The 43,407-nt window shown below is 63.6% G+C and carries 43 protein-coding genes; 6 read left to right on the top strand and 37 right to left on the bottom strand.

What is annotated here, in order from left to right:
• The 3 genes from EN955_RS17080 to EN955_RS17070 all read right to left on the bottom strand — a co-directional run.
• On the bottom strand, window positions 1–897 hold an 897-nt coding region (locus tag EN955_RS17080), incomplete at its 3' end, for a sugar ABC transporter substrate-binding protein (RefSeq protein ID WP_164769887.1).
• Between the two features lie 66 nt (window positions 898–963).
• Complete coding sequence (locus tag EN955_RS17075) at window positions 964–1,950, bottom strand: ABC transporter permease (RefSeq protein ID WP_013530837.1); 987 nt, start codon at window positions 1,948–1,950, stop codon at window positions 964–966.
• Between the two features lie 239 nt (window positions 1,951–2,189).
• Window positions 2,190–3,653, bottom strand: coding sequence for a DHA2 family efflux MFS transporter permease subunit (locus EN955_RS17070; protein ID WP_024501553.1), 1,464 nt, complete (start codon window positions 3,651–3,653; stop codon window positions 2,190–2,192).
• A 121-nt stretch (window positions 3,654–3,774) separates the two neighbouring features.
• Here EN955_RS17070 and EN955_RS17065 point away from each other — a divergent pair, with 121 nt between their 5' ends.
• Both EN955_RS17065 and hutH read left to right on the top strand, forming a co-directional pair.
• Entirely contained in the window at window positions 3,775–4,776 is a 1,002-nt protein-coding gene (locus EN955_RS17065; RefSeq protein WP_024501554.1) for an ornithine cyclodeaminase family protein, read from the top strand.
• Window positions 4,773–6,254 carry a histidine ammonia-lyase gene (gene hutH, locus EN955_RS17060; protein WP_024501555.1) on the top strand — a complete coding sequence of 494 codons (1,482 nt, stop codon included), beginning with the start codon at window positions 4,773–4,775 and terminating at the stop codon, window positions 6,252–6,254. Before EN955_RS17065 ends, hutH begins: the two co-directional genes overlap by 4 nt.
• 9 nt (window positions 6,255–6,263) lie before the next feature.
• On the opposite strand, the gene purU is transcribed toward hutH, so the two are convergent.
• The 15 genes from purU to EN955_RS16985 form a co-directional block, all read right to left on the bottom strand.
• Window positions 6,264–7,145 (bottom strand): formyltetrahydrofolate deformylase, encoded by an 882-nt coding sequence (purU, locus tag EN955_RS17055; RefSeq protein WP_024501556.1) that lies wholly within the window; start codon window positions 7,143–7,145, stop codon window positions 6,264–6,266.
• Window positions 7,142–7,942 carry a 3-methyl-2-oxobutanoate hydroxymethyltransferase gene (locus EN955_RS17050; protein WP_024501557.1) on the bottom strand — a complete coding sequence of 267 codons (801 nt, stop codon included), beginning with the start codon at window positions 7,940–7,942 and terminating at the stop codon, window positions 7,142–7,144. Before EN955_RS17050 ends, purU begins: the two co-directional genes overlap by 4 nt.
• Before the next feature lie 34 nt (window positions 7,943–7,976).
• The gene (locus EN955_RS17045) at window positions 7,977–8,291 is read right to left on the bottom strand and encodes a MocE family 2Fe-2S type ferredoxin (protein WP_013530832.1); all 315 of its coding nucleotides are present in this window, start codon (window positions 8,289–8,291) and stop codon (window positions 7,977–7,979) included.
• 11 nt (window positions 8,292–8,302) lie between these two features.
• A complete protein-coding gene (locus tag EN955_RS17040; RefSeq protein WP_024501558.1) occupies window positions 8,303–9,388 on the bottom strand; it encodes a fatty acid desaturase family protein in 1,086 nt (361 codons plus the stop codon).
• A 46-nt stretch (window positions 9,389–9,434) separates the two neighbouring features.
• On the bottom strand, window positions 9,435–10,616 hold the full coding sequence (locus EN955_RS17035; RefSeq protein WP_024501559.1) for an aldose 1-epimerase family protein: 1,182 nt from the start codon (window positions 10,614–10,616) through the stop codon (window positions 9,435–9,437).
• 16 nt (window positions 10,617–10,632) lie between these two features.
• Window positions 10,633–11,415 carry an ATP-binding cassette domain-containing protein gene (locus EN955_RS17030; protein WP_024501560.1) on the bottom strand — a complete coding sequence of 261 codons (783 nt, stop codon included), beginning with the start codon at window positions 11,413–11,415 and terminating at the stop codon, window positions 10,633–10,635.
• A complete protein-coding gene (locus EN955_RS17025; RefSeq protein ID WP_032898639.1) occupies window positions 11,412–12,392 on the bottom strand; it encodes an ABC transporter permease in 981 nt (326 codons plus the stop codon). The genes EN955_RS17030 and EN955_RS17025 overlap by 4 nt, the downstream gene beginning before the upstream one ends.
• 81 nt (window positions 12,393–12,473) lie before the next feature.
• Window positions 12,474–13,418, bottom strand: a complete 945-nt coding sequence (locus EN955_RS17020) for a substrate-binding domain-containing protein (RefSeq protein ID WP_024501562.1) — start codon at window positions 13,416–13,418, stop codon at window positions 12,474–12,476.
• Window positions 13,419–13,482: 64 nt separating this feature from the next.
• Window positions 13,483–14,397: a sugar phosphate isomerase/epimerase gene (locus tag EN955_RS17015; protein WP_013530826.1), complete on the bottom strand. Its 915-nt coding sequence runs from the start codon at window positions 14,395–14,397 to the stop codon at window positions 13,483–13,485.
• Between the two features lie 55 nt (window positions 14,398–14,452).
• Complete coding sequence (locus EN955_RS17010) at window positions 14,453–15,538, bottom strand: Gfo/Idh/MocA family oxidoreductase (RefSeq protein ID WP_024501563.1); 1,086 nt, start codon at window positions 15,536–15,538, stop codon at window positions 14,453–14,455.
• Window positions 15,539–15,573: 35 nt separating this feature from the next.
• Window positions 15,574–16,635 (bottom strand): ABC transporter ATP-binding protein, encoded by a 1,062-nt coding sequence (locus EN955_RS17005; RefSeq protein WP_024501564.1) that lies wholly within the window; start codon window positions 16,633–16,635, stop codon window positions 15,574–15,576.
• Window position 16,636: 1 nt separating this feature from the next.
• Window positions 16,637–17,728: an ABC transporter ATP-binding protein gene (locus EN955_RS17000; protein WP_013530823.1), complete on the bottom strand. Its 1,092-nt coding sequence runs from the start codon at window positions 17,726–17,728 to the stop codon at window positions 16,637–16,639.
• On the bottom strand, window positions 17,725–18,684 hold the full coding sequence (locus EN955_RS16995) for a sugar ABC transporter permease (RefSeq protein WP_013530822.1): 960 nt from the start codon (window positions 18,682–18,684) through the stop codon (window positions 17,725–17,727). Before EN955_RS16995 ends, EN955_RS17000 begins: the two co-directional genes overlap by 4 nt.
• Window positions 18,681–19,541: a carbohydrate ABC transporter permease gene (locus tag EN955_RS16990; RefSeq protein WP_024501565.1), complete on the bottom strand. Its 861-nt coding sequence runs from the start codon at window positions 19,539–19,541 to the stop codon at window positions 18,681–18,683. Before EN955_RS16990 ends, EN955_RS16995 begins: the two co-directional genes overlap by 4 nt.
• A gap of 81 nt (window positions 19,542–19,622) precedes the next feature.
• The gene (locus tag EN955_RS16985) at window positions 19,623–21,236 is read right to left on the bottom strand and encodes an extracellular solute-binding protein (RefSeq protein ID WP_024501566.1); all 1,614 of its coding nucleotides are present in this window, start codon (window positions 21,234–21,236) and stop codon (window positions 19,623–19,625) included.
• 336 nt (window positions 21,237–21,572) lie between these two features.
• Between EN955_RS16985 and EN955_RS16980 the strand changes: the two genes are divergently transcribed.
• The gene (locus EN955_RS16980; protein ID WP_024501567.1) at window positions 21,573–22,601 is read left to right on the top strand and encodes a LacI family DNA-binding transcriptional regulator; all 1,029 of its coding nucleotides are present in this window, start codon (window positions 21,573–21,575) and stop codon (window positions 22,599–22,601) included.
• Between the two features lie 57 nt (window positions 22,602–22,658).
• Here the strand turns inward: EN955_RS16980 and EN955_RS16975 are convergent, their stop codons facing one another.
• The 7 genes from EN955_RS16975 to EN955_RS16945 all read right to left on the bottom strand — a co-directional run bounded on the left by EN955_RS16975 (window position 22,659) and on the right by EN955_RS16945 (window position 29,279).
• The gene (locus tag EN955_RS16975; protein WP_024501568.1) at window positions 22,659–23,678 is read right to left on the bottom strand and encodes an aliphatic sulfonate ABC transporter substrate-binding protein; all 1,020 of its coding nucleotides are present in this window, start codon (window positions 23,676–23,678) and stop codon (window positions 22,659–22,661) included.
• 36 nt (window positions 23,679–23,714) lie between these two features.
• Entirely contained in the window at window positions 23,715–24,611 is an 897-nt protein-coding gene (locus tag EN955_RS16970; protein WP_024501569.1) for an ABC transporter permease, read from the bottom strand.
• A gap of 12 nt (window positions 24,612–24,623) precedes the next feature.
• Window positions 24,624–25,460, bottom strand: coding sequence for an ABC transporter ATP-binding protein (locus EN955_RS16965; protein WP_024501570.1), 837 nt, complete (start codon window positions 25,458–25,460; stop codon window positions 24,624–24,626).
• A 17-nt stretch (window positions 25,461–25,477) separates the two neighbouring features.
• The gene (locus EN955_RS16960; RefSeq protein ID WP_013530816.1) at window positions 25,478–25,804 is read right to left on the bottom strand and encodes a ferredoxin family protein; all 327 of its coding nucleotides are present in this window, start codon (window positions 25,802–25,804) and stop codon (window positions 25,478–25,480) included.
• On the bottom strand, window positions 25,801–27,426 hold the full coding sequence (locus EN955_RS16955) for an FAD-binding protein (RefSeq protein WP_024501571.1): 1,626 nt from the start codon (window positions 27,424–27,426) through the stop codon (window positions 25,801–25,803). The genes EN955_RS16960 and EN955_RS16955 overlap by 4 nt, the downstream gene beginning before the upstream one ends.
• 31 nt (window positions 27,427–27,457) lie before the next feature.
• Window positions 27,458–28,054: a thioredoxin family protein gene (locus tag EN955_RS16950; RefSeq protein WP_024501572.1), complete on the bottom strand. Its 597-nt coding sequence runs from the start codon at window positions 28,052–28,054 to the stop codon at window positions 27,458–27,460.
• 280 nt (window positions 28,055–28,334) lie between these two features.
• Window positions 28,335–29,279 carry an ABC transporter substrate-binding protein gene (locus EN955_RS16945; RefSeq protein WP_024501573.1) on the bottom strand — a complete coding sequence of 315 codons (945 nt, stop codon included), beginning with the start codon at window positions 29,277–29,279 and terminating at the stop codon, window positions 28,335–28,337.
• Window positions 29,280–29,459: 180 nt separating this feature from the next.
• Between EN955_RS16945 and EN955_RS16940 the strand changes: the two genes are divergently transcribed.
• Together EN955_RS16940 and EN955_RS16935 are read left to right on the top strand one after the other, a co-directional pair.
• A complete protein-coding gene (locus EN955_RS16940; RefSeq protein ID WP_032898597.1) occupies window positions 29,460–31,586 on the top strand; it encodes a TonB-dependent hemoglobin/transferrin/lactoferrin family receptor in 2,127 nt (708 codons plus the stop codon).
• 2 nt (window positions 31,587–31,588) lie between these two features.
• Entirely contained in the window at window positions 31,589–32,674 is a 1,086-nt protein-coding gene (locus EN955_RS16935) for a siderophore-interacting protein (RefSeq protein WP_024501575.1), read from the top strand.
• On the opposite strand, the gene EN955_RS16930 is transcribed toward EN955_RS16935, so the two are convergent.
• From EN955_RS16930 to EN955_RS16885, 10 genes are all read right to left on the bottom strand, one after another.
• Window positions 32,635–33,093, bottom strand: a complete 459-nt coding sequence (locus EN955_RS16930; protein WP_024501576.1) for a DUF126 domain-containing protein — start codon at window positions 33,091–33,093, stop codon at window positions 32,635–32,637. The two genes, EN955_RS16935 and EN955_RS16930, sit on opposite strands and share 40 nt — an antisense overlap.
• Complete coding sequence (locus tag EN955_RS16925) at window positions 33,090–34,340, bottom strand: aconitase X (protein WP_024501577.1); 1,251 nt, start codon at window positions 34,338–34,340, stop codon at window positions 33,090–33,092. The genes EN955_RS16930 and EN955_RS16925 overlap by 4 nt, the downstream gene beginning before the upstream one ends.
• A 70-nt stretch (window positions 34,341–34,410) precedes the next feature.
• The gene (locus tag EN955_RS16920) at window positions 34,411–35,475 is read right to left on the bottom strand and encodes an ABC transporter ATP-binding protein (protein WP_024501578.1); all 1,065 of its coding nucleotides are present in this window, start codon (window positions 35,473–35,475) and stop codon (window positions 34,411–34,413) included.
• Window positions 35,475–36,263, bottom strand: a complete 789-nt coding sequence (locus EN955_RS16915) for an ABC transporter permease (protein ID WP_013530807.1) — start codon at window positions 36,261–36,263, stop codon at window positions 35,475–35,477. Before EN955_RS16915 ends, EN955_RS16920 begins: the two co-directional genes overlap by 1 nt.
• Entirely contained in the window at window positions 36,263–37,126 is an 864-nt protein-coding gene (locus EN955_RS16910) for an ABC transporter permease (protein WP_013530806.1), read from the bottom strand. The genes EN955_RS16915 and EN955_RS16910 overlap by 1 nt, the downstream gene beginning before the upstream one ends.
• Before the next feature lie 64 nt (window positions 37,127–37,190).
• Window positions 37,191–38,252, bottom strand: a complete 1,062-nt coding sequence (locus EN955_RS16905; protein ID WP_013530805.1) for an ABC transporter substrate-binding protein — start codon at window positions 38,250–38,252, stop codon at window positions 37,191–37,193.
• Between the two features lie 57 nt (window positions 38,253–38,309).
• The gene (locus EN955_RS16900) at window positions 38,310–39,281 is read right to left on the bottom strand and encodes a PfkB family carbohydrate kinase (RefSeq protein ID WP_013530804.1); all 972 of its coding nucleotides are present in this window, start codon (window positions 39,279–39,281) and stop codon (window positions 38,310–38,312) included.
• Complete coding sequence (locus EN955_RS16895) at window positions 39,278–40,318, bottom strand: ADP-ribosylglycohydrolase family protein (protein WP_013530803.1); 1,041 nt, start codon at window positions 40,316–40,318, stop codon at window positions 39,278–39,280. The genes EN955_RS16900 and EN955_RS16895 overlap by 4 nt, the downstream gene beginning before the upstream one ends.
• Before the next feature lie 3 nt (window positions 40,319–40,321).
• The gene (locus tag EN955_RS16890; protein ID WP_024501579.1) at window positions 40,322–41,047 is read right to left on the bottom strand and encodes a GntR family transcriptional regulator; all 726 of its coding nucleotides are present in this window, start codon (window positions 41,045–41,047) and stop codon (window positions 40,322–40,324) included.
• Between the two features lie 229 nt (window positions 41,048–41,276).
• Window positions 41,277–41,546: a DUF982 domain-containing protein gene (locus EN955_RS16885; protein ID WP_013530801.1), complete on the bottom strand. Its 270-nt coding sequence runs from the start codon at window positions 41,544–41,546 to the stop codon at window positions 41,277–41,279.
• Window positions 41,547–41,630: 84 nt separating this feature from the next.
• Between EN955_RS16885 and EN955_RS16880 the strand changes: the two genes are divergently transcribed.
• On the top strand, window positions 41,631–41,888 hold the full coding sequence (locus EN955_RS16880; RefSeq protein ID WP_013530800.1) for a hypothetical protein: 258 nt from the start codon (window positions 41,631–41,633) through the stop codon (window positions 41,886–41,888).
• A 282-nt stretch (window positions 41,889–42,170) separates the two neighbouring features.
• Here the strand turns inward: EN955_RS16880 and EN955_RS16875 are convergent, their stop codons facing one another.
• Window positions 42,171–42,299 (bottom strand): DUF3309 family protein, encoded by a 129-nt coding sequence (locus EN955_RS16875; protein ID WP_081714180.1) that lies wholly within the window; start codon window positions 42,297–42,299, stop codon window positions 42,171–42,173.
• Between the two features lie 383 nt (window positions 42,300–42,682).
• A complete protein-coding gene (locus tag EN955_RS16870; protein WP_024501580.1) occupies window positions 42,683–43,378 on the bottom strand; it encodes an isoprenylcysteine carboxylmethyltransferase family protein in 696 nt (231 codons plus the stop codon).
• Window positions 43,379–43,407 lie beyond the last annotated feature (29 nt).

Here is a 43,407-nt window from a genome sequence, read left to right as displayed (position 1 = left end):
CTGCAGCAGGAACTTGATGATGGCGTTCATGTCGCCCGACTGGCGAGCAAGATCGGTCATCACCACAGCGCCATAGGTGCCGTCGACCAGCTTGTCGCAATCGGCCGCCTTCTCGCCGCCGCCGGTGGTGACCAGGAACACCTTGCCGTCGAGTTTGGCATCGCGGATCGCGGCGGACGCGCCGGTGGCGTCGCCATCCCAGAAATCGATGATCGAGCAGATATCCGGGTTCTGCTGCAGCATCGTCGTCGTCACGTTGCGCGAGGTCGTCGCATCCCAGTTGGAATCGGGCTTGGCCACCACCTTGAAGTCGGGATTCTTGTCCAGCACCTTCATGATGCCGGCATACTGATAGAGGCTGGAGGAGTTCGCCTGGTCACCCTGCACAAGGCCGATCTTCTTCGACGAGTTCGGGCCGCAGCCCTTGATCGCCGCTTCGGCCTCGAGCTGGCCAAGCCGGTCCCAGTCACTGCCGATAAAGGCGTCGGCCGGGAAGTTGGCGGGATTGTCGACCAGGATGACATAGGTGCCGGCGGCCTGCGCCTTCTTCATCAGCTTGGAATAGGAGTTGAGGTCCGGCGCGTGGATGATTAGCACATCCGGCCTGGTGTCCGAGGAGATGGCGTCCGTGATCGCCTGCGCGCCGGCATCGACGACCCAGTTCGGGTCGCGCGTCTCGAACACGCCGCCCCAGGCCTCGACTTCGGTCTTCAGATAGTGCGCCCAGCCCTGCGCCAGGTCGAAGCCCATTGCCAGAGGCACCAGCATGACGCGCTTGCCCTTGAGCGCCTGCGCGTACGCAGCCGGGCCCGGATCGTCGGCGGCGAAGGTTGGCGCCACGAAGGCGGTGACAGCGAGCGCCGTGGCGGCGGCCATGAGTGTCTTGATCAGTTTCATGTCGGATCCTTTTGCTTTGGTCGTTGTTATCAGCGGCCGGCCCCAACCGTCCGCCGCAGTTCAGGTCTAAATGTCGCCCTGCTGGGCGGTCTGCTCGTCACGTGGATTGATGATGCCGTCGACGATGATGGCGCCGAGCAGGATCGCTGCCTTGATCAGGTTCTGGTAGAGCAGCGGAATGTCGATGATGGTCATGGCGTTGAGCAGGATGCCGATCAGTGCCGCACCGACCAGCACGTTGCGCACCCCGCCGCGCCCGCCGGACAGGCCGATGCCGCCGATAACCGCCACCAGCACGATATCGTAGAGCAGCGTCGAATTGACGACGCGGGTATTGATCGAATGCAGGCTGGCCGCCGTCAGCAGGCCGGCGACCAGTGCGACGAAGGCGGAAAGCACATAGCGCAGCACCAGCATCGGCCGCACCGGCATGCCGATGTTGCGGGCGGCCACCGGATTATCGCCGGCGAAATAGATATAGCGGCCCCATTTGGTGTAGCGCAGGAACAGGAAGAACAGGAAGGCCAGCCCTGCGAAGACGAAAACCTCGATGGGAATGTCGAGGAAGCGCAGGCCACCGAGCAACTCGACCCAATGGCCCTGCGGCACCGGCACGGCATCCTGCGTGATCAGTTGCGAGCGTACATAGCCGAAGACGAAGGAGCCTGTCGCCAGCGTCACGAAGATCGCCGGCACGTCGGCATAGGCGACGAGAAAACCATTGAGCAGGCCGATGGCCAGCACACCGGCCAGCACATAGGCGAAGGCAAGCCCGTCCGGCGTCCCCGAATTCAGCAGTTGCAGGTACCAGGCGACCGACATCGCCATGATCGCGACGGCAGAGAGGTCGATGCCGCGGCCGATGATGACCACGGCCATGCCGAGCGCAAGGATGCCCAGCACCGACACGGAGCGGACGATGGCGACGAGATTGTTGGGGTCGATGAAGCCTGGCAGGCCTATAGCCGCTGCAACGAACAGCACCACGGCGATGGCAAAGACAATGCCTTCCTGGTTCAGGCTCCTGAAATTTGGCCAGCCGATGGTGTTCATGTCTGCGTTTGCCCCGATGGCAGCGCTGCCATCCCTGGAAAGAACGCTAATCGGCCCAACGCCGGTTCGTCAAATGAATCCGCGCCCGGAACCCAGGCCGGCTGCGATATTTATCGAGTGGACGCATCGATTACCGAAGCTGGCGCAATGCGCGGAAAACTCTGCGCTTTTGGCAATTGGTTGCGCCATTGCGGCCGCACGCGAAAGCGCTGCACCAAGGCAAAGGGACAGGACGGAATTTATCTCCGCATCAGGCGGAAAAATCGATCTGAATTTCCCGGCGAGTGCCCGGAAACCTCCGCGCCCGCACATGGCGGGAGCACGAGAAAACGCAACGCCGCCACCAGCCCGATGGCGCCGATCACCAGAAAGGCTACTCGAAAATCCACAAGATCGAGAGCGGGGCGATCCCTGACGATCTGCGACAGATTAAGGATCGCCGCCGCCACCGCGACGCCAAACAGCATCGCCACCTGCTGCAGCATCGAGGACAGCGTCGCCGCGGAGCTTCGTTGCGACGCATCGATGTCGGCGAAGGCCAGCGTGTTAAGGGCGGTGAACTGCATCGAGCGCGACAGGCCGGCAATCAGCATCAGCGCCACCACCAGCGCTTGCGGCGTCTGCGGCGAGATCGCTCCGCAAGCCATGATCGAGGCCGAGGCGATGATGCCGTTGACGACCATCACTGAGCGGAAACCGAAACGGCGCAGCGTCGGCGTGGTCACCGTCTTCATGCCGAGATTGCCAAGGAAATAGGCCAGGATCATCAAGCCGGCATCGACAGGCGAAAGGCCGAAGCCAACCTGGAACAGCAGCGGCAGCAGGAACGGCGTGGCGTTGATCGCCACCCGGAAAATGGTGCCGGCGGCAAGCGTCGAGATGGCGAAGGTCAGCACCTTGAACGAGGAGAGATCGAGCAGCGGATGCGGCGCGCGCCTGAGATGGCGCACCGCCAGCCAGCCGAGGACGATGCCGGCTACGATCAGCAGCGCTGTCGGCAGCACGCCGTCCTCGGGATGCGCGATACGCTCGAGACCGTAGAGCAGCAAGGCAAGTCCCGCCGATGTCAGGAAAAAACCGGGCCAGTCGAGCGGCTTGGGGTCGGCCTCGCGGTCACCTGGGATGAAACGGGCGACCAGCGCCAGCCCGATCACGCCGAGCGGGATGTTGATGAAGAAATTCCAGTGCCAGGACAGATAGGTGGTGATGAAGCCGCCGAGCACCGGCCCGACCACCGGCGCAAACAGTGCTGGCCAGGTGATCAGCGCCGTGGCGTTGAGCAGTTCGGATTTCGGCGCATTGCGCAGGACGAGAATGCGCCCAACCGGCGTCATCAGCGCGCTGCCGAGCCCTTGCACGACACGTGCGGCGACGAACTGGGTCAGGGTTTGCGAGAGGCCGCAGGCGAGCGAAGCCAGGGTGAACAGGACGATCGCCAGCAGGAAGATGTTGCGCGCCCCGAACCGGTCGGCGAGCCAGCCCGACAGCGGCACGAACACCGCCATGGTCAGCATGTAAACGGTGATGCCGATGCTCATCGCCACCGGCGACACGCCGAAGGAGGCGCCCATCTGCGGCAGCGATGTCGAGATGATCGTCGAATCCAGCAACTGCATGAAAAAGGCGATGGCGACGATCAACGCCACGCGCCGCGCATGGGTGGCCGTTTCGGACAAGGTTGCGATCTCGGGAATGGCAGTCATGACGGAACCGGTTTGAACAGCATCTCCCCGGCGACGTCCAGAGACGTCGCAACAAACTTTCGTGTGCCGCCATGGCCTGCTATGGAATGGATGGGGCCGTCGAGGAGAGTATACGCGTAACATGAAGCCCATCTACATCGACTACCTCAATGCCCTCGATATCGATGCCCTTGCCATGACCGATGGCGAAATCATCGCCGCCGTCGAGGCTGGCCTGGTGGCGCAAGGCAAGGGCCAGACGGTGATCGAACCGCGCGTCCATCTCGAGCCGGACCCGTCCTTCCACGGCCATTTCAACGTGTTGCGCGGCTACGTCGCGCCGCTCGACACGGCCGGCGTCAAGATCGTCGGCGACTATGTCGACAATTACCTGCATGGCCTGCCTTCCGAATTCGGCATCCTCAACCTGTTCGACCCGCGCACCGGCGCGCCGCGCGCCATCCTCGACGCCACCGTCATCACCGACATGCGAACCGGCGCCGTCACCGCCATCGGCGCCAGGCATCTGGCGCGCAAGAATTCCAAGGTGCTGGCCCATATCGGCGCGCGCGGCACCGCCTACTGGAATGTGCGCCTGCTCGACCATCTCTTCGACTTCGACGAGATTCGCGTCCATTCGCGCCGCCCGGAAAGCCGCGACGGTTTTGCCGCCGGACTCTCCGCCGATCTCGGCAAGACGGTCACAGCGGTGGCCGACTGGAAAAGCTGCATCGAGGGCGCCGACATCGTCGTCGAGGCCTCGCGGCTGCCGGAGCCGCAGCCGTTGCTGAAGACCGAATGGATCAAGCCCGGCGCGCTGGTCGTGCCCTATGGCACGATGAGCGCGGTGGAACTGTCGTTGACTGACATAATGCAGAAAATGGTCGTCGACGATTGGGGCCAGTGCAAGGGCGGCAAGTTCGGCTCGCTACGCGCCCATGTCGAGACCGGGCGGCTGAGCGAGAAGACGCTGCATGCCGAGCTCGGCCAGATCGCCGCCGGCCTGAAAGTCGGGCGCGAAAGCGACGACGAAACGATCCTGTTCTGGCATCGTGGCCTGTCGCTGTCTGATATCGCGTTGGGCAAGGCGATGCTGGCCAAGGCGCAGGCGCAAGGCATCGGCCAGAGACTGCGCTTCGCATGAGCGCGCTCGTCCTCACCGGAACCGGCGTCGGCGTCGGCGATGTCGCTGCGGTCGCCCGCGATGGGCGCAAGGTGGAGATCGGACCCGATGTCATCGGCAGGCTTGAGAAGGCACGAAGAGTGCTCGACCAGGCTGCAGCGTCCGGCCAGCAGATCTATGGCTTGAACACCGGGCTCGGCGCCAATCTCGGCACTGCTGTAGAGGGCGATGCCGGAGCCTTCCAGCGCCAGTTGCTGGAGGGACGCAGCGGCGCCGTCGGCGAAGGATTGCCGGTCGATGCCGTGCGGGCAAGCATGGCCGCGCGTGCAGCGATGCTGTCGGTTGGCGGATCCGGCCTTTCGTCTTCCGTCTTCGTTGCTTTGCTCGACGCGCTCAATGCCGGCGTCCATCCCGTCATGCCCTCGCTCGGTTCGATCGGAGCCGGCGACCTGGTGCTGATGACGGCACTCGCCCGCATGCTCACCGGCGAAGGCGAAGCCGACTATCAGGGCCGTCGCATACCGGCGGCCAAGGCGCTGATGATGGCGCGCCTCGCCCCGATCAGCCTGGCGCCCAAGGACGGGCTATCGCTGATCAACGCATCGGCGGTTTCCGCCGGCAGCGGCGCACTTGCAGTGACGGATGCCCTCACTGCCCTGGCCCAGCAACAGCATGCCGGGGCTTTGACCATGGAAGGTTTTGGTGCCAACCGCACCATCCTCGACCCGCGCCTGCATATGGCGCGCCCGGCAGCCGGCCAGCAGGAAGCAGCCAAGGTGCTGCACAATCTGCTCGTCCGAGACGACGCGCCGGCACCGACCACCTTGCAGGACCCGCTGTCGATCCGCTGCATGTCGTCGGTCCATGGCGCACTGATCGAGGCGATCGGCCAGGCGAGACAGGCTGTCGAGATCGAGCTCAACGCCGCCGCCGACAACCCGCTGGTGCTGGGCGATGATGAACTGGTACTGTCGACCGGCAATTTCCACACCGCCGCACTGGCGCTCGCCTTTGAGACGCTCGGCCTGGCGATCGCCCAATGTGCCGCGGCCAGTGCCGCGCGCTTCATCCAGCTCACCGGTTCGGGCCGCAATGGCCTACCGAAATATCTGTCGCCGGTCGGCGGCGCCTCCGCCGGCTTTGTACCGCTACAGAAGACAGTGACCTCGATCCTGGCCGCCATCCGCCATAAGGCCAATCCGGTGATGCTCGACTTTCTGGCCGTGTCGGAGGGCGTCGAGGATCACGCCACGCAGACACCTCTGGCGGTTGCGAAATGCGCAGGGATGATCGCGCTGTGGCGGTGGCTGATCGCCTTCGAATTGATGGCCGCCGCGCAGGCCGTCGACCTGCGTGACGGCTTCACACTGGCGCCGCGCACGGCCGCACTTCACGCGGTGATACGCGCTCTCGTCCCCATGCTGAAAGAGGACCGGCCGCTCGGTATCGACGCCGAAGCGCTCTACGCCGCGCTCGCCGGCGGAAATTGGCCGGCCTGACGCGGCTTCTCAGAAGGCGACGGTCTTGTGGCCGTTAAGCATAACGCGGGCTTCGAGATGCAGCTTGACGGCGCGCGCCAGTACCCGGCTTTCTATGTCGCGCCCGACGGCGACGAAATCCTCGGCGCTCATCGCATGGGTGACGCGTTCGGTCTCCTGATCGATGATCGGGCCCTCGTCGAGGTCGGAGGTGACGTAATGCGCCGTCGCACCGATCAGCTTGACGCCGCGGTCGAAAGCCTGGTGGTACGGCTTGGCGCCCTTGAAGCTCGGCAGGAACGAATGGTGGATGTTGATCGCCCGTCCGAACAGCCGGTCCGACAGACCTTTTGAAAAGACCTGCATGTAGCGCGCCAGGATGACCAGTTCGGCCCCTGTCCGCTGCACCAGGTCCAGCAGCTTCTGTTCCTGTTCGGCCTTGTTCTCCTTGGTGGTCGGCCAATGGTGGTAGGGAATGCCCTCCAGCTCGGCGAAGCGGCGGGCATCCTCGTGGTTGGAGACGACGGCTGCAACCTCCGCGTTCAGCCAGCCGACCCTGATCTGGTACAGCAGATGGAGAAGCGCGTGGTCGAACTTGGAGACCATGACGATGATCTTCGGGCGGCGTCCCTGATCGACCAGCGCGGTCTTCATGCCGAAGCGATCGACGCTTGATTCCAGGGCCCGCTCCAGACTGTCCCCGGTCGAGCCTAACGGGCTGATGAAGGCGATCCGCATGAAAAAGCGATTGGTCTGCCGGTCCCAGAACTGGCTGCTTTCGGCGATGTTGGCGCCGTTCGCGGCAAGCTCCGCCGTGACGGCGGCGACGATCCCCGGCCGATCCTCGCAGGAAAGCGTGAGAATATGAACCGGCGCGGCCTCGTCCGTCGCATCATTGCCTTGAGATTTCACGCCCCGTCGACCCTCTTCATGAACAGGCTGAGTTCAGCCGGATCCATATGCACCACATGCCTGTCTTCGGGGTAGGCGAGACTGTTCACGTCGGCAACATATTCCGAAAACGCGGCGATACGCTCGGCCTGCAAACGATCATATTCGGCGGCGAAATTGCGATACACCTTGGAATGACGGGGCATGTGGCCACGGTTCTGGCCGAGAATGTCGTCGGCGAACAGATATTGCGCATCGCAACCGGTACCCGCTCCCATCGACAGCATGATCAGCGACGTCCGCTCCGAGATCGCCTTGGCCACCTCGACCGGCACCACCTCGATCTCGGCGCCGATGGCGCCTGCGGCCTCCAGCTGCTTCACCGCCGCGAAGACCTCCATGGCGGTGTCGGCGGTCTTGCCGACCGCCTTGAAGCCGCCAGTCCAGGTCGCCCGTGACGGGATCAGCCCGACATGGCCGATCACCGGGATATTGTCATCGGCCATCCGCTTGATCGTGGCATAGCCGGCGCTGCAATAGACCGCGTCGGCGCCGGCCTTGTAGAGCCGGAAGGCCCAGCGCACGAAATCGTCCGCCGTGCCGATCTCGTAGAAATTGTCGCCCGGCATGGTGAACAGGCTAGGCGCCGCGTCGCGGTACTCAGGGTTGAGCACCAATTCGGGCGGCACCGAGACGATGTCGACCCCTGCGCGCTCCGCGGCCTCGGCCTCGTCCATCGTCAGCACACGCAGCATGGTCAGCTGTCGCTTGCCCTTCATGGCGCGCAAATCCGCCACCGTCGGTCTTTTTCGGCTCATCAAAAGGGTTCCCTCAGTTGCATTCGGCGGCAGGTCAGCCGATCTGGATCATCACTTTGCCAGCCTCGACCTTCACTGGATAGGTGGCGAGATTGACGCATACCGGTGCGCCTCGAGCCACGCCCGTCTTGTAGTTGAAGCGGCCATTGTGCTTGGGGCATTCGATGATGTCGTCCATCACCAGCCCATCGGCCAGATGCGCCTTCTCATGCGTGCAGTACCCGTCGGTTGCGAAGTACTCGTCATCGGGACTGCGATAGATGGCGAAGGTACGGCCGCCATGATCGAAGCGGATGACATCCTCTTCCTCGACATCGTCAACGCCACACGCTTCAACCCAGTCGGCCATCTGCTTCTCCCCTATTCCGCCGCAGCCGGAACGGTCAGTGCATGGAATTCGTCCCGATACGGCCGCGCCGTCGGCGGCAATTCACGTTTGAGGAAATAATCCTCGTACTGAAGCTGCTTCAGCAGCACCGGCCAGACCTCGCGATAGGCATGCCACATCGAAGGGTTCGGCTCGGGCAGATCGTGCTTGATCAATTCGTGCAGCCTCGGCAGCGCGTGATAGGGCACCATCGGGAACATGTGATGTTCGACATGATAGTTCATGTTCCAATAGATGAAGCGGCTGATCGGGTTCATGTAGACGGTGCGCGTGTTCAGCCGGTGGTCGGTGACATTGTCGGCCAGCCCGATATGCTGCAGCAGGCCGGTCAGCACCATGTGCCAGCTGCCGTAGAGGCGCGGCAGGCCGATCAGCACCAGCGGCAGGAACGACCACAGATAAAGCGCCAGCCCGATCGCCCCGACATAGATGGCGACATGCCAGCGCGCGGCTGTGACCACCTTGTGAAGCTCCATCTCGGGAATAAAGCTTTTCTCGTCCGGCGAGATGCTGCCGAACGCATTGCGCACCAGCGTCGGCAGCGAATAGCGGAAATCGAGAACACCGGTGAAGGCGAGTGCGGCGCGCAGCAGGTCCGGCGGACGCATCACCGCGATCTCGGCGTCGCGGCCGACGATGATCGTGTCGGTGTGGTGGCGGGCATGGCTCCAGCGCCAGGTCACCGGATTGCGCATCAGCATGAAGCTGGCGATCTGGTAGACGGCATCGTTCATCCAGCGTGTGCGGAAGGCGGTGCCGTGGCCGCACTCGTGCCAGCGCGAGTCGCTGGACGAGCCGTAGAGCACGCCATAGACGAGCAGAAACGGCACCACCCACCACGTGCCCCAGAACCAGGCGATCCCGGCGGCGGAACCCAATATGGCAACGATCCAGATGATCGTGTCGCGGATCGCCGGGCCGTCCGAGCGCTGCATCAGCTCTTTCATCGCCTTGCGCGGCACATCGGTGTGATACCACTCGGCCGAGGCCAGCCCGGTCTCGATCGCGATGCGCGTGCTTTCCCCGACCAGGCTGTAGTCGCGCTTTTTCTCCGTCACATCGACCTCCGATTTCCGGCCCGCCAGCCGGAGCGTTCGTTTCGCCTCATGCCCTGTCCGCCAATCCCGGAAAATTTCCCGACGGCGCAGGATAATCCTGTTGCGGCTGCCTTGCGATCGACGCGATCTTCGCTTCGGCCTCGGCGATCGCGCCGGCGCCGTCGAGCACCCGGAACACCGCGTCGTAAGAACGGCTTTCACTATGCTCCAGCCAGATCATCTCGCCCCGCTCGCGCGCCGCGAGATTGCCCAGCACATGGTGTGTCGAGGGCTCTATGCCCAGCGCATACTGCCCCGCCTGAAAATTCTGCCATTGATATGCGCAAGGCAGCTGATCCTTGCGCGTCACCACTTCGAAGCCGAGCCCGAGCTGATCGTTGACCACTGCCACCGGCACCTCGCCATTGGCGTCCGCCGCCATCTCGTGCTGCCAGACCTGCTCGCTGAAACCCGATTGCGGCGCCGGCATCGTGCGGTAACCCACCTTCTGCGCCTGGTAGCGCTCGCCGGCATGGCCGGCCCAGACGACGTCGCGGATCGGCGCCAGATAGCGCGAACCCTCGTCGAGCAAGGGATGGCTGACATTGACGTGGTAAAAATACATGTGCGGCGTGCGGTTGAAACCGTGGTTGACGACGCGATCCGACAGCCGGATCTCGTTGCCGCCGACATCGGCCTCGATACGCCGGATCAGATGCAGATCCTCGCCGAACACTGCCGATTGCTGCACGGTGCCTTCGGCCCACAGCACGCAGCGGTCGCCGTCCCAGGTCTCGCCATAACCGGTCAGCCGCGCCGGAATGGTGCCGACGCGGCCATGCAGCGAATGGATCACGGTCTTCCTGCCCGGGTAGTTGTAGCTATCGGCCGGCACTTCTTCCCGGCCCAATATGTGGTCGAGGCCGCAGGTGACAAGCAGCCCTGAAAACGAACGCGCCCAGGCGAGCCCCCCTTCCCCCTCATAATCGTGCAGACCGGGGTTGCGAAAGCCGCTCGGCGAATGCCAGCCGATCGCCTGGCCCTTGAAGTCGCAATCGGCGATGTCGAGCGCCCGGTCGACCAGCGCCGTGAAACGCAGGCCCGAGCCGGTGCGGAACTCGAGCATGCGGATGCCGCGTTCCACGCCGTCGCCAAGCGTCATCAGCCGCACGCCGGCAAATTGCGACAGCATGCCCGAACGTTCCGACACCTGCCGGCGCGAAAGCGTCTTGCCGTAGAGTTCTACCATGTGACGGCCAACTTCTTCACTTCGCTCTCGTCTCTTTCAGCAGGGCCGACATATCGGCGCCGGTGATGATGCTTTCCACGGTCAGAAGATCGGTATCGGCAACCGTCTGCTCGGCGACGATCTCGCCGCGGCGCATGACGATGATGCGGTCGGCGACCTGGAACACGTGATGGATGTTGTGGGTGATCAAGAGCACGGAATGACCGGCGTCACGCACCTCCTTGACGAAGCGCAGCACGCCATGGGTTTCCTCGACACCGAGATTGTTGGTCGGTTCGTCGAGGATGATGACCTTGGCGGCGAACTGCATGGCGCGAGAAATCGCGATCGACTGCCGCTCGCCGCCCGATAGCGTCGAGACCAGCGCATCGGCGTCGAGTTTTTTCGAGATGCCGACGCGCTTCAACAGCGCCGACGCCGCGTCTCGCAATTTGGCGAAATCGAGCGGCGCGAACACGCCCAGCCATTTCAGCTTGACCGGCTCGCGCCCAAGGAAAAGATTGCGCGCGATGCTGAGATCCGGCGCAAGAGACGTATCCTGGTGGATGGTCTCGATGCCGAGGTCCATCGCGTCGCGTGTCGAACGGATCGAAACCTTTTCACCGCGCACATAGATGTCGCCACGGTCGATCGGAAACACACCGGAAATCGCCTTGATCAGCGTCGATTTGCCGGCGCCGTTGTCGCCGAGCAGGGCCACCACCTCGCCTTCCTTGAGGGCAAAGGACGCATTCTTCAGTGCGCGGACGCTGCCGAAGGATTTTTGCAGATTCTGCAGCCGGAGAACTTCCATCGTCAGCCCCTTGCGGCGTTCTTCTGCAGCAAAGCGTGCAGGATGAGCATGGCGAGGATGATCAGGCCGACGAAGATGTTGTAGGCGAGGCCCGGCACGCCGATCAGCACAATGCCGTTGCGGATCGCGCGCAGCATCAGCGCACCGACGATGGTGCCGAGGATCGTGCCGCGTCCGCCGGTCAGCGCCGTGCCGCCGACCACCACCATGGCGATCACTTCGAGCTCGTAGCCGGTGCCGGCCACCGGTGAAGCGGCCGAAATGCGGAAGGCGCTGATCATGCCGGCCAGCCCCGCCAGAACCGAAGTCAGGATGAACAGCCACACCTTGACGGCGTCCGCCGGCACGCCACGCGCCACCGCCGCGTTGCGGTTCGAGCCGATGGCGCTGATCCAGTTGCCGAGCTTGGCATAGCGCAGCACGTAGATTGCCAGCAGCGAGAGACCGATGAACCACCACAGCGAGGTGTAGAACCGGAACGAGCCGACATTGAAGCTGCCGGCCAGCAGCGTCACGAAAAAACCCGGCTGGTCCCAGGATTTCAGCGGAAAGCCCTGCGTGATGTAGAGCGCTGCCCCACGCACCACGAGCAGCATCGACAGCGTGACCAGGAAGGACGAAATGCCGATCTTGGTGACGATCAGCCCGTTGATGGCGCCGATGGCGATGCACAGCAGAAGCCCGGCCAGAAGGGCGACACCTATATCCACGCCGCCGTTCTGCACCAGGAGCATGACGATGACCGGCGCCAGCCCGAACACGGCGCCGACCGACAGGTCGAACTCGCCCGCCGTCAACAGCAGCGTCATGCCGAGCGCGATGATGCCGAGCTCGGGCAGGAACGCCATCATGTTGGAGATGTTGAGCGGCGACAGGAAATTGGCATCGGCAACGGCGAACACCGCGAGCAGGACAATGAGGATGACGAGCGAGGAGAATTGCGGCGAGCGCATAAGGCTCGATCTGCGTTTCCCGACAGGCATTTCGTCTTCTGCGGCGATCATCATGACTGCTTGAACCATGCTTTGAAGAGACGCCCGCAGCTTACGCCGCGGGCACCGTTTTCACTTCGTGTCGTAGAGTTTCAGGATCGGTTCGACGCTCGAGGCGTCGTAGAGGCTGAACGTATGGATGTCGTAGCCGATCGGCTCACCCGAAGCGGCGAGCCCGAGCAGCGCCACCGGCATGAAGCCCTGCGCAGACGGGAACTGCCAGGCGGCCGCATTGACGAAACCGGATTTGACGGCTTCCGCGGTTTCCTTGGAATTGCCCCAGCCGACGACCGGGATCTTGCCGGCCGGCACGCCGGCGCCGTCGAACACCCGCTTGACGCTGGCCGCGACGGAATCGCCAAGCGCGATGATCGCCGGCGGATTGTTGGCCACCATGTAGTCGGTCATCTTGGCAATGATGCCGGCCGGGTCGGTGCCGCAATCGACCACATCATATTTGATCCCCAACGGATCGAAGACGCTGGCGATGCCTTCGGTCTCCAGCTGCTGATAGCTGGCGCCGGGCACTTCCACCGGCAGGAACACCTTGTCGCCCTGCTTCACCATCTTGTGGTCGACAAGATACTTGGCCCAGATGACCCCCGCCTCCTTGAGATCGGCGCCGACATAGGCCTGCCGTCCGGTCGCCGGATCGTCTGTGTTGAAGAACACGATCGGGATGCCGGCTGCCTTGGCCGCCTTCACCTCTTCCGTCCACAAGCCCGGCTGGGCCGACGTGGTGGCGATGCCGTCGGGCTTGGCCGCAAGCGCGGAATTGAAGGCCTCCTTCTGCGCCGCCATGTCGCCGCCGCTGAATGAGATCTTGCAGGTCACCTTGAGCTGGTCGCAGGCTTTGGTCGCGCCGGCATTCCAGTCCAGCCAGAACGCATCCGACGGACCGCCATGCGACAGCAAGTAGAACGTCTTCTGGCCATCCTGCGCCATTGCCGGCGCGCTCAACGAGACGCCGGCGAGCAGCGTTACGGCAGCCGCCAGTTTCAATGCGAATTTCAACATTTTTTCTCCTCCCTTACTTTGGAACCGAACCGCGCCGCCGCGAACCAGCGGCGCGAGAAGGCCGTCACAGACCGTTGGCGCGGAACTTCCCGTCGAGGAATTTCTTGGCCCTCGGCACGTCGTCTTCCGAGAGATGCTCGATGATCACCGGGATGTTCGGATGCTTTTCCGCCAGCCGCTGGAGATAGAGGTCGTAGTTCAGCGAACCGAGGCCCGGTGCCGGCAACTCGATCTCACCGACGCCACGGAATGTATGGCTCTCCAGCGCGTCCTCGTCGCCGATATCGGCGTGCTTCTCGGACTTGTCGCCGCCCGAACGCTTGACGTCCTTGGCGTGAGCTATTCTGATCTTGTCGGTCAGCGTGTCGAACACCTGGTTCAGGATCTGGTCCATCCTGTCGATGTTATGCGTCTCGAAATAATTGGTCGGGTCCATCAGCAGACCGAGGCCGGGGTGATCGACCTGCGCGAACATCTTGACCGTCTCCTCGACCGAGCCGACGACGTTGTTGACATAGGTTTCGAGCAGGAAGACCGCGCCGTGGTCATAGGCCGTCTGGGCAAGGTCGGCGACCACCTTGCGGCATTCCTCGAACCCTTCCTCGGTCTTGTTCTTGGGGTGATGCACCCAGTCGGATTCGGTGTTGTAGGTGCCGGTTTCCGAGATCACATACGGGCTGCCGAAATGGCGGGCGTTGCGGATGATCTCTTTGAGGTAGCCGACGCGCTTGTCGCGCTCGGCCTTGTCCGGGTGGATGATATTTGTGTAGCCGGAAATGCAGCACACCGGCAGGTGATGATCGCGGAAGACGTCGCGCACCTTCTTGGCCTTGTCCTTGGTGATCTGCCCGGCCGACAGGTCGACATCCTTGAAGTGGAGGTCGAGTTGCACCGTGTTGAAATCGAGCCCGCGGATTTTCTTCGCCGTCTCTTCGAGGCCGTACGGGAAATAGCCCGTGAAAATACCTGCCTGCATCATGGTGTGAATTCCTCCCTGTAAGCGATTCAGTTGTCTGGTGTTTCAGCTGCGGTGATCAGGTAGCGATTTCGGAAAGCTTGACCGTGCGGCCCTCGTCGATCGAGCGGTAGCCCGCCTCGACCAGCGCCATGGTCTTGACGTTGTCGGCGACCGACAGCGCCGGCGGCGCGCCGGTCTTCACCGCGTGCTGGAGCTGCTCCATCACGCCGATGAAGGCATGCGGGAACCACATCGTGTCCCAGCTCGGGCTGACCCATTCGCCACGGGTCGTCTCGGTCGAGGCGTAAGTCAGCGTCGAGGCAGCGCCCGTCGGCCAGCCGATGGTGCCCTTCGCGACCCCCTTGCTGCCGTCGACGCGCCAGTTGATGTGCTGGTCGTCCTTGTAGCCATCCTGGCGCGGACCCGACCAGACATCCTCCAGCGACACGGCAAGCACGCCGGACGGGAAGCGCAGCGTCGACACGGTGATCCCGTCGGAATGGTCGAATGTCGTGCGCGGATCCTTGCGTGTCAGGGTGGTGATCTCAGAGGGGTCGCCGAACAGGAAGCGCAGCACGTCGAGATGATGCACGCTCATATTGGCGAGCGTCAGCCGGTCATAGTCCTCGAGGAAGCTCTGCCAATGCGGGATGGCGTGCATGTCGATCTGCGCGAAGACGATGTCGCCCAGCGCGCCGCTGTCGATGATCTGCTTCAAGACGCGCATCGATTGGTCGTAGCGCATGTTCTGATTGATCGAGAGGATCTTGCCGGCCTTGGCCGCCTCATCGCGCAGCTTGACCGCTTCCTCGACTGACAGCGCCAGCGGCTTCTGCGCCAGGATCGCCTTGATATGCTTCTGCCTCAGCGCGTGACGGATCAGCGCCGGCTGCAGGTCGGGCGGGAAAGCAAGGTCGATGATCTCGACATTTTCGTCCTCGATCAGTTTTTCCGGTGTGTCGTGGACGGTCGGAATGCCCCAGCGCGTCGCCACCTTATCGGCGCTGGCCCTGGTGCGCGAGGCGATTGCCACCACCGGGAACCCGGCTTCCTTGTAGGCGGCGAGATGGCACTCGGCCATGATCATGCCTGCGCCGACACAGCCGATCTTGTATTCCTTCGTGCGGACCTTCACGTCCGGCTCGAAGCCTTTGCTTGCCATCTCTTCCTCCCGAAACTCTTTCCTTGCGGCGGCCGTCATCGTGCCAACGCCCCGCCGCTCTGTTCGAAATAATGCACTCTGGCCGGCTCGCAGGATATCGCCACCATGGCATCCGGCCGGATGTCGGGCTGGCCGCGCAGCAACGCCTTCAGCCGCGCCTGCCCGGCAGCGAGCGTCACCACGGTGTAGCCGCCAAGCGGCTCGACCTCGAACACTCGCGCCGGGCGGCCCGGGCCCCCGTCCGCCCACGGTCTGACCTTGATGTCCTCCGGCCTCAGCCCGATCTCCACGGCGTCGGCGGGCGCTGTCTTGTCGTCGATGCGGATCGTGCCTTCAGCCGCTTCGACACCGCCCTCGCCACGCGCCGATCTGAGGATGTTCATCATCGGCGAGCCAAGTAGCCTTGCTACATAGGTGCTGGCCGGGCGGTCGTAAATCTCTGCCGGCGTACCGATCTGCCTGATCTTGCCGTCCTCTAGGATGGCGATGCGATCGGCGACCGACATCGCTTCTTCCTGGTCATGCGTGACGTAGATCAGCGTCTTGCCGAGTTCGCGCTGGATGCGCTTCAGCTCGACGCGCGTTTCTTCGCGCAGCCTGGCGTCGAGCGCCGAGATCGGATCGTCCATCAGATAGGCATTGGGATCGCGCACCAGAGCCCGGGCGATCGCCACGCGCTGCCGCTCCCCGCCCGAAAGCTGTCCCGGCGGCTTGTGCAGGATATGGCCGATATGTAGCTTCGCCGCGACGTCGGTGACCCGCCGCTTGATCTCGGCCTCGGCGACCCGGCGTTCGACCAGGGGAAAGCGGACATTTTCGAGCGCGCTCATATGCGGAAACAGCGCCAGGTTCTGGAACACCATCGCCACGTTGCGCTCGGCCGGCGACATCGCGTTGACCGGCCTGCCTCCGATCAGGATTTCCCCGGTGTCAGGTGTCTCCAACCCGAGCACCAGGCGCAGGATGGTCGACTTGCCCGACAGCGGCGGACCGAAGAAGCAGAAGAACTCATTGTCGTTGACGGTGAACGAGGCGTCGTCGACGGCGAGTGTATTGCCGTAGCGTTTGGTCACATTACGGAAGACGATATCGGCCATCTCAACCTGCCTTCATCGCAAGGCCGGTAGCGGCGTCGAAAACGCGCACTGACGACGTAGTGGGAGCGACGACAGCGGTATCGCCGATAGCCAGCCCGACATCATTGTCGAACACCGTTTTCACAGCCGCCTCGCCCTGGCCGAGATGAACGATGGTGCGCGCACCGATCCGTTCGACAAAGGTCACCGGCATTGCGAGGCCCTGCCCATTCTGCACCAACGTCGCCTGTTCAGGCCGGAATCCGTAAAGCACCTCGCCGCGTGCACCACGCATGGCCGCTGCGAGTTCGCCCGCCAGCGGCGGCGTGACGCCCAACGGTCCGAGATCGACGACCAGTCCGCGGTCGCTCTCCGCCGGCCTGCCCTTGAGCAGATTCATGCCCGGCGCACCGATAAAGCGGGCGACGAAGACATTGGCTGGATCGTTGTAGACCTCGAGCGGCGTGCCGACCTGCTGCAAAACCCCATGATCCATGACCGCGATGCGGTCGGCCATGGTCATCGCCTCGAGCTGGTCGTGGGTGACATAGACCATGGTCTGGCGGAACTGCCGCTGCAGCTGCTTCAGTTCGGTGCGCATGACGGCCCGGAAAGCGGCGTCGACATTGGACAGCGGCTCGTCGAGCAGGAAGATCGCCGGCTCCATGATCGCCGAGCGGCCGATCGCCACCCGTTGCAATATGTTGACCGACAGCTTGTCGGCCTTGCGGTCGAGCAGCGGCGAAAGCTGCAGCATCTCGGCGATGGCGCCGACGCGACGGTCGATCTCGGCTTTCGCGGCACCTCGCATTTTTGGTCCATAGGCAAGGTTCTGGCGCACCGTCATATGCGTGAAGATGGCGTAGTTCTGGAACACGAAGCCGACGCCACGCCGGCCCATCGGCACGCCGGCCATGTCGCGGTCGCCAAACAGGATCTTGCCGCCGGTCGGTTCTTCCATGCCGGCGATCATGTTCATCGTCGTCGACTTGCCGCAGCCCGACGGGCCGAGCAGCGCCATGAACTCGCCATCTGATATTGCCAGGTCCATGGTCTTCAGCGCGGTGAAGTCGCCGAATTTCTTGACCAGGTTTTGCAGGTGGATGGCGCTCATGCCGGAACCTCGCGTGCCCGCGCCATGCGCTTCATGGCAAACACCGCGACGATCGACAGCACGACCAAAATGGCCAGCGCGATCGCCGCCACATAGCCCCAGATCAGGTCCTGCGTGGTGAGCTTGTAGATGTAGACCGAGATGGTTTCGGTAGCGACGCCTGGACCGCCGCCGGTCATGATGTAGAGCGTGTCGAAGATCTTGAAGTTCTCGATCACCCGGATCGCCAACGCGATGATGATGATCGTCTTCATCTTCGGCAGCACGATGGTGACGAAGCGCTGCCACGGATTGGCGCCGAGCAGCGTCGCCGCCTTGATCTGGTCCTCCGGCACGCCGACCAGGCCGGCAAGCAGGATGAGGAACATCAGCGGCGTCCATTGCCAGATGTCGGCGACCATCACCGCGATCAGCGCCAGTGTCGGATCCGACAGCCAGGCGATGGTGACCGGAGATCCGGTGAGCGCCGACAAGATGTCGTTCACCGGGCCGCCGGACTGGAACAGCATGAAGAACATGTAGCCGGCCACGGCAGGCACCACCATCATCGGCATCAGCAGGATCGAATAGAAGACGCGCTTGCCCGGGAAATCGTCGGCAAACAGTGTCGCCAGCGCCAGCCCAAGCAGGAATTCCGCCGGCACGCAGACGATCATGACGATGGCCGTACGCTTCAGCGCGCTCCAGAAGCGCGCGTCGGCGGCGAGATCGGTGTAGTTGGCAAAGCTGTTCCACATCGACCAGGCGTTCCACCAGCCGGTGCCCGACAGGGGCGACCAGTCGGTGACGCTGATGTAGAGCTGCATCAACAGCGGGAAGGCCGAGATGAACAGCACCAGGATCTGCGCAGGCAATGTCAGCCGGAAACCCAGCCTTGCGCCCTCATCGCGCGAAACCGGCTTTGCTCCGACGGCTTTCACCTCATCCTTGGAAGTCATGACAGTCACCGCGCTCATTGCTTGAGCGCCCCGAATGTCAACCCGCGCACCAGATGGCGTTGGATGGCGATGCCCATGATGACCGGCGGCACGGCCGCGATCAGCCCAAGCGCTGCCTTGGCGCCATAGAGCTGCCCGGTCATCGAGGAAGAAAGAGAGGCCATGTAGACCGGGATGGTCACCCATTCGCGCGTCGTCAGAAGCAGCGCGATCAGATAGTCCGACCAGTTGAGGATGAAGACGAAGAGCGCGGCACTGGCCAGCGGCGCGCGCATCATCGGCAGCGTGATGCGCGTGAAGACGCGCAGCCGCGAACAGCCTTCGACAAGCGCCGCCTCCTCGATCTCACGCGGCATGTCGTCGAAGAAGGTCTTCATCAGCCAGAAGGCGAACGGCAAGGTGACGATGCCGTAGATCAGCGCCAGGCCCCACCAGCTATCGGTGAAGTTGAGGAAAGCCCACATGATCATCACCGGGATCATGACCGCCATCGGCGGAAAGATCCTGAGTTGGATCAGCGCCAGCGGCAGGTTCTGGCCGGAGCCGAAACGCGAGAGCCCATAAGCCGCCGCAGTGCCCGCCGACATGGCGATCACCGTGCCGAAAACCGCCGACAGCAGCGATGCGAGGATCGGCTTCAGCGCGGTACGGTCGAGCGCGACGATCAAATTGTTGGTCGACTCGCCGAAGACGAAACGAAAATTGCTGAGCGTCGGGTTCTTCGGCCACCAGGTCAGGTCGGCGCCGGTCGCCGACCATTCGGCGATCGGCTTGAACGCCATCGATACCATCCACAGGATCGGCACCAGCGTCACCGCCATGGCCGCGAAGATCGCGGCATAGCGGAATATCAGGAAAGGAACGGAACGCTTCATCTGGCGGCTTTGCTGGTGGCGTTGTGGGCGGAGGGGAAAAGCAGGCTCCTCCCCTCCTTCGATGTGATCCAGGGAGATGGATCAGACGATCGGGTCGAGAACTGTCGGCCAGGCCTCCTTGTTGGTCTTGATGGCTTCGAGCAGTTTGTCCTCGCCGGTGCGCCGCACGATCTTCTTCCACTCCGCCTCCGTATCGGCCATCGCCTGCTCCGATGTCTTGGCCTTGGTCAGCGCCGCCATGAGGTTCTCGTCGAGCGCATTGTGGAAGGCTGTCGCGCCGGGATAGTTGATGGTCGGCACGGTGCGCGCCACCGTCTCGCGCACGACGTCCATGTGGTAGGCATGATAGGTCTGGCGCACCAGCGGATCGGAGAAGTCCGAAAGCCGGAACGGGTCCAGATAACCGCCGGGATTGGCACTCATCCAGGCGTAAATACGGGCCGAGCCCAGCCATTGCAGCAGGAGATAGGCAACCTCCTGGTTCTTCGACTGCGACGAAACCATGCCGGTCAGCGAGAACCACAGCACGGAGCGGCTGATCAGCTTGGAGTCGATCTCGCGGCCTGGCGGCAGCATCGAGCCGATCTTGCCGGTGACGGCTGAGTCCTTGTTGCCGGCATTGTCGAGGAATTTCGGCAGGTTGGAGAAGGCGCAGGTCATCGCCGCACCACCCTTGGCGAAGTTGCCGTATTGCTCCGGCCAGCCCCAGGAGATCGCATCCGGCGAGTGATGCGCGAGCGAAGCGACATATTCGTTGGTGGCGGCGATGCCTTGCTCGGAATTGATCATCGGCTTGCCGTCATCGCCAAACAGGAATTGGTTGGGCGAAGCCATCGAGACATAGCGCTGGTACCAGTTGGTGTAGCCCCAGCCCTGGTTGCGCAGGTCGGTCGAGCCGAACAGGCCCTTGTCCGGACGCTGGAAGAAGGCGGCGATGTCGCCATGCTGCTTCCAGGTCTTCGGCGGCGCCAGATCGTAGCCGTATTTGTCCTTGAAGGCCTTCTTCTCGGCTTCGTCGCCGAACAGGTCGGTGCGGTAGACCCAGGTCTGGAAGTCGCCGTCCAGCGATACGCCATAGTTGGAGCCGCGGTATTTGTTGAGCAGCGACACGCCCTTGGCGCCGTTGACATAGCCGCTGACGGGATCGTCCCATTCGGGCTTGTGCTGCGCGACAAAGTCATCGAGCTTGGCGATGCCGCCGGTTTCGGCGAGGTCGCCGAGGCGGTTCCATTCGGTCGAATAGATGTCGTAGGTCCCACCCTTGGTGGAGATGTCCTGCATCGTCTTGGTGAATTCCTGGCCGTTCGGCAAACCGACGATTTCGATCGCGATGCCGGTTTCCTTTTCCCACAGCTCCTTGATCGACGGCGCACCGGCCGGGAACGGCTGCGTGAGCTGGCCGATCGAGCCGTCGGACAGGCCGAGCACGATCTTGGCGGGCGCCTTGCCGGCGCCCTTCAGCGCCTTGGCCGCCTCGATGGCGCGGCCTTCCGGCGTGTCGGCGCCATACTGGTAGCGCTCGGCTCCATCGAAGCCCGTCGGGCCGCCGATCATGCCTGGCGCCAGCGCGTCGGCCGCATAGGCGCGGCCGGGACGAATGAATTGGGGTGCGATACCAGCGGCGGCCATGATCACAGCCGCCTTTCCTCCGGATGCCAGCAGCCGGCGCCGCGAGATGCGGATCAAGTCAGACATTGAAACTCCTCCCTCAGGGCCACGTTTCCTCCACGGCCCTTATGAGGGATATTGACGGCAGCATGGCAAGGCTGTCAACATCATAAATAATCAAAACACCTCACAACATCGCAATAGGGCAAGGAAATGCACAAAAACGGGATCCATGCATCATGCCGGGTGCTTCAATTTGAGGGCACACGACCCTTCCCGGCCCTGCGCAGCCCTGCCGGACCATTTGATTTAGCGCGGCGGCTTGCGCATGGGCTAAGGGCGGATACATCATTTCCCATCAGAATCGCCGATGGCGGGGAAGCCGTCACCAGCCGATCTGACGCATGCAGGAGATGAAAGACGGTGCGTTCCACCCTGACTGACATAGCCCGGGAAGCCGGCGTCTCGGCCGCCACCGTCGACCGCGTGCTCAACAACCGACCCGGCGTGCGGGCGCGCACGCGCGAAATCGTGCTCGAAATGGCGCAGCGCCTCGGCTACATCGCCGAAGGCCCGAACGGCGCGCCGCCACGGCCCTCGCCTGGCGAGGTCATCCGGCTCGACTTCGCGCTGCCGGCCGGCACCAATTCCTTCATCAAGATGCTGCACCGGCACATCGAGGCACAGGCTCTGGCGCGGCCCGACCTCGATGTCCATATCGCCACCATCGAGGGCTTCAATCCTGACCGGCTCGCCCGCCTGCTGCAGGACCTGCGCGGACAGACGCAAGGCGTCGGCGTTATAGCGCTCGACCATCCGACGGTGCGCGAAGCGATCCGATCCCTGTCGGCCAACGATATCAAGGTGGTGACCATCGCCTCCGACATCCTGCATGTGCCCAGGGTCGCCTATATCGGCATCGACAACCGCGCCGCCGGGCGGCTGGCCGGCTATCTGCTCAACCGCTTCATGGGATCGGGGCATCCGGGCAAGGTGGCGCTGTTCGCCGGCTCGCTGTCCTATCGCGGCCACGAAGAACGCGAGATGGGGTTCCGCCACGTCCTGACCGAGGAATCACCCAACCTGCAGATCGTCGAGATGCGCGAAATGCTCGACGACCGCGAGAAGGCCTATTCGGAGGCATCGGCCCTGCTGGAACGGCACCCCGACCTTGCCGCGATCTACAATGTCGGCGCCGGCAACACCGGCATCGCCCGCGCGCTCAAGGAGCACGGCCGCGCCCAGTCCATGGTCTTCCTCGGCCACGAGGTGACGGACGGCACCAAGGACCTTCTGCTCGACGGCACGCTCGACGCGGTCATCGACCAGAACCCGCGCGTCGAAGCCCGCGAAGCGCTCAACACTTTGACCCATGCGGTCCGGGGATTGCCCTATGAACTGCACCAGCCAAGGCTGCAGGTGATCTTCAAGGAGAACATCCCAGAGATTTGACGGACCAGACGAACGGGGCAGCGCGGTAAAGCGCCCGCCCCGCTCGATGCTTCCAGTCTATTGGACGGCAGCGACTTCAGCCGCGGCGCCATCGACAAAGCTCTTGTCGACCCATTTTCCGTAATCGATCGAGCCCTTCAGGAGCCCGGCGCTGGCCATGAATTTCTCCTCGCCCTGCAAGGCGGCGATCGCGTCGTCGGTGAGTTTCGGATCCTGGTGGAACACCCCGTCGGCATAGGTCTTGCGGACGGATTTCTCCGACGACTTGGTCGCCTCCACAAACGTCTTGATCGTCTCGTCCGGATGAGCGTCGGCCCAACGCGAAATCTCGATGTCGACCTTCAGCAGCCGCTTGACCAGATCGGGATATTTCGCCGCGAAGGCGCCGTTGACCGAGATGACGTTCGGCACGTTCCATTCCGGATGGGTGCTGGTGTCGAACAGCACCCGCGCCTCGCCGGTGTCGACCAGCTTGGCCGCCGTCGAATCCGTCTCGACAATGGCGTCGATATCGCCGCGCAGCAGCGCCGGGCCGGATGCCTCGAAAGGCAGGTTCAGACCTTCGACGTCATTGGTGGTCAGGCCGACGCTGTTCAGTGCCTTGCTGAAGTTCGAATGCCGCACCGTTCCGGTGAGATAGGCGACCTTCTTGCCCCTGAGATCCTGCAGCGTCTTCAACGGCGAGTCGGTTTTGACGACGATGTAGGAACCGCCGGCCTTCACATAGCTCGACAGGCCGATCAGCTTGACGTCGGCGCCGGACGCAGCAACGCGCAGCGCCGGATTGTTGCCGGTATAGGTGAACTCGATGGCGCCGGTCGCCAATGCCGTCGTGGCTTCCGAGCCGCCGTTGAAGGTCACCAGTTCGACCTTGATGCCGTCCTTGGCGAATTCCTTGTCCCACCAGCCGTCCTTCTGGGCGAGGATGAATTTGAGGTGCCCCGGCGCCGTGCTGCCGATGCGGATGATGTCAGGCTTGTCCTGTGCGAAGGCAGGCATGCCGCCAAGGCCGATGACGACGGCAATGGCGCCCTTCAGCAGCAGCCGGCGAATTGCGTCGAATGGAATGTTGGGCATGGGAAAATCCTTCCTGTTTGGAATGAATGGGGCCGCTTAAATGAGCGAGGTCTCGGACTGGCCCTTCCAGGCTGTTGCCCAGCGCTCGAACCAGACGAGCAGGTAATTGACGGTCAGGCCGATGACGGTCAGCGTCAGGATGCCGGCATACATGTCGGCCGTTTCCATCATCAGCTGCGAATTCTGGATGAGGAAACCGAGGCCGGATTTGGCCGCCAGCATCTCGGCGCCGATGACCGCGAACAGCGAGGATTTCACCGCCAGCCGAGCGCCGGCGACGATCGAGGGAATGCTGGCCGGCAGGATGACTTTCCGGAACAGGTCGAAGTCGGACGTGCCCATCGAGCGCGCCGCCTTGATGAGCAGCGGATCGACCGACTTGACGCCGCTGATCGTGTTGACGAGGAGAAAGAAAACCGAGGAGTAGAAGGTGATCGCCACCTTCGATTCCTCGCCGATGCCGAGCAGCAGGATGAACACCGGCAGCAGTGCGAATTGCGAGGTGTTGCGCAGCGTCTGCACCAAAAGGTCGGAAACCTTCTCGAACAGCGAATAGCGCCCCATCAACAGACCGAGCGGGATGGCCACCACCACGCCGAGTGCGAAGCCGATCGCAGCGCGCTGCAGGCTTATGCCGATATGCTCGATCAGCACGCCCGAGGCGAGCAGCGCCCACCAGGCGACCAGCACCTCGCTCAGCGGCGGAAAGAAGATCCGGTTCAGCCAGCCGAGCCGGGGCGCGATCTCCCACAGCAGGAAGAACAGGCCGAGCAGCGGCAAGCCATAGAGGAATGTGCCGCGGCTCGCTTTCTTGCTCCGGATCTTGGCGTTGGCCTTGATGGCGGGGACCCTGGCGGCGGCGACCGTTTCGCCAGCGCCGGCAAACAGGTGGAGCGCTCCAGCGGAGCCAAACTTCTCGGTCAGATAGGCCATGGGTCCAGTTCCTCAGTGACTGAAGGCTGGCGACAGAGTCCAGTCCTTCTGCGCCTTGTTGACCTCGTCGCGCAGCACGTCCCAGACGCGAGCGCGATATAGATTGAATTCGGCGCTGGCGCGGATGTCGCCGTCGCGCGGCCGTGGCAGGTCGATATCGATGATCTCCTTCACCGCGCCCGGCCGCGCCGTCATCACCACCACCCGGTCGGCGAGGAAGATCGCCTCGTCGATCGAGTGGGTGACGAAAATGACAGTCGTGTTGATCTTGCCCCAGATCCGCAGCAGCTCGCCTTGCAGAAGCTCGCGCGTCTGCTGGTCGAGCGCCGCGAACGGCTCATCCATCAGCAACACTTCCGGGTTGCTGGCCAGCGCACGCGCGATCGCCACACGCTGCTGCATGCCGCCGGACAGCTGGTTGGGAAAACGGTCCTCGAAGCCGGCAAGGCCGAACAGCGACAACAGATGGCGGGCCGTCGCCGTGCGCTCAGCCTTGGCCACGCCGCGCACTTCCAGCGCATATTCGATGTTGGCGAGCGCCGTGCGCCAGGGAAACAGCGCATATTGCTGGAAGACATAGCCGGTCTTCGGGTCGGGCCTGGTGATGCGCCGGCCATCGAGCTTGACGTCGCCGCCGGTCGCCTGCGTCAGCCCGCCAATGATGTCGAGCAGCACCGACTTGCCCGAGCCGCTGGGGCCGACCAGCGTGATGAACTCGCCCTTGCGGATCGAGAGGTCAACGCCATCGAGCACGATGACGCGGTCGGTCGCCTCGCCATCGACGGTGACGAACTGCCCCGGCTTGAGCTGGAAGGTCTTGCTGATGTCGCTGACGACGATACGGTCCATATCTGTCTCCGATCGGTTCACTGCGCCACGCGGATGCGGTGCGTCGGGTCGAATTCCGAGCCGCCGGCCTTGCCGCGCTTCCAGCCGAGCGCGCGGGCATAGGAGCCAAACAGCTGTCGGGCGTCGGCCTGAGCTTCCGTGATGCCGGTCGGCCCTTCGGCGAACTCGGCCACATAGAGCGCGTCGGTCGGGCAGTAGATTTCGCACAGGAAGCAGGTCTGGCAGTCCTCCTGGCGGGCGATCACTGGCACGCCGCTCTCGGTCGCGTCGAAGACGTTGGCCGGGCACACCTTGACGCAGATGTCGCATTCGACACAGCGCGTGGCCGAGACGATCTCGATCATGACGCCAGCTCCGCCAGCCGCTCAGGCGCGCCTGCGATGCGGAACGCATCCACACCGGTGATGACCAGCCGGTGCGCGAAGGCCGGGCTCTTGCCCGGCAAATCGGTGCGGCGATGCATACCGCGGCTCTCGGTGCGGTGCAGCGCTGCGGCCACGGACCAGCGCCCGGCGGCGGCGATCGAAGCTGCCTCTCGGGTACGGACCCTATCCAGCCCGTCGCCTTGCAGATGGTCGCGCACGTCGCGCCAGACACTCTCCAACCGCTCGCCGCTTTTCTCCAGGCCTTCGCCGGTGCGGAAGAAATTCTTGTCGAGCGGCGTCACCTCACTGCGCACCGCCTCGATGACTTCGCCTGCCGAGATGTCGACGCGCGGCGATGATGCAGGACGTAATCCAGCCTGGCCAAGCGACTGCACCTCAGTGCGGAATGCCTTGCCGGTCCGGCGCTTGGCATGGGTCGAAGCGCCCTTGCCCGCCCACCAGCCGCTGGCCAGCGCCCAGGACGAATTGACGGCGCCGCCGCCCGACACCGCACCGGTCATGATCTCGCGGCTGGCCGCGTCGCCGGCGACATAGAGGCCGGGTACGCCGGTGGCGCAATCGTCGGAGACGATGTCTATGCCGCCCGTGCCGCGCACCGTGCCTTCGGCGCGCAGGGTGATGCGGAACAGCTCGCTGAAAGGGTCGATGCCGGCGCGGTCATAGGGCACGAAGCAATTCGGCTGGCCCTGGCGCAGCCAGCCCTGCAGCGCTGGTTCGGCCTGATCGAGCCGCGCGTAGACCGGGCCGTCGATCAGCGCGCGCGCCACTTCCTCCTCGCGGTCGCCGATGCCGTTGCGCAACGGCTCGCCGGTCGGCCCGACGATCGGTGAGCCATCTTCGCGATGGAACGACGCCCAGCGGAACGGCAGCCCCTTGTTCAACGAGGAGCCGTAGGGCGCCAGCGTGTATTTGCCGGTGAACTCCATGCCCGACAGGCTGGCGCCGGCCTCCGCCGCCATCAGATAGCCGTCGCCGGTCAGCCCGGTCGCGCCGAGGATGCGCTCGCGGAAAGCGCAGCCACCGGTCGCCAGCACCACCGCGTTGGCGTCGACGCGCCAATCCTGGCCGATCTGCCTGGCGACACCGGCGGCGCCGACGATGGCATCGCCGTCCGACAAAAGTTCGAGCGCGGGATGATGGTCGAGGACGGTGACGCCGGCCAAAAGCACGCGGCGGCGCATGAAGCGCATGTAGTCCGGGCCGCGCAGATTGGCGATGTAGAGCCGGCCGTCATCCTCGCTCGGGAAGGGATAGCCCCATTCGGAGAGCCTGAGCAGGTTGCGGTAGGCGGTGTCAACGCAGCGCAGCATCCAGCGCGGGTCGGCGAGTTCGCCGGTGCGCTGCCAGCGTCGCTCGACCACGGCATGCCTGTTGTCGCCCGGCGGCACGCACCAGGTGCCGGTGTTGGACGGCGCGGTGGCGCCGCTGGTGCCGAGATAGCCCTTGTCGGCCAGCACCACCTTGGCGCCGGCCTCGGCCGCGGCGACTGCTGCCCAAGCTGCCGACGGACCGCCGCCCAGCACCAGCACGTCGGCCTGGAGCAGCAAGCTGTCGGAAGCGGATTTTTGCGGCTTGGGCATGGAGACCTGGCGAATAAAGTCGAAGCAGGCGCTAGGCCGCGCGGGCCGCGCTGGAAGACCACACCGGCTCGTTGCCCGCGCTCCACTTGATGTTGCAGCCGATCGACGGCGCCTGGCTGGCAGTGGGCCTGCCGCCCTCCAGCACCGTATCGACCGCCGCGCGCAGATCGGCACCCGTCACCGGCTTGCCGTTGCCCGGCCGCGCATCGTCGAACTGGCCGTGATAGGCGAGCCGCCGGTCAGTGCCGAACAGGAAGAAGTCGGGCGTGCAAGCCGCGCCATAGGCTTTCGCCGTCTGCTGCGACGCATCCTTGAGATAGGGGAAGGAATAGCCGAATTTTTCGGCCTCCTCGCCGATATGGGCGAGCCTCTCCTCCGGATGCGCCTCGTGGTCGTTGGCGTTGATCGCCACCACCTGCAGCCCCTTGCCCGCATAATCCCTGGCGAAAGCGGCAAGCTGCTCGCGGATCAGCACGACGAACGGGCAGCGGTTGGAGATGAAAGCGACGAGCAAGGCCGGCTTGGCGTCGAAATCGGCAAGGCGGTGCAGCACACCTTGCGCGTCGGGCAGCAGGAAGTCGGCGGCCCTGGTGCCGAGGTCGACCGGATTGGACTCTGTTTTCGGCATCGATGCGCTCCCTTGTGCAACCATTTTCACAGGCCAAGATGCGAGCGCTCCGAGCGTTTGCAGTTAGTCTATGAATTTAGTATAATTATAGGCTGGAGAGCGCATTCACGGTCAACCGCGCGGCTTAGAATATCGTGCCAATGTTTCAGGCCGAGCCGCCAAGTTTGTTCGGGCGGAAGCCGATCCGGAGAAATCCGGACGGACAGCATTTATGAAGCGCAACGGGGTTCGGCGACGAAATTGTACTGCCCAGCCGAACCGTCTTGCGATTTTCGCGACATCATTCCCCTTCCGGATAGAGCGCTTTCGCCAGGTCGCGGATCGCATCCGATGTGCGCGGGCCGAAGCCGATCATGTAGGCGCCGTCGAGCACGACCAGCGCCTTGTTGGCTGCCGCCGGCGTTGCCGCCAGCGCGCGGTTGCCGAACACCAGCTCGGCCGACGGCCCGCCCTTGCCGTCGCCCATCATCAGGATGACGTCAGGCGCCATCTCGATCAGTTTTTCCTCCGACGCCGCCTTGTAGCCCTGTACGATGTCCATAGGGTTGAGGCCGCCGGCATAGCGGATGATGGCGTCGGCAGAAGTACCCGCGCCGGCAGCGCTCAGACGTACCAGGCCATGGAAGAACACCACCTTCTTGCGCCGCTCCGGCGGAATTTGCGACGCCAGATCCGCGGCAGCCTGAAAGGCGGTGAGCACCTCGGCGGAAACCGCCTTGCCCTTGTCCTCGAGCCCAAGGCTGGCGGCGATCAACGTGATCTTGTGCTCGATGCCTTGCGGGCTATTGTCCTGCGGGACCAAGACGATCGGGATTGCCAGCGACTTCAGCACCTCGACCGCTTCAGGAGGCCCGCTGTCTTCTGCGGCCAGGATCAGGTCGGGACGCAGGCTGGCCAGCCCCTCGACCGAAAGCTGGCGGCGGTAGCCGACATTGGGTTTTTGCGCGACTTCAGGCGGATATTTGCTGCCGCGATCGATAGCGACGATTCGCCCGCCGGCGCCCAGCGCGTGGACGATCTCGGTGACGTCGGAACCGAGCGTCACGATCCGGGTCGCCGCGCCCGGCACGACGGTTCGCCCCAGCGCATCGACAACGGTCTCGGCGGCCAGCGCCTTGAAGCCGCAGGAAGGCACCAGCACCGACAGTGCCAGAAGCAGCACCGCCGCGATCCTGCCCGGTTGCGACCAGTGGATCGTCTTGCCTTCGCCTAAACTGCCGACCATGCCGCTGTTCCCGTGCCAGATGCTTCTCGAGGATGGTCGGCTATAAATTTAAAGTTGACTTATGTCATCATGTTTTAATATGTGACCCGTGCCCTGACCTGCCTGGTCGAGGGATTTTCAATAATGCCAGCCAAGGCCGCTCAGCCACCGCCAGCAGTTTTGCTTTTGCTTGGGGGCTGCATGACAACGACAACAAACACGACATTGATGGCGAGCACGGCGCTCGCCTTCGTGCTCGGCCTCTGCGCCGTGCCTCTTGCCAGCGCGCAGGAACAGGACCGGGAGAAAAAGGCCGCCGCCAAGACCGGCCGCCTGGCGCCGGCCAGTGTCGCGCAGAACCAGCCGGCGACGATGCTCGACGTGATCACCATCTCGGCAACGATGATCAAAACGGCGGTGATCGAATCGATGGCCGCCATCAGCGCCGTCGATCAGGACGAACTCGACCGCATCCAGCCCGACACAGCCGCCGACATCTTCCGCACCACACCGGGCGTCGCTGCCTCGATGAATGGCGACGATCCCGCAACCGCCATCAACATCCGCGGCCTGGAGCAATATGGCCGCGTCGTCGTCACCCTCGACGGCGCCCGCCAGGACTACTGGCGCGTCGGTCATGGCTCTGGCTCGTTCTATGTCGAACCCGACCTGATCAAGGAAGCCACCGTCATTCGCGGTCCGGTCTCGAATGCCTATGGTTCCGGCGGCATCGGCGGCGTCGTCTCCTTCGAGACCAAGGATGCCGGCGATTTCCTCAAGAAGGATGAGCGCTGGGCGCTGAGCGAGAAGCTCGGCTACGAGGACAATGGCGACGGCTTCACCACCAGCACCACCGGTGCCTACCGCTTCAGCGACGATGCCGATATCATCGGCAACCTCATCTACCGCGACCGCGACAGCTACACCGATGGCAATGGCGACACCGTGCCATGGGCCGGCGAGCGGGTGACCAGCGGCTATCTGAAGGCGACGTTGCGGCCGGCCGATGGCCATGAGCTGAAGCTCGGCGCCATCCTGCAGCGCTACAACGACCAGATCACCGGATCGAGCGGCTCGACCTCGCCGACCCTGAGCCGCTATGACACCGACACCACCAACCAGACCTACACCGCCGCTTACACCTGGAAGCCCGACGACAACGCGCTGATCGACTTCAGCGCCAATGCCTATCACAACCGCACCCGCGCCGAGCAGACTCAGGTCTGGCCGACCTCGGCGATCGGCAATTTCCGCTTCTACGACGTGGCCACGACAGGTTTCAATGTGAAGAACTCCTCGCGGTTCGACGTCTGGGGACTAGCACATACGCTGACCTACGGACTCGACTACTACTATCTCGAGGCCTCCTCGGAAGCGGCGCATTTCGGCGCTGGCCAACAGCAGGGCTATGGCGGCTTCCTGCAGTGGCAGGGCGATTACGGGGACTGGCTGCAGGTCATCGCGGCGATGCGCTATGACGGCTACCAGCTCGATGGCGAGACGCGCATCCCGTCACCGCAGGAAGCCTCGATCTTCGGCGATCGTTGGTCGCCGCGCCTCACCGTCGGCGTCACGCCATTCGATGGCTTCCAGCTCTATGGCACCTATTCCGAAGGCTACCGGGCGCCGGGTCTGCAGGATGTCTTCCGTGGCGGCGGCGCGCATGGCGGCGGTGATACATATCGGCCCAATCTTCTGCTGCAGCCCGAGACGGCAAAGAACTGGGAGGCCGGCGTCAACGTGAAATATGACGATGTGCTGACGGCGGGTGATCGGCTGCGCGCCAAGGTCAACGTTTTCCACACTGACGTCGAGGACTACATCGACGTCGACCTCACCGTGCTGCCGCGCACGGCAATCAACATCGGCGACGCACGCCTGAAGGGCGTAGAGGCCGAGATGGTTTATGATTATGGCTGGGGTTTCGTGAACTTCTCCGGCGCGCTGATCGATGCCAAGGTCGTCAGCGGCGTCTATTCCGGCCAGGCGTTGAACAACACGCCGCTCGACCGCTTCTCGGCCATGATCGGCTTCCGCATGCTGGAGGACCAGCTCACCGTCGGCGCGCAATATCTCAGCGTCGGCAAGATCACCCGCACCAGCCGCACCAATCCCAACGCCGTGCCGGTCGTCGATGACGGTTTCGATCTGGTCAATGTCTTCGCCAACTGGCGCGTCAACGACAACCTCAAGCTCGATTTCGGCGTCGATAACATATTCAACACCGCCTACACCGATCCGCAAAGCGCATGGTCGACCTCGGCGGCAACAGAACAGGGCAAGGGCCGCACCTTCAAGGTGGCCCTCACCGGCAGGATCGGAGGCTGACAATGAACGAAGCATCGGTGCGTGAACTAGCCTGCGAGGCACGGCTCAACCTGCGGCGTCTGCCGGACTACATGGACAGCATCTCCGACAGGCTGCGGAGCTTCGAGGCCGATGCTTCGCATCAGGGACAGCGCATCGATTTCCGCTTTGCCTTCGGCGGCGCCTCGTTCGACATGGAGCGGCTGGTGATGCGGGCCAATGCTGCCGACCGCGACGGGCTCGCCCGTATCAAGGACCTGCTCGCCACAGCCGTACAGGTCTACGCCAAGGAGGAAAACCCCGAGATCGTCTGGACCGGCGATCTCTCAGGCGAAACCAGCCTCGCCCAGTTCCGCGAGATGGTGGTGACCGATGTTCGCGACCTCACTCCGAATATGCGCCGCATTCGTCTGACCGGCGAGAACCTCTCGCGCTTCGCCAAGTTCGGCGGCATGCATATCCGCATGCTGTTTCCGACCAGGGACGTCCCCGATCCGCTGTGGCCGGTGCTGGGCGGCAATGGCTTACCGGTCTGGCCCACCGACGACCGGCGCCCGGTGGCGCGCGTCTACACCATCCGCGCGCTCGACGTGGAAAAGGGCATCATCGATGTCGACTTCCTGATCCATCCCGGCGAGAGCGTCGGCTCCGCCTGGGCCATGCAGGCCGCGCCCAGCATGAAGGTTGGCATCATGGGCCCGGTCGGCCGTCCGGTGCGGCAGGCAGAATGGTACGTCATGGGCGCCGACGAAACCGGCTTGCCGGCGCTGGCTCGGCTGCTGGAGACGCTACCGGCCGGGACAAAAGGCGTCGCCTTCGTCGAGATCGCCAATGATGGTGAAAGACAAGTGATCAACAATGGCACGGGCATCGAGGTGCATTGGCTGACACGGGATGGCGTGGCGGCGGGCGAGGACAGACTGCTGGCCGAGGCTGTCCGCTCGGTGGCATGGCCGCAGGACGGTTCGGCCTTCGGCTGGTTCGCGGCGGAGGCCGCTGCCGCCAAGATCGTGCGCGAATGTTGGCGCGACACGCTGGGGCTTGGTCGCGATCAAACGCTGGCGGCGGCCTATTGGCGGCGTGGCTCTGCCGGATTGATGGTGGGGTGAACTCTGATGATCGGCCCGCCGTCTTTGCCGATGCCGATATCAATCTGATCACCGGAGACAAGGTTCGAAATATCGCACACCACCAGCGGCATGCGGATGTCATAAAGAAATTCGGCAACGATGGCACCGACCGCCAGGATCGGGTCCGGCCGCTCCAGAAGAATACCGGCCGGCGCCGTGCCCCTGCGGATCGCCTCTGCCAGGACCGAGGATGAAGACGACGAGCCGCGCCCGCTCGGCATGACCAAAATCCTGCCGGCGACATTTCGGCCGAGGCCGGGGTGCGAATGGTCTGTTATCTCGCCGGTCTCGGCATCGATACCGCCCCAGAAGCTGAGCGGTTGCGAAAACACCAGCGCCTGACCCTCAGCGTCACCGGCCAGCTGGAAAGTGCCGGTTCGTTTCACCGGTCGCGTCATGACGCGCTCCGCACAACATGCCCGGCCGCAGCAGAGCGGATGCAATCCCGCATCTCGGCGAAGGCGACGGACACACCGATATTGCCGGGTGCATAGTGCGCCCATTTGCCGGAATTGGTCATCACCACGCCGTCGAGACGTTCCAGGATCGATGTGACATAGGTGCAGGTATCGGCGACCGGGATCAGGCCGAACGCCTCCATACCGGCCAGCGCGCCCTCCTCCTGCAATCGCGTCAGCGTCGCGCGGCCGGTGTTGACATAGATCGGAATGCGCCTACCCGGTGCTGCCTCGCGCAGCAACGGCAACAGTCGCATCCATTCCTCATGCGAAAAATGCGGCGTGCCGAGCGACACGGCCGCCAGCGGCGCACCGTCGGGCACGCTCGATAGCCTGGCCAGGCCATGGTCGATATCGGCGCGGGTAATGCGGATCGTCTCGTCAGGCGCATGACCCTGGAACACCTCATCGAGCGTCCTTGCTTCCGGCGTGATGCCGACCGCATGGAACAGCGCCACAGCACCGGTCGTTGCCGCCGCCGCCCCCAGCGCCTTCAGCTGGTCCTCGTCGCGCGGCCGCGGCAGGCCGGCAATCACCGGAACGCGGTCGCCGCTCGCTTGCCCGATGACAAGTCCGATGCCGACGAACAGGCTGTCGCTCGGCTCGGGGTCGGCAAAGGCCAGTTCGAACAAGATCCGGCCGCGCCGGTTCTCGCTCAGATGCAGCCCCCAGGCCGGCGCGCGTCCGGTCATGGCGCAGCACAGATCGATGAAATCGCCATAGCGGTTGGTCCGCGCGCCGATCACCGAATTGGCAAAGACGATGGCGTTGGATTCCCCCCAGGCGATCTGTTGGCCAAAGCTTGGCCGGAACCGCGTCTGGTAAGGCGCGCAAGTGAAAGTCGCCTGGCAGCCGAGCTCCAGATGCGCCTTCATCAACCGTCGCGCCGGCACCTCTTCGGCCGCCGGCAATTTCACCATGCCGGGATGGATGAGATCGAACGACCCGACATTCAGCGTCGTCGGCACCTGCACGCGGCCGCCACCTTCGACCAGCCGCTCGACGAAATCGAGACCGGCCTTGCCATGGTAGAGACAACCATCGATATGCGCGCCGGCAATGTCGAGCAGACGACCTGCCCCGATCGCATTGGAAAAGGCGACCAGGATTTTCATGGCAGCAGCCGCTGACAGGCCATGCTCGCCGTCGAGCATGGATCGGTCGCGTGCAGTCAGTTCCAGGGTCATCGGTATGCTCCGGGTCGTGCCCGTCTATGCTGTCCCTGATTGCGGACGGTCTGGCAAGACCCGGTGAGGATCAGTTCGCCGCGATCAACACCGTGCTTTCAGGCGACCAGCGCAGCACGACATCCTGACCTTCTGCCAGCCGTTCCATGCCGGTATTCTGCACAATCACTTTCAACGTCTGACCAGCGCGCTCGACGAAATAGGTGCTGTTGCTGCCGGCGAAGATGCGCTTGGAAACCTGTCCCTTGAGCATGTTGGCGTTGCCATCCGGTGCTCCGGCATCCCTGGCGATGCGGATGCGTTCGGGCCGCACGGCACAGCTCGCCCTGGCGCCGGCGGCAAGCTTGGCACCCACACCAACGGCAATCGCCGTTCCGTCCGCCAGCCGGATGCCATCGCCCGTGCTGTCGCCGCGAAAAATGTTGGCGTCGCCGAGGAAGGTGGCGGCGAACTCGCTCTTCGGCCTGTTATAGATCTCCTCCGGCGGCCCCTCCTGCACCAGCCTGCCGTCGCGCAATATGCCGATGCGGTCGCTCATCGTCAGCGCTTCTTCCTGGTCGTGCGTGACGAAGATGGTGGTGATGCCGATCTCGCGCTGGATGCGCTTGAGCTCGATCTGCATATCGACGCGCAGCGCCTTGTCGAGCGCGCCGAGCGGCTCGTCGAGCAGCAGCACGCGCGGCTTGGTGACGATAGCGCGGGCGAGAGCCACACGCTGCCGCTGCCCGCCGGAGAGTTGGTGCGGCCGGCGGCCACCAAGCTTGCCGAGCTGCACCAGATCGAGCGCGCGCTGCACCTCCGTTGCAATCACCGCCTTGGCCTCGCCGCGCACCGACAGGCCGAAGGCGACATTGTCGGCGACGCTCATATTGGGAAACAGCGCATAGTTCTGGAACACCATGCCGATGCGCCGCTTTTCGACCGGCACCCGCTCGACGCTCTCGCCGCCGATGGTGATGCGGCCCGAATCGGGAAAATCGAAACCGGCAATCTGGCGCAGCAGCGTGGTCTTGCCGCTGCCCGACGGCCCCAGCAGCGCATAGAATCCGCCATCGGCGAAATCGATGGAGACATTGTCCAGCGCCTTGTGTGCGCCGAAACTGCGCGAGACATCAGATACCTGCACGCCGGCCATTATTTCTCTCCGCCGAATTTGAAGAACCGCGCCGTGAGCAGCATCAGCGCCATCGACACGACAATGATGATCGTCGAGACCGCATTGATCTCGGGCGTGAACCCTTTGCGGATCGCGGCGTAGATTTCCACCGGCAGCGTCGTCTGCCCAGGCGTCGCCAGGAAATAGGACACCACGAACTGGTCGAACGACACTGCAAACGCAAACAGCCCTCCGGCAATGACGCCTGGCATGATCCAAGGCAGCGTGACGCGCCTCGTTACCTGCCACTGGTTGGCGCCGAGCGAGCGTGCCGCCTCTTCCAGCTCCGGCGCGAAGGTCTGCAGCCGGGCCGAGACGACGACGATGACATAGGGCAGCGCCAGTGCGACGTGGCCAAGCAGGATCGCATGCAGCCCGCGACCGATGCCGACGCCGAAAAAGAAGATCAGCATCGCCGTGCCGGTGATCAGCCACGGAATGGCGATCGGCGGAAACAACAGCGCCTGCAGGAATTTCTTGCCGCGAAACTCATAGCGATAGAGCGCCAGCGATGCCGCCGAGCCGAGCACGACACAGATGACGGTGGTGATGACGGCGATCTCGACGCTGTTCCAGGTGGCGGCGATCAGCTGGTCGTTCTGCCACAGCGAAGCGTACCATTCGGTCGTCCATTCGAACGGCAATTGGTAGAAGGGCGAGACGTTGAACGACATCAGCGCCATGATGATGATCGGCAGATAGAGGAAGGCGAGCAGCAGGCCGATGTAGAAGCGGCCAAGCCATTCGAGGACGCGGGTCGTCGCCATCACGCGGCCCTCCGCAGCACCGGCGACGCCACCGCCAGGATGACCAGCACCACGGCCAGCAGGATGAAGGAAAGCGCGGCACCGAGCGGCCAGTTGAACACGGCGACGAACTGGTCCTCGATGACCGTGCCGTAGAAGGTGCCGGTGCGACCGCCGAGGATGCGCGGCTCCATGAACGAGCCGACGACGGGGACGAAGATCAGGGCCGCACCCGCGACCAATCCGGGCATCGACAGCGGGATGATCACCCGCTTCAGCACCTGTAGCCGTGAAGCGCCAAGCGAACGCCCGGCCTCAATCAGGGAGTCATCGATCGCCTGCAGCGTGAGATAGCAGGTCAGCACCATGTAAGGCACGTAGGAATGCACCAGCCCGATGATGACGGCTGGATAGGAATACATCAGGTCGATGTTGATCTTGAACGGCAGCACGGCGTTGAGCGCGGTGTCGAGAATGCCGCCCTCGCGCAAAACCATCGCCCAGGAAAAGATGCGCACCAGCCCGTTCGACCAGAACGGCAAGATGACGAGCAGGAAGATCGCCTCGCGGCTGCGCCCCTTCAGCACTTTGGCGAGCACGTAAGCGGCGGGATAGCCGATGACGACGCACCACAGCGTCACTTCGAGGCCAAGCCGCAGCGAGGCCAGCAGCAGTGTCAGATAGAGGCTTTGCGAGAAGAAGGTGGCATAGTTGCCAAGGGTGAATGTCCACGGCTTTCCCGACAGCGGCAGCTCGGTCATGAACGAGAAAAAGACCATGGCCGAGAGCGGCAGGAAGATCGCCACCGTCAGCCAGAGATAGGCTGGTGCCAGCAGCGGCAATGCCGATCTCAGCCCGCTTCGCGACGCTGTCGCAGCTGCCATGATACCCTCCCCCAGGATTGAAACGCCAGCCGGCGCGAACCGCCGGCTGGCCGGGATGTTGGCTCTATTTCACGTCGACCTTCAACTGCTGCCACAGCGCCAGATAGGCTTCGCGCTGGGCATCGGTGATCGGCGCCTGGAACTGGATGCGTTTGGCCACCTCGGGGTCGCCCATGACCTTGCGGTTGAAGGCATCCTCGGGCAGCGCTTCCACCGCCTTGGTGTTGGCGGAGACAGGAGCACCGACCTTGGTGACCCATTCGACGTAGAATTTCGGGTCGATCATGTAGTTGATGAAAGCCTCGGCGCCGGCGACGTTCTTGGCGCCGACCGGAATGGAAAACGCGTCGAGCCAGGCGACGGCACCCTCCTGCGGCACGACCAGAGAGACCGGCAATTTGAAATGCGTCTTGGCGCGATCGGCCGAGCCGCTCCAGTAGGTGCCGATGTCGATCTGGTTGGAGGCGACCATCTGGTTCCAGTCGTTCTCCGAACTCCAGAAGGTCTTGATCTGCGGCATCAGCGAGGTGAGCTTCGCCTTGACCGCATCCATATCCTTGATGTCGTTGATGTTCTGGCCCGTTGCGATGGCGCCGAACTGCACCGCTTCGACGGCATCGTCGCGAATGACGACGCGGCCCTTGTGGGCGGCATCCCACATCTCGGCGATACTCGTCGGCGGCTTGTCGAAGGATTTGTCGTTGATCGCGAGCGCGGTGAGGCCCCACACCCACGGCACGCCATAGACCTTGCCGTCATGGACGAGCATCGGCGATCCCGCCTTGTCCTTGCTGATGTCGGCGTAGTTCGGCAATTTGGAGACGTCGATCGGCTGGATCAGTTTGCCGTCCATCGCCTGGTCGTTGAAGGCGGCATTGATCATGACCACGTCGTAGAGACCGGGATTGGTCCGGATCTTGGTCAGCATTTCCTGTTCGGAATTGAAGAAGTCGTTGACGACCTTGTTGCCGGTCGCTTTTTCGAAAGCCTCCACCGCCCATGGTTCGTCGGCGCCGTATCCCTTCCAGTTGAGCACATGCACTTCGTCAGCCTTGGCGGCGAATGCGAGTGCGGAGGTAAAGACGGCAGTCGCCGTCAGCAGAGCAGTCAAGTCAGGCATGCGCATGGTTGGTTCCTCTCTGTGGGTTTGCCCGATTCCCGGGCTTGTCAGGCTTTCCAGCTGTTATGCATTGGCCTTCTGTGTCCGGCCTGCTCCCGACGGATCGGCGGCATGGCTCAGGAATGTCTGGATTTGGTGGTCGGTCGGCGCCGACGAGCCGCCATGGCGGGTGACCGATATGGCCGCTGCCGCATTGGCATAGCGCGCTGCCTCGAAGGGCGGGATGCCGCGCGCCAGCGCGCTGACGAAAGCACCGATATGGGTGTCGCCAGCGCCATTGGTGTCGATGGCGGTGACCTTGAAGCCGGCAACGGTCTGCGCCGTGCCGTCGGCCAACCTGATATGGCAACCCTTTGCCCCGGAGCGGATGACCACGCCCGCTGCCTTCGGGCAGTGGTCGCCCAGCAGCCGTACCGCGAGGCCCTCGACATCGCCTGGGCCGGCAATCTCGGCGGCTTCCGTCGTGTTGCAGCTCAGCCATGTGGTGCGGGCAAGCACCCGCGACAGGATGGGACGCGGAATGTCCGTGATGACCGGCGTCGGGTCGAAGACGAAGGGAATACCTGTCGGCAGCGCCTCGATCCAATCAGTGAGCGCATCGCGGCTCTTGGGGTAGCTCAGCGTGTAGCCGGAGGTGAACACCCAGTCACCCGGTGCCACCGCGACCGGCGCCATCATGTCGAGGCTGAGAACGCTCTCCGCACCAGGCCACGACACGAAGGTGCGTTCGGCGTCGCTCGAAATCATGGCGACGCAGTTGCCGCTGTCCATCACGGGCGATGGCGGCGTCAGTGTCTCGATACCCTCGGCTATGAAAGCAGCGCGCAGGAAATCGCCATTGGGCCCGCTGCCGAGTTGGCCGCCGAACACCACCTGCATGCCGGTGCGGCTGGCCGCGACCATCATGTTGAAGCCGCCGCCGGCGACCTGGGCAAAGCTCGATGCCGTCTTTTCCATGCCGGGCGCCGGCAGGGCGTCGATGCGGTAGACATAGTCGACCACGGCACTGCCGACATGGACGAGACGGCCGCTCATTCCGCCGCGTCCTTGCCGGAACCGATTTTCGCCATCCTTGCGGCCACCAGATCGGCGGCGAGCGCGCGAACCTCCGACATGTCGAGGCCGACAAGCCGGGCGATATGCTGTTGCGGCAATCGGGAAAAACCGCTGCAGGCGCCGGCCATGCCGGCGGCGATGGCGCCGATCGTATCGGTGTCGCCGCCGAGATTGGCGCTGATGACGGCTGCTTGCCATGGGTCGCCACGCGCGACTTCCAGCACGGCGAAGGCCGCCGGAACGGATTCCTGGCTGGCGACGCCGGTGCCAACCAGATCGGTGATCAGCCGGATCGCATCCCTGATCGCCTTGCCGTGCACGATGTCTTGCGCCCAGACGATGCGCGCGGCGATGTCGCCGCCGGTCACCCAATGTCCGAGTGTCGCCCCTCGCCTCGCCGCCGCGACCGCGCTGGCGGAAGCGTCGCGCCAGCCACCGCCGGCGACGCCGCGGCTGACGGCTGCCGCAACGGCAGCGGCGGAGGCGATGGCAATCGAGGTGTTGTGCGTGGCCCGGCAGGTCTCAGCCACCTTGCCGACGAACCCTTCCAACGGTTCGAGCGGCATCATGATGCCGACCGGCGCGATACGCATCGCCGCACCATTGGTGTCGCCGCTGCGCCCCGCTTCCTCAGCCGGCACACCATTGTTGATGGCATCGATTGCGCGTTTGGTCGATGGCCCCAAAAGGTCATAGCTGCCACGCGCCTTAACCTCGCGTTCCCAGTCGAGCAGCGCATTGACCCAGCGCGCGTGGTCGAAACGGTCGCCGGATTCGACCAGGATGCGGCCGAGCAGCAACGCCTGCTCGGTATCGTCGGTGATGGTGCCGGCGGCCAGTCCCTTCGACACCGGATGATCCGGGAAAGGCTCGATGAAATCCTCGACATGGCCGTAGAGTTCGGCAATGCGAACCGGCGACAGAAGCTGCGTCGGCATGCCGAGCGCATCGCCCAGCGCTCCGCCGACAAGCGCCCCCATGGCGCGGTCAATAGCCTTGCTGGTTGCATCCGACATCGCTCAGAACCTCATATGCAGCGCAAAATGCGCCGGATTGAGCAGGCTGGTGACGTACTCGATCGGCCGGTCGTCGGCGGCGCGCGTCAGCCGGCGGCCACGCAGGAAAGGCGTGCCTTGCGGGCAGCCGAGGATGGCCGCATCCTCGGCATTGAGCATCTCGATCTCGACCCATTCCTCGCCATGGTCGGGAATGAGGCCGGCGACGCGCAGCGTCTGGTGCAGCGAGCCCTCGCGCAATCCGCGCAACGGTACGTCCTCGAGCTCGGAGGACAATGGCAACCGGCTGCGCTCGATGGAGATCGCATGGCCGTCGCTGGCGTTGGTGCGCACCCGGTCGACGGCGATGAAGAACGGGCTTTCGATGCCAAGCAGCGCAGCCAGATCGGGGTCTTCGATGACCTCCAGCCGCAGCGTCCGCGTCTCGGCATTGGCGCCGGCATCGGCCAGCGCGCGCGACCAGCCGATCGAGTCGTCGACCGGCTTGCCGTCGAAGGTGACGAACGAGCCGATACCAACCTTGGTCGTGATCAGCCCGCGGCTGGACAGTTCCTCGAGGCCTTTGCGGACCGTATTGCGGCTAACGGAGAAGCGCTGGACGAGTTCGTTCTCGCTTTGAAGGCGGTCGCCGAAACCGAGGACGCCGGAACGGATCTCATGTTCGAGGACGGTGGCGATCTGCTCGGGCTTGCCCCTGCCGGGAGACAGTTGAACCGCGCGCCGCTTCATAAGGGTACCTGTTCAATGAACCTGTATAATCCTGTTCAATACCGAGGCCCGGATGCTATGTCAACAGATGCCGAAGACTGACCAACAGGCAGCGAAATGTGCGGAATAACCGTGCAGGGCGTGCCGAGAGGCAGGTCAATAGCCCTGAAAAGCCGGTCGGCGATCGCCAAAAAGGGGCATACATCAAGGGGATGGAGCCAGATCCTGATTCAATTTCACCAGGGGCAGGCTACGGGATCGACACCTCACGCGGTTCGACGAGGATGTCCGCCTCGATAGCGGCGTTGATGAACGCCGCTCTTGCCGCCGAGACTTCTTTCTTTCCCTCGAGCACGGCCAGACAGGCCTTGCGGGCAACCATATGCTTTTGCCCGGTCGCAACCGGCCAGCGGTTCAGCAGGATGTCGGCAGCCTGAGCGACCCGCTCCACGTTGAAGATCGAGTTTCGCGATCGGCCGAGCGCAATCCTGACCGGCTCATCGAAACGCTGATCTTGCACGATGCCACTCCCCAAAGTCGGCATTCATCGATTCGCGGCCTTCAACCCCGAGCAATGTGATAGGTTCTGCGCCAAAGGTGCAAGATGTCCGATTCCAGTGGCCAGAAAAATCCCAGGCTGATCGTCGTGGTCGCGTTCGATCGCGGTGAGGATGGCGAGTTGTTCCCAGCCTTTGGACCCGCCGACCAGCAGAGCGAGGATCGCGCCATACGCACCGCCAGGGCTCTGACGGCAAAGCATTCCGGCGTCATCGCCTGGAGCCGTGAGGCCGATCCGACGCTGGGCGAATATGGTCCGCCGAACACGCTCTTCGTCAGCGGTGACGTGCCTGACATGGAGTAGTCGACTGGCGCCAGCATCTGAACGCCTCGCCCATAGGGTTTGATGCGAGCCGGTTTTGCCTCGCCAGCAAGCAAAAGCCCGCTACGGTGAACCGGAGCGGGCCTTGGAGGAGGACAAGGGGTGGGACCCTCTCCTCTTGTTTCCACGGGGGGGTGTGGACCGCAATGACCATACGAAAGTTTTGCAGAGTGCAGGATCACAAGCCGGCTTACCTGCATCACAATCCGGTGCACGCCGACATTGGGGCGCTCACGAGATTGCGATCAGTTGGCGATAACCCGGCTAGATGCGCCCGAGCACGACAAGCACGATGACGATGAGCAGCACGAGCCCAAGGCCGCCGCCGCCATAAGAGCCGGTGCCGTAGGGTTGAACGTCGCAGCTGCGATGTTCAAAAGACGAGCGCTCCAAAGGCCTACCGTTCCGCGATTGTGGCGGGCATCGCGCGCGGAAGAAGTCTCGCCAGCAACAGAAACGGCCATCCTGGTGATGGCAACCAGAATTTAATTCCGGCACGCCTGTGGACCGCAGAAAGCCCACCAGTGTGGTGGGCTTTCCGATCGGCCGGAGATGGCGAGAAGCCGATTGCAGAATCAACTACGCGAGATAGTGAGTTTCAGCTTCACAGAGAGAATACTGAAATTGAAGGGTGGTATATATATCAACAAAATTTCTGAAATAAACGCCAGTAAAAGTGGCAATATTAGCTTGCACAAACAATGCGCAGGTCTATAGACGATCGAACGTTGCCAGTGTGGTTGCAGACCGAACGATTCTGCGCGCCGGGGCGCTTGTCAAACGACGCCGTAGAACAGCCTGTAGTGGACGCGCTTCATATAGTCCCGATACTCCGGCGTGACGGCCAGCAGCGCCTCTTCGCGCAGGATGCGGTGCACCTGGAAGAAGGTGATCACCGCGTAGACGGCTAGATTGTAGAAGGAAAAGGCCGACAGCAGGAACAGGAGATGGCCGGCAAGATAGCCGGCATAGATCGGATGCCGCACCAGACGGTAGGCACCGCCTGTCATCACGCCGCGATTGCCCGGCAGAATGGCGAAAGAACGCCCCAGCGATATCTTTCCCCAGATCACGAACCCCAACGCCAGGGCCTGCAGCGGCGCCGCAACATGGACCGGGATGATGGCCACGCCCGGCTCCAGGTCGATGAAACCGACACCGAAGCTGGCGATCACGGAGACAACCACCGTGAGCGGGTTCCAGTCGCGAACCTTCGGCCGACGCGACAGAAGCAGCCAGGTAAAGGTCAGGATCTCGGAAATCGCCACCAGCGCCACATTGATGCGCGTCGGGTCGAGCATCAGGTGATACACGCCGCGGTAGACGAACATGCCCGCGAAGGCCAGCGCGCATATCCGAAAGAAACCTTCCCGCAAGTCCACCAGGATCTCGCGCTTTCGGGCTGCGGACAGGATCCTGCCGTCACTGACGTGCGAAAGCGCCTCGCTTTTTGATATGAGCAATGCAGACACCCCAATGATCCCTCAGGGCGACCTTTGCA

The organism is Mesorhizobium sp. M7A.F.Ca.CA.001.04.2.1 (assembly GCF_003998485.1).
Classification (GTDB): domain Bacteria; phylum Pseudomonadota; class Alphaproteobacteria; order Rhizobiales; family Rhizobiaceae; genus Mesorhizobium; species Mesorhizobium ciceri.
This window is presented reverse-complemented; position numbering and strand designations above follow the sequence as displayed.

Excerpts from the sequence above, each read along its gene's own strand:
- EN955_RS17075 (WP_013530837.1), bottom strand. The coding sequence starts at position 1,950 with ATGAACACCATCGGCTGGCCAAATTTCAGGAGCCTGAACCAGGAAGGC.
- EN955_RS17070 (WP_024501553.1), bottom strand. The coding sequence starts at position 3,653 with ATGACTGCCATTCCCGAGATCGCAACCTTGTCCGAAACGGCCACCCAT.
- EN955_RS17065 (WP_024501554.1), top strand. The coding sequence starts at position 3,775 with ATGAAGCCCATCTACATCGACTACCTCAATGCCCTCGATATCGATGCC.
- hutH (WP_024501555.1), top strand. The coding sequence starts at position 4,773 with ATGAGCGCGCTCGTCCTCACCGGAACCGGCGTCGGCGTCGGCGATGTC.
- EN955_RS17050 (WP_024501557.1), bottom strand. The coding sequence starts at position 7,942 with ATGAGCCGAAAAAGACCGACGGTGGCGGATTTGCGCGCCATGAAGGGC.
- EN955_RS17045 (WP_013530832.1), bottom strand. The coding sequence starts at position 8,291 with ATGGCCGACTGGGTTGAAGCGTGTGGCGTTGACGATGTCGAGGAAGAG.
- EN955_RS17035 (WP_024501559.1), bottom strand. The coding sequence starts at position 10,616 with ATGGTAGAACTCTACGGCAAGACGCTTTCGCGCCGGCAGGTGTCGGAA.
- EN955_RS17025 (WP_032898639.1), bottom strand. The coding sequence starts at position 12,392 with ATGCCTGTCGGGAAACGCAGATCGAGCCTTATGCGCTCGCCGCAATTC.
- EN955_RS17020 (WP_024501562.1), bottom strand. The coding sequence starts at position 13,418 with ATGTTGAAATTCGCATTGAAACTGGCGGCTGCCGTAACGCTGCTCGCC.
- EN955_RS17015 (WP_013530826.1), bottom strand. The coding sequence starts at position 14,397 with ATGATGCAGGCAGGTATTTTCACGGGCTATTTCCCGTACGGCCTCGAA.
- EN955_RS17010 (WP_024501563.1), bottom strand. The coding sequence starts at position 15,538 with ATGGCAAGCAAAGGCTTCGAGCCGGACGTGAAGGTCCGCACGAAGGAA.
- EN955_RS17005 (WP_024501564.1), bottom strand. The coding sequence starts at position 16,635 with ATGGCCGATATCGTCTTCCGTAATGTGACCAAACGCTACGGCAATACA.
- EN955_RS17000 (WP_013530823.1), bottom strand. The coding sequence starts at position 17,728 with ATGAGCGCCATCCACCTGCAAAACCTGGTCAAGAAATTCGGCGACTTC.
- EN955_RS16995 (WP_013530822.1), bottom strand. The coding sequence starts at position 18,684 with ATGAGCGCGGTGACTGTCATGACTTCCAAGGATGAGGTGAAAGCCGTC.
- EN955_RS16990 (WP_024501565.1), bottom strand. The coding sequence starts at position 19,541 with ATGAAGCGTTCCGTTCCTTTCCTGATATTCCGCTATGCCGCGATCTTC.
- EN955_RS16985 (WP_024501566.1), bottom strand. The coding sequence starts at position 21,236 with ATGTCTGACTTGATCCGCATCTCGCGGCGCCGGCTGCTGGCATCCGGA.
- EN955_RS16975 (WP_024501568.1), bottom strand. The coding sequence starts at position 23,678 with ATGCCCAACATTCCATTCGACGCAATTCGCCGGCTGCTGCTGAAGGGC.
- EN955_RS16970 (WP_024501569.1), bottom strand. The coding sequence starts at position 24,611 with ATGGCCTATCTGACCGAGAAGTTTGGCTCCGCTGGAGCGCTCCACCTG.
- EN955_RS16965 (WP_024501570.1), bottom strand. The coding sequence starts at position 25,460 with ATGGACCGTATCGTCGTCAGCGACATCAGCAAGACCTTCCAGCTCAAG.
- EN955_RS16960 (WP_013530816.1), bottom strand. The coding sequence starts at position 25,804 with ATGATCGAGATCGTCTCGGCCACGCGCTGTGTCGAATGCGACATCTGC.
- EN955_RS16955 (WP_024501571.1), bottom strand. The coding sequence starts at position 27,426 with ATGCCCAAGCCGCAAAAATCCGCTTCCGACAGCTTGCTGCTCCAGGCC.
- EN955_RS16950 (WP_024501572.1), bottom strand. The coding sequence starts at position 28,054 with ATGCCGAAAACAGAGTCCAATCCGGTCGACCTCGGCACCAGGGCCGCC.
- EN955_RS16945 (WP_024501573.1), bottom strand. The coding sequence starts at position 29,279 with ATGGTCGGCAGTTTAGGCGAAGGCAAGACGATCCACTGGTCGCAACCG.
- EN955_RS16940 (WP_032898597.1), top strand. The coding sequence starts at position 29,460 with ATGACAACGACAACAAACACGACATTGATGGCGAGCACGGCGCTCGCC.
- EN955_RS16935 (WP_024501575.1), top strand. The coding sequence starts at position 31,589 with ATGAACGAAGCATCGGTGCGTGAACTAGCCTGCGAGGCACGGCTCAAC.
- EN955_RS16930 (WP_024501576.1), bottom strand. The coding sequence starts at position 33,093 with ATGACGCGACCGGTGAAACGAACCGGCACTTTCCAGCTGGCCGGTGAC.
- EN955_RS16925 (WP_024501577.1), bottom strand. The coding sequence starts at position 34,340 with ATGACCCTGGAACTGACTGCACGCGACCGATCCATGCTCGACGGCGAG.
- EN955_RS16920 (WP_024501578.1), bottom strand. The coding sequence starts at position 35,475 with ATGGCCGGCGTGCAGGTATCTGATGTCTCGCGCAGTTTCGGCGCACAC.
- EN955_RS16915 (WP_013530807.1), bottom strand. The coding sequence starts at position 36,263 with ATGGCGACGACCCGCGTCCTCGAATGGCTTGGCCGCTTCTACATCGGC.
- EN955_RS16910 (WP_013530806.1), bottom strand. The coding sequence starts at position 37,126 with ATGGCAGCTGCGACAGCGTCGCGAAGCGGGCTGAGATCGGCATTGCCG.
- EN955_RS16905 (WP_013530805.1), bottom strand. The coding sequence starts at position 38,252 with ATGCGCATGCCTGACTTGACTGCTCTGCTGACGGCGACTGCCGTCTTT.
- EN955_RS16900 (WP_013530804.1), bottom strand. The coding sequence starts at position 39,281 with ATGAGCGGCCGTCTCGTCCATGTCGGCAGTGCCGTGGTCGACTATGTC.
- EN955_RS16895 (WP_013530803.1), bottom strand. The coding sequence starts at position 40,318 with ATGTCGGATGCAACCAGCAAGGCTATTGACCGCGCCATGGGGGCGCTT.
- EN955_RS16890 (WP_024501579.1), bottom strand. The coding sequence starts at position 41,047 with ATGAAGCGGCGCGCGGTTCAACTGTCTCCCGGCAGGGGCAAGCCCGAG.
- EN955_RS16880 (WP_013530800.1), top strand. The coding sequence starts at position 41,631 with ATGTCCGATTCCAGTGGCCAGAAAAATCCCAGGCTGATCGTCGTGGTC.